This window comes from Micromonospora inositola, from assembly GCF_900090285.1.
Classification (GTDB): domain Bacteria; phylum Actinomycetota; class Actinomycetes; order Mycobacteriales; family Micromonosporaceae; genus Micromonospora; species Micromonospora inositola.
The window spans coordinates 4,489,240-4,544,821 of the sequence record NZ_LT607754.1 but is presented as its reverse complement, the minus strand read 5'-3'; the positions used below and the strand labels follow the sequence as shown (position 1 = coordinate 4,544,821).

Annotated in this window: 54 protein-coding genes, 1 pseudogene and 1 riboswitch (2 of these 56 running past the window's edge); of the genes and pseudogenes, 22 read left to right on the top strand and 33 right to left on the bottom strand. The window is 73.2% G+C overall.

The features are described from left to right. The 5 genes from GA0070613_RS21670 to GA0070613_RS21650 all read right to left on the bottom strand — a co-directional run. A protein-coding gene (locus GA0070613_RS21670; protein ID WP_089013967.1) for an asparagine synthetase B family protein crosses the window boundary here: on the bottom strand, positions 1-404 show its 5' portion. Its footprint begins 1,210 nt before the window's first position; the window shows 404 of its 1,614 coding nt (coding positions 1-404); it begins with the start codon at positions 402-404; its stop codon lies beyond the left edge, outside the window. 5 nt (positions 405-409) lie between these two features. Then, positions 410-1,378, bottom strand: a complete 969-nt coding sequence (locus tag GA0070613_RS21665) for a hypothetical protein (protein ID WP_089013966.1) — start codon at positions 1,376-1,378, stop codon at positions 410-412. Positions 1,379-1,489: 111 nt separating this feature from the next. Then, positions 1,490-2,296: an isocitrate lyase/PEP mutase family protein gene (locus GA0070613_RS21660; RefSeq protein ID WP_089013965.1), complete on the bottom strand. Its 807-nt coding sequence runs from the start codon at positions 2,294-2,296 to the stop codon at positions 1,490-1,492. Then, on the bottom strand, positions 2,293-3,303 hold the full coding sequence (locus GA0070613_RS21655; protein WP_231929355.1) for a cytochrome P450: 1,011 nt from the start codon (positions 3,301-3,303) through the stop codon (positions 2,293-2,295). Before GA0070613_RS21655 ends, GA0070613_RS21660 begins: the two co-directional genes overlap by 4 nt. A gap of 112 nt (positions 3,304-3,415) precedes the next feature. Beyond that, positions 3,416-4,162: an ArsR/SmtB family transcription factor gene (locus tag GA0070613_RS21650; RefSeq protein WP_089013964.1), complete on the bottom strand. Its 747-nt coding sequence runs from the start codon at positions 4,160-4,162 to the stop codon at positions 3,416-3,418. A gap of 131 nt (positions 4,163-4,293) precedes the next feature. Between GA0070613_RS21650 and GA0070613_RS21645 the strand changes: the two genes are divergently transcribed. Continuing rightward, a complete protein-coding gene (locus GA0070613_RS21645) occupies positions 4,294-6,513 on the top strand; it encodes a family 43 glycosylhydrolase (RefSeq protein ID WP_089013963.1) in 2,220 nt (739 codons plus the stop codon). Between the two features lie 45 nt (positions 6,514-6,558). On the opposite strand, the gene GA0070613_RS21640 is transcribed toward GA0070613_RS21645, so the two are convergent. Next, the gene (locus GA0070613_RS21640) at positions 6,559-7,092 is read right to left on the bottom strand and encodes a 2'-5' RNA ligase family protein (RefSeq protein ID WP_089013962.1); all 534 of its coding nucleotides are present in this window, start codon (positions 7,090-7,092) and stop codon (positions 6,559-6,561) included. Positions 7,093-7,285: 193 nt separating this feature from the next. Here GA0070613_RS21640 and GA0070613_RS21635 point away from each other — a divergent pair, with 193 nt between their 5' ends. Next, entirely contained in the window at positions 7,286-9,085 is a 1,800-nt protein-coding gene (locus tag GA0070613_RS21635; RefSeq protein ID WP_089013961.1) for a DEAD/DEAH box helicase, read from the top strand. 69 nt (positions 9,086-9,154) lie between these two features. On the opposite strand, the gene lon is transcribed toward GA0070613_RS21635, so the two are convergent. Then, positions 9,155-11,491 (bottom strand): endopeptidase La, encoded by a 2,337-nt coding sequence (gene lon / locus GA0070613_RS21630; RefSeq protein WP_089013960.1) that lies wholly within the window; start codon positions 11,489-11,491, stop codon positions 9,155-9,157. 253 nt (positions 11,492-11,744) lie between these two features. On the opposite strand from lon, the gene GA0070613_RS21625 reads away from it, so the two are divergent. Next, positions 11,745-12,092 (top strand): histone-like nucleoid-structuring protein Lsr2, encoded by a 348-nt coding sequence (locus GA0070613_RS21625; protein ID WP_089016109.1) that lies wholly within the window; start codon positions 11,745-11,747, stop codon positions 12,090-12,092. Positions 12,093-12,209: 117 nt separating this feature from the next. On the opposite strand, the gene GA0070613_RS21620 is transcribed toward GA0070613_RS21625, so the two are convergent. Then, positions 12,210-12,467: a hypothetical protein gene (locus GA0070613_RS21620; RefSeq protein ID WP_172875867.1), complete on the bottom strand. Its 258-nt coding sequence runs from the start codon at positions 12,465-12,467 to the stop codon at positions 12,210-12,212. Between the two features lie 132 nt (positions 12,468-12,599). Between GA0070613_RS21620 and GA0070613_RS21615 the strand changes: the two genes are divergently transcribed. Beyond that, on the top strand, positions 12,600-13,856 hold the full coding sequence (locus GA0070613_RS21615; protein ID WP_157746428.1) for an MDR family MFS transporter: 1,257 nt from the start codon (positions 12,600-12,602) through the stop codon (positions 13,854-13,856). 62 nt (positions 13,857-13,918) lie between these two features. Here the strand turns inward: GA0070613_RS21615 and GA0070613_RS21610 are convergent, their stop codons facing one another. Then, complete coding sequence (locus GA0070613_RS21610; protein ID WP_172875866.1) at positions 13,919-15,205, bottom strand: hypothetical protein; 1,287 nt, start codon at positions 15,203-15,205, stop codon at positions 13,919-13,921. Between the two features lie 319 nt (positions 15,206-15,524). Further along, entirely contained in the window at positions 15,525-16,454 is a 930-nt protein-coding gene (locus tag GA0070613_RS21605; RefSeq protein WP_231929354.1) for a PDDEXK family nuclease, read from the bottom strand. Between the two features lie 67 nt (positions 16,455-16,521). Between GA0070613_RS21605 and GA0070613_RS21600 the strand changes: the two genes are divergently transcribed. The 6 genes from GA0070613_RS21600 (at position 16,522) to GA0070613_RS21575 (ending at position 19,768) form a co-directional block, all read left to right on the top strand. Continuing rightward, complete coding sequence (locus GA0070613_RS21600; RefSeq protein WP_089013958.1) at positions 16,522-17,157, top strand: GNAT family N-acetyltransferase; 636 nt, start codon at positions 16,522-16,524, stop codon at positions 17,155-17,157. Between the two features lie 143 nt (positions 17,158-17,300). Then, positions 17,301-17,489 (top strand): hypothetical protein, encoded by a 189-nt coding sequence (locus tag GA0070613_RS21595; protein WP_089013957.1) that lies wholly within the window; start codon positions 17,301-17,303, stop codon positions 17,487-17,489. An 11-nt stretch (positions 17,490-17,500) separates the two neighbouring features. Next, a complete protein-coding gene (locus GA0070613_RS21590) occupies positions 17,501-17,860 on the top strand; it encodes an Asp23/Gls24 family envelope stress response protein (RefSeq protein WP_089013956.1) in 360 nt (119 codons plus the stop codon). Position 17,861: 1 nt separating this feature from the next. Next, the gene (locus GA0070613_RS21585) at positions 17,862-18,380 is read left to right on the top strand and encodes a hypothetical protein (RefSeq protein ID WP_089013955.1); all 519 of its coding nucleotides are present in this window, start codon (positions 17,862-17,864) and stop codon (positions 18,378-18,380) included. Continuing rightward, a complete protein-coding gene (locus GA0070613_RS21580) occupies positions 18,377-18,925 on the top strand; it encodes a hypothetical protein (RefSeq protein ID WP_089013954.1) in 549 nt (182 codons plus the stop codon). Before GA0070613_RS21585 ends, GA0070613_RS21580 begins: the two co-directional genes overlap by 4 nt. Positions 18,926-19,051: 126 nt before the next feature. After that, positions 19,052-19,768, top strand: coding sequence for a helical backbone metal receptor (locus GA0070613_RS21575; protein WP_089013953.1), 717 nt, complete (start codon positions 19,052-19,054; stop codon positions 19,766-19,768). Positions 19,769-19,802: 34 nt separating this feature from the next. On the opposite strand, the gene GA0070613_RS21570 is transcribed toward GA0070613_RS21575, so the two are convergent. Beyond that, the gene (locus GA0070613_RS21570; protein ID WP_089016106.1) at positions 19,803-20,501 is read right to left on the bottom strand and encodes a CBS domain-containing protein; all 699 of its coding nucleotides are present in this window, start codon (positions 20,499-20,501) and stop codon (positions 19,803-19,805) included. A gap of 218 nt (positions 20,502-20,719) precedes the next feature. Between GA0070613_RS21570 and GA0070613_RS21565 the strand changes: the two genes are divergently transcribed. Next, positions 20,720-21,295 (top strand): hypothetical protein, encoded by a 576-nt coding sequence (locus tag GA0070613_RS21565; RefSeq protein WP_172875865.1) that lies wholly within the window; start codon positions 20,720-20,722, stop codon positions 21,293-21,295. 173 nt (positions 21,296-21,468) lie between these two features. Next, the gene (locus tag GA0070613_RS21560) at positions 21,469-21,837 is read left to right on the top strand and encodes an FKBP-type peptidyl-prolyl cis-trans isomerase (protein WP_089013951.1); all 369 of its coding nucleotides are present in this window, start codon (positions 21,469-21,471) and stop codon (positions 21,835-21,837) included. Between the two features lie 106 nt (positions 21,838-21,943). On the opposite strand, the gene GA0070613_RS21555 is transcribed toward GA0070613_RS21560, so the two are convergent. Next, positions 21,944-22,309, bottom strand: a complete 366-nt coding sequence (locus tag GA0070613_RS21555; protein WP_089013950.1) for an STAS domain-containing protein — start codon at positions 22,307-22,309, stop codon at positions 21,944-21,946. 262 nt (positions 22,310-22,571) lie between these two features. On the opposite strand from GA0070613_RS21555, the gene GA0070613_RS21550 reads away from it, so the two are divergent. After that, on the top strand, positions 22,572-23,591 hold the full coding sequence (locus GA0070613_RS21550; RefSeq protein ID WP_089013949.1) for an SMP-30/gluconolactonase/LRE family protein: 1,020 nt from the start codon (positions 22,572-22,574) through the stop codon (positions 23,589-23,591). Between the two features lie 71 nt (positions 23,592-23,662). Here GA0070613_RS21550 and GA0070613_RS21545 read toward each other — a convergent pair whose 3' ends face one another. From GA0070613_RS21545 to pdhA, 5 genes are all read right to left on the bottom strand, one after another. Then, positions 23,663-24,934 (bottom strand): L,D-transpeptidase, encoded by a 1,272-nt coding sequence (locus GA0070613_RS21545; protein ID WP_089013948.1) that lies wholly within the window; start codon positions 24,932-24,934, stop codon positions 23,663-23,665. A 199-nt stretch (positions 24,935-25,133) separates the two neighbouring features. Beyond that, complete coding sequence (locus tag GA0070613_RS21540; protein ID WP_089013947.1) at positions 25,134-26,813, bottom strand: right-handed parallel beta-helix repeat-containing protein; 1,680 nt, start codon at positions 26,811-26,813, stop codon at positions 25,134-25,136. 238 nt (positions 26,814-27,051) lie between these two features. Next, positions 27,052-28,518: a dihydrolipoamide acetyltransferase family protein gene (locus GA0070613_RS21535; protein WP_089013946.1), complete on the bottom strand. Its 1,467-nt coding sequence runs from the start codon at positions 28,516-28,518 to the stop codon at positions 27,052-27,054. Beyond that, the gene (locus GA0070613_RS21530) at positions 28,515-29,531 is read right to left on the bottom strand and encodes an alpha-ketoacid dehydrogenase subunit beta (RefSeq protein ID WP_089013945.1); all 1,017 of its coding nucleotides are present in this window, start codon (positions 29,529-29,531) and stop codon (positions 28,515-28,517) included. Before GA0070613_RS21530 ends, GA0070613_RS21535 begins: the two co-directional genes overlap by 4 nt. Continuing rightward, positions 29,531-30,736, bottom strand: a complete 1,206-nt coding sequence (gene pdhA, locus GA0070613_RS21525) for a pyruvate dehydrogenase (acetyl-transferring) E1 component subunit alpha (protein WP_172876015.1) — start codon at positions 30,734-30,736, stop codon at positions 29,531-29,533. Before pdhA ends, GA0070613_RS21530 begins: the two co-directional genes overlap by 1 nt. 72 nt (positions 30,737-30,808) lie before the next feature. Between pdhA and GA0070613_RS21520 the strand changes: the two genes are divergently transcribed. Beyond that, positions 30,809-31,315, top strand: coding sequence for an Lrp/AsnC family transcriptional regulator (locus GA0070613_RS21520; protein WP_089013943.1), 507 nt, complete (start codon positions 30,809-30,811; stop codon positions 31,313-31,315). A 1-nt stretch (position 31,316) separates the two neighbouring features. Here GA0070613_RS21520 and GA0070613_RS21515 read toward each other — a convergent pair whose 3' ends face one another. The 3 genes from GA0070613_RS21515 to GA0070613_RS21505 all read right to left on the bottom strand — a co-directional run bounded on the left by GA0070613_RS21515 (position 31,317) and on the right by GA0070613_RS21505 (position 33,066). After that, complete coding sequence (locus GA0070613_RS21515; protein ID WP_089013942.1) at positions 31,317-32,291, bottom strand: DNA polymerase domain-containing protein; 975 nt, start codon at positions 32,289-32,291, stop codon at positions 31,317-31,319. A 42-nt stretch (positions 32,292-32,333) separates the two neighbouring features. Continuing rightward, a complete protein-coding gene (locus tag GA0070613_RS21510; protein WP_089013941.1) occupies positions 32,334-32,660 on the bottom strand; it encodes a hypothetical protein in 327 nt (108 codons plus the stop codon). Positions 32,661-32,835: 175 nt separating this feature from the next. Beyond that, entirely contained in the window at positions 32,836-33,066 is a 231-nt protein-coding gene (locus tag GA0070613_RS21505) for a hypothetical protein (protein ID WP_089016105.1), read from the bottom strand. A gap of 144 nt (positions 33,067-33,210) precedes the next feature. Between GA0070613_RS21505 and GA0070613_RS21500 the strand changes: the two genes are divergently transcribed. The 4 genes from GA0070613_RS21500 (at position 33,211) to GA0070613_RS21485 (ending at position 37,056) form a co-directional block, all read left to right on the top strand. Next, on the top strand, positions 33,211-33,942 hold the full coding sequence (locus GA0070613_RS21500) for a histidine phosphatase family protein (RefSeq protein ID WP_089013940.1): 732 nt from the start codon (positions 33,211-33,213) through the stop codon (positions 33,940-33,942). Continuing rightward, positions 33,926-34,795, top strand: coding sequence for an NAD(P)H-hydrate dehydratase (locus tag GA0070613_RS21495; protein ID WP_089013939.1), 870 nt, complete (start codon positions 33,926-33,928; stop codon positions 34,793-34,795). The genes GA0070613_RS21500 and GA0070613_RS21495 overlap by 17 nt, the downstream gene beginning before the upstream one ends. 147 nt (positions 34,796-34,942) lie before the next feature. Then, complete coding sequence (locus GA0070613_RS21490; RefSeq protein ID WP_089013938.1) at positions 34,943-36,439, top strand: S8 family peptidase; 1,497 nt, start codon at positions 34,943-34,945, stop codon at positions 36,437-36,439. 116 nt (positions 36,440-36,555) lie between these two features. Then, on the top strand, positions 36,556-37,056 hold the full coding sequence (locus tag GA0070613_RS21485; protein ID WP_089013937.1) for a hemerythrin domain-containing protein: 501 nt from the start codon (positions 36,556-36,558) through the stop codon (positions 37,054-37,056). A 132-nt stretch (positions 37,057-37,188) separates the two neighbouring features. Here the strand turns inward: GA0070613_RS21485 and GA0070613_RS33615 are convergent. Then, positions 37,189-37,311: pseudogene (locus GA0070613_RS33615) on the bottom strand (metallophosphoesterase); the annotation flags it as partial. Between the two features lie 48 nt (positions 37,312-37,359). Then, a riboswitch (ZMP/ZTP riboswitch) is annotated at positions 37,360-37,449 on the top strand. 18 nt (positions 37,450-37,467) lie between these two features. On the opposite strand from GA0070613_RS33615, the gene GA0070613_RS21480 reads away from it, so the two are divergent. Then, complete coding sequence (locus tag GA0070613_RS21480) at positions 37,468-38,886, top strand: glycine hydroxymethyltransferase (protein WP_089013936.1); 1,419 nt, start codon at positions 37,468-37,470, stop codon at positions 38,884-38,886. Positions 38,887-38,984: 98 nt separating this feature from the next. Here the strand turns inward: GA0070613_RS21480 and GA0070613_RS21475 are convergent, their stop codons facing one another. From GA0070613_RS21475 to GA0070613_RS21445, 7 genes are all read right to left on the bottom strand, one after another. Continuing rightward, positions 38,985-40,019: a 2-hydroxyacid dehydrogenase gene (locus tag GA0070613_RS21475; protein ID WP_089013935.1), complete on the bottom strand. Its 1,035-nt coding sequence runs from the start codon at positions 40,017-40,019 to the stop codon at positions 38,985-38,987. Between the two features lie 45 nt (positions 40,020-40,064). Then, the gene (locus GA0070613_RS21470; protein WP_089013934.1) at positions 40,065-40,685 is read right to left on the bottom strand and encodes a histidine phosphatase family protein; all 621 of its coding nucleotides are present in this window, start codon (positions 40,683-40,685) and stop codon (positions 40,065-40,067) included. Further along, positions 40,682-42,166: an FGGY-family carbohydrate kinase gene (locus GA0070613_RS21465; RefSeq protein WP_089013933.1), complete on the bottom strand. Its 1,485-nt coding sequence runs from the start codon at positions 42,164-42,166 to the stop codon at positions 40,682-40,684. Before GA0070613_RS21465 ends, GA0070613_RS21470 begins: the two co-directional genes overlap by 4 nt. Continuing rightward, a complete protein-coding gene (locus tag GA0070613_RS21460; RefSeq protein WP_089013932.1) occupies positions 42,163-43,659 on the bottom strand; it encodes an FGGY-family carbohydrate kinase in 1,497 nt (498 codons plus the stop codon). Before GA0070613_RS21460 ends, GA0070613_RS21465 begins: the two co-directional genes overlap by 4 nt. A 26-nt stretch (positions 43,660-43,685) precedes the next feature. Beyond that, positions 43,686-44,945: a sugar ABC transporter permease gene (locus GA0070613_RS21455; RefSeq protein WP_089013931.1), complete on the bottom strand. Its 1,260-nt coding sequence runs from the start codon at positions 44,943-44,945 to the stop codon at positions 43,686-43,688. Beyond that, a complete protein-coding gene (locus GA0070613_RS21450; RefSeq protein ID WP_089013930.1) occupies positions 44,942-45,775 on the bottom strand; it encodes an ATP-binding cassette domain-containing protein in 834 nt (277 codons plus the stop codon). Before GA0070613_RS21450 ends, GA0070613_RS21455 begins: the two co-directional genes overlap by 4 nt. Positions 45,776-45,875: 100 nt before the next feature. Then, positions 45,876-46,958 (bottom strand): ABC transporter substrate-binding protein, encoded by a 1,083-nt coding sequence (locus GA0070613_RS21445; protein ID WP_089013929.1) that lies wholly within the window; start codon positions 46,956-46,958, stop codon positions 45,876-45,878. Positions 46,959-47,380: 422 nt separating this feature from the next. On the opposite strand from GA0070613_RS21445, the gene GA0070613_RS21440 reads away from it, so the two are divergent. Next, positions 47,381-48,202, top strand: coding sequence for a DeoR/GlpR family DNA-binding transcription regulator (locus GA0070613_RS21440; RefSeq protein WP_197698944.1), 822 nt, complete (start codon positions 47,381-47,383; stop codon positions 48,200-48,202). Between the two features lie 114 nt (positions 48,203-48,316). Here the strand turns inward: GA0070613_RS21440 and GA0070613_RS21435 are convergent, their stop codons facing one another. From GA0070613_RS21435 to GA0070613_RS21415, 5 genes are all read right to left on the bottom strand, one after another. Then, positions 48,317-48,568 carry a hypothetical protein gene (locus GA0070613_RS21435; RefSeq protein ID WP_089013927.1) on the bottom strand — a complete coding sequence of 84 codons (252 nt, stop codon included), beginning with the start codon at positions 48,566-48,568 and terminating at the stop codon, positions 48,317-48,319. A 51-nt stretch (positions 48,569-48,619) separates the two neighbouring features. Then, on the bottom strand, positions 48,620-49,561 hold the full coding sequence (locus GA0070613_RS21430) for a carbohydrate kinase family protein (RefSeq protein ID WP_089013926.1): 942 nt from the start codon (positions 49,559-49,561) through the stop codon (positions 48,620-48,622). A gap of 48 nt (positions 49,562-49,609) precedes the next feature. Further along, complete coding sequence (locus tag GA0070613_RS21425; protein WP_172875864.1) at positions 49,610-50,452, bottom strand: ATP-binding cassette domain-containing protein; 843 nt, start codon at positions 50,450-50,452, stop codon at positions 49,610-49,612. Continuing rightward, positions 50,449-51,477 (bottom strand): ABC transporter permease, encoded by a 1,029-nt coding sequence (locus tag GA0070613_RS21420; protein ID WP_089013925.1) that lies wholly within the window; start codon positions 51,475-51,477, stop codon positions 50,449-50,451. The genes GA0070613_RS21425 and GA0070613_RS21420 overlap by 4 nt, the downstream gene beginning before the upstream one ends. Positions 51,478-51,575: 98 nt before the next feature. Next, entirely contained in the window at positions 51,576-52,661 is a 1,086-nt protein-coding gene (locus GA0070613_RS21415) for a substrate-binding domain-containing protein (RefSeq protein WP_089013924.1), read from the bottom strand. A 236-nt stretch (positions 52,662-52,897) separates the two neighbouring features. Between GA0070613_RS21415 and GA0070613_RS21410 the strand changes: the two genes are divergently transcribed. Next, complete coding sequence (locus tag GA0070613_RS21410; protein ID WP_197698943.1) at positions 52,898-55,453, top strand: GH32 C-terminal domain-containing protein; 2,556 nt, start codon at positions 52,898-52,900, stop codon at positions 55,451-55,453. Positions 55,454-55,542: 89 nt separating this feature from the next. Then, positions 55,543-55,582, top strand: partial view of a LacI family DNA-binding transcriptional regulator gene (locus GA0070613_RS21405; RefSeq protein WP_089013922.1) — the 5' portion only. It continues 1,016 nt past the right edge of the window; the window shows 40 of its 1,056 coding nt (coding positions 1-40); its start codon is at positions 55,543-55,545; its stop codon lies beyond the right edge, outside the window.

Sequence of the window (55,582 nt, the reverse complement as noted above, 5' to 3'; positions counted from 1 at the left end):
TCGCGGGCCAGGTAGGCCCGGCCGGTGGCCCGCTCCACGACGGCGAAGGCGAACTCCCCGCGCAGCCGGCGCACCGCGTCCTCGCCCCAGCGCAGGAAGGCGGCGAGCACCACCTCGGTGTCGCTCTCGCCCCGGAAGGCGTACCCGAGCCGCGTCAGCTCCCCGCGCAGCTCACGGTGGTTGAAGACCTCGCCGTTGTAGCAGAGCAGGTACCGCTCGTCGGGCGAGACCCAGGGCTGCACCGCCCCGTCCCGGTCGACGATCCGCAGCCGGCGCACGCCGGCCAGCAGGCCGTTCTCCTGCCGCGTCTCGGTGACCTCGCCGCGCGGGGCGAGGACGGCGAGCATCCGCCGGAAGGTGACCGGGTCGGCGTCCGGACCGATGCTGAGCGCGATGCCGCACATCCTCCTCAGACCGCCATCTCTGCCTCGTACGCTCGCCGCAGCCGGCGGCGGGCGGTGGGCGCGAGGCAGAGGTGCCAGGCCTGGCCCTCGTCGACCACGTTGATCTCGCCGGCGTCCTGCCGGGCCAGCAGCAGGCCGGCCAGGGTGTCCCGGACGCCGAAGCGCCGGAACCAGGCCAGCTCCACGTCGGCGGCGTAGCCGAGGCAGTGGCCGCTGGGCACCATGGCGGCGTACCCGAGGCGGCGTAGCCGGTACTGGTGCTCGGCGCTGCGGGCCAGGCTGGTCACCCAGAGCGGCGGAGTGGCGGGCGGGGTGGCCAGGGCGAACTCCCGGGCGACGTCGTTGAGCAGAGCCACGACCTCACGGCGGGCCCGGCGGAACATCAGGCCCGCGGTGCGCGGGGTGGCGTCCGGGAGGAGCTGGCGGCGTACCGCGCGCAGACTCCGGCCGAGGACGCTGGCGGGCTGCTCCTGGTACCGGAAGCCGAGCAGGCCACGGCGGCGCAGCCACTCGAGATCGACCAGGTCGACGCTGCCGTTGACCTGCGCGTCGGTCGCGAAGGTGGGCGCGTCCCGCCACCACATCACGTCGATCCGGGAGAGCAGGTAGATCCGGACCAGCGCGGTCAGGTCGGCGGCGGAGCTGCGCGCGTTCGGCTGGTAGCGGGCCATCTCCAGCAGCAGCGTCTCCCGGGCGCCGACGAACCCCTGCGGGGTGGCGTCGAGCACCGCGGCGATCGCCGGCTCGCGCAGCCGCTGGTCCAGCAGCACCTGTCGGGCGGCGGTCGACGGGGCGTCGGCCAGGGCGCCCACCTCGACGAGCAGCTCCGCCACCGCGGCCCGGTACGCGGCCAGGTCCGGCTCGCCGGGTGTGGACCGGCGGGCCGGGGGCGACGTGGGCAGGCGGCGGACGGGGGCGGCGGACGCGACGGCGGTCCCGGGCTGCTGGCCGGGGCTTCGGCTGGGCACTCGCATGGTCGGGTCCTCTCTCCGGGCAGGACACGGTGTGGATGAACCTGAAACACACCGTAAGCACCAGAATCCGTGGATCCCCGAACAATCCTCCTATCTCCCCCGAACGACGCCCTATCCGGTGTGGTCCGCCCCGAACCGCCCGGACAGCTCCTGCACCCATCCGTACGTCGGTACGGCGCGCGGGTCGCCGTCCCGCCCGGCGCGGACGGCGTCGGCGAGGTCGAGCGCCGCGCCGAGGGCCGCGCGGAACAGCAGCGACCCGGTGCTCACCCGGGCCACCCCGAGCCGACCCAGCTCCGCCAGGCTCGGGCCGCCGGGCCGGTGGAGCACGTTCAGCGGCACGCCGACCTCGGCGGCGAGCAGCGCGACGATGTCGTCCGGGGCCCCGGGAACGAAGACCCCGTGGGCGCCCGCGTCCCGGTACGTCCGGGCCCGGTGCAGGGCCTGCTCCAGCGGCTCGGGCACCCCCAGCCACCAGGCGTCGGTGCGGGCGTTGAGGAAGAGCCCGGGCACCGCTGACCGCACCGCGGCTAGCTTGGCCGCCACCAGCTCGGGCGGGGCCAGGGTGCCGTCGGGGCGGCCGTCCTCGAGGTTGATGCCGACCACGCCGAGCCCGGCCAGTTCGGCGACGTACCCGGCCACCGATGCCGGGTCGTCGCTGAAGCCGCCCTCGACGTCGACGGTGAGCAGCACCGGCAGCCCGCGCAGCCGCCGGGCGAGGTCGAGGTTCTCGTCCTGGGTCGCCGCCGCCGCGTCGGGTTTCCCGCCGGCTGCGGCGACCCCGAGGCTGGTGGTGCCGATCGCGGGGTGGCCCCGGGCGGCGAGCGCGGCGGCGGAGGCCGCGTCCCAGGCGTTGGGGAGCAGCAGCGGACGGCCCGGCCGGTGCAGGGCGTGGAAGGCGGCGTGCCGGTCGTTCATCGGGGGCTCACCTCGAGTCTGGTGGGAACGCGCAGCGTCGGATGCGGATCGTGGCGGATCTCGGTGTCGGTGCGGTGGCAGCGGCGGCGCAGCACGTCGACCACTCCGGTGGCCAGGGCCAGGGCGTGCCGCTCCCCCGGGCACCCCCGCGGACCGGCGCCGAAGGTCAGCGCGCGGCCGGGCCGGCCCGGGGCGAACCGGTCCGGCTCGGCGAAGACGTCCGGATCGCGGTTGGCCGCGTCGAATCGGAGCACCAGCGCGGCGCCGGCGGCGATCTCCCGCCCGCCGAGCCGCAGCGCGGCGGCGGCGACCCGGCGGGTGGCGCGGACGGGCGGGTCGAACCGGAGCACCTCGGCGAGCAGGTCGCCGGTCGGCACCGACTCCGGCGCCGGGAGGACGTGCCGGGCGGCGGCACCGATCAGGCCGGCGGTGGCATCGCAGGCCTGCACCAGCAGCCCGAGCCGGTTCGCGGTGACCTCCGGTGCGGCGGGCGGCGACAGCGCCAGCAGGATCCCGACCGCCCGGTCGGCGCGCGCCACCGCCGCCGGGGTCGCGCCCGGATGGTAGGCGGCGGCCGCCGCGACCACCGCCGGCACGGCCGCCGCCGGGTCGGCCAGGCCGAGCCGATCGGCCAGCACCACCAGCGGTACGCGGCGCGCCAGCCGCGCCATCACGTCGAGCCGCCCGCCGGCCCGGTCGATCTCGTCCCCGGTCAGCCGGGCGGCCGCGGTCCGGAGCTCGTCCGGGTCGAGCTCGGCCAGGGCGGCCACGCCGACCGCGCGCCGGACCGGGTGGCGCTGCGGGTCGCTGAACCGGCTCACCGTGCCACGCAGCCAGGCCAGGGTGCCCGGTGGCCCGTCGGGGGCGGTCGGCACCACGCAGTCGGGGTGGGTCAGCACGTCGGTCACGTCGGCGTGCCGGGTGACGGACCAGCCGCCGTCGGCGTCGGGGACGGGCGGTCCGCAGGCGGGCGTGTCGGGCGCGGCGGCGATCATCGACCAGCTCATGACCCGACGCTAGGCCCGGAACACTTCGGCCCCCGCCGAACCGTGGAGCGGGACGGGGCGCGGGGCGGCGCGACCGATGGGGCGGAGCGCGGGGCGGATCGGGTCGGGCCGGTCAGGCGCGGCCGGCGCCGGTGTCGCGGGGCGGGGCGGGGGCGAGGTCGGCGGGGTCGAGGTGGAGGGCGGCGGCGAGGGCGGGTACGCCGGCCGGGGTGAGGCGGATCGCGCGGCCGGTGCCGCGTACGGTCCAGCCGAGGTCGAGGAAGCGGTGGCAGAGCGCCGCCCCGAGCGCGCCAGCCAGGTGGGGGCGGCGCTCGGTCCAGTCCAGACAGTCGCGGACCAGGGGCCGCCGGGCGGTCCGCAGCGGCTCGACCGGCACCCCGAGGCCGGTCAGCCAGTCCAGGCCGGCGGGGGTGAGGGCGAGGCCGCCCGACCGGTCCAGCACGTTGCGGGCGAGCATTGCGTCGTACAGCCGCACGCCGAGCCGCCCGGCCAGGTGGTCGTAGCAGGTACGGGCGTACGCCAGGGCGGCGCCGGCCTGCGCGGCGCGCAACGTCCGGGGTGGGGTCGGCGGGGCGGGGGCGTGGCCGGCCAGGTCCTCGATGAGCTGGGCCACCGACGGGCCGGCCAGGCGGACGTACCGGTGTCGGCCCTGCCGCTCCTCGACCAGCAGTCCGCCGCGGACCAGCCGGGTGAGGTGGTCGCTGGCGGTGGACGCGGCCACCCCTGCGGCGCGGGCCAGCTCGCCCGCCGTCCAGGCCCGTCCGTCGAGCAGGGCCAGGCAGAAGCTGGCCCGGGTGCGGTCGGCGAGCAGCGCGGCGAGGCCGGCGACCGAAGTGCCGTCGATGCTGGTGGTGGTCATGGCCCCATGCTGGCACGGGGACGGTTCGGTGAAGGCCGAAGGGTATCGGCGCTCTTTACATCGTTGTATCCAACGTTGTAGAAACGGGGCACCGCAGTGACCTATGTCGACACCGACCCGAGGCAGGTCTGATGGGACACCTCCACCGTGGCGGCGTGCTCGCCGCCGTACTCGGACTGGTGCTGGCGACGACGGCGTCCGCGCCGGCCGTGGCCGGTTCCGGGCCCGACCGCTACCCCAACCCGGTCTCCGCCGGATTCGCCGACACCTTCGCCGACCCGGTCGTCGTCCGCGGCGACGACGGCCTCTGGTACGCCTACGGCACCTCCGACCCGCTTCGGGAGGGCGAGAAGCAGGCCCACCGGGTACCCACCGCCCGCTCGGCCGACCTGGTCGACTGGACGTACGTCGGCGATGCCCTCGCCGCGGACCAGCGCCCGTCCTGGGCCGCCCCCGGCGCGGCGTTCTGGGCGCCCGACGTGCGCCGGGTCGGCGACCACTGGGTCATGTACGTGACGGTCACCGACACCGGCGTCTCCGCCGACACCTTCGACACCGCCATCGGGGCCGCCACCGCGCCCACCCCGACCGGCCCGTGGACCTTCGCGGACGAGCCGGTGGTCGCCCCGCGCCCCGGCGGGGGCGGTGGCTACCTGTGGACCATCGACCCGAGCCAGTTCACCGACGTCGACGGCCGCCACTACCTCTACTTCGGCAGCTACTACGGCGGCATCTCGGTCACCGAGCTCAGCGCCGACGGGCTGCGCGCGGTCGGCGCCCCGACGCTGGTCGCCGTCGACAACAAGTTCGAGGGCAGCTACGTGCTGCGCCACGAGGGCTGGTACTACCTCTTCGCCTCCACCGCGAACTGCTGCGCCGGCCCGGCCACCGGTTACTCCGTCCAGGTCGGACGGGCCCGCGGCCCGCGCGGGCCGTTCGTCGACCGGGACGGGCTGCGGCTGGACGCCTCCCGGGCCGGCGGCACCCCGGTGCTCACCCAGAACGGCAACCGCTGGATCGGCACCGGCCACAACGGCTTCCTCACCGACCTGTCCGGGCAGGACTGGATCGTGTACCACGCGATCGACCGCGCCGACCCGTACCTGGACGAGCCGTTCGGGATCAACGAGCGGCCGATGCTGCTGGACCGGCTCGACTGGATCGACGGCTGGCCCACCGTGAACGCCGGCGCCGGGCCGTCGGAGGGGCCGCGGCCCGCGCCGGTCACGACCGCCCGGCTCGACGAACGCTTCGACTCCCCGGCGCTCACCCGCTGGCGGGCCGACGACGACAGCTGGCAGGTGGCCGACGGGCGACTCACCAGGACCGGCGCGCTGACGAGTCGTACCGCTTTCGACGGGGACGTGCGCGCGGAGGCGGACCTGCGGCTGACCGGGGCGGACGCCGCCGGGTTGCGGCTCGGCCGGGTGGACGTCCGGATCGACGGCGACCGGCTGGTGGCCCGGGAGGCCGGCGGGGCGACCGCGAGCGTTCCGCTGCCCGCCGGGTTCGACCCCGCCGACCGGCACAACCTGGCCGTCGAGGTCCGCGGCCGGCAGCTCGTCGCCGAGCTGAGCCCAGCCCGCCTCGGTGACCAGCTCGCCGTGGTCACGCTGCGGCTGACCCACCCGGTCGCGGGACCGCTCACCCTGCTCGCCGAGGGCGGGACCGCCGAGTTCGACAACGTGAGCGCCGCCCGGCTGTACCGGCCGGCGCGACAGGCGGTGGCGCCACCGACCGCCGGTCCACTGCTGCCCGCCTGGTCCGACGAGTTCGACGACGGGTTCGACCCGGCCTGGCGGTGGGTCCGGCAGGATCCGGCCGCGACGGTACGCGACGGCGCGCTTCGCTGGCCGGTGGAGTCGGCCGACCTGGTCGGCACCGGGAACACCGCCGGCGTGCTGCTGCACGACGCGCCGAGCGGGGACTACGTGGCGGAGACGAAGGTGACCCTCGACCTCGGCGAGGAGACCGTCCGCAACTACCAGCAGGCCGGGATGGTCGCGTACGTGGACGACGATCGGTTCGCCCGGCTGTCCCAGGTGGCGATCTGGAACACCCGGCAGGTCGAGTACGGCTACGAGCTGCCCTTCGCGGGTCAGCCGGTGTACGGCGGCAACATCGTCGGCACCCCGGCCACCACCACCTGGCTGCGGCTGGCCCACCACGTCGACGCGGCCACCGGGGAGCACGAGTTCCGGGCCGGCTCCAGCCGGGACGGCGTGCACTGGACCTGGGGTGGGGTGTGGACCTTCCCGGCCGACACCACGCCCCGGATCGGCCTGGTCGCGCACGGCGGCGCAGAGCCCCCGGTGACCGCCGAGTTCGACTACCTGCGGTTCCACCGCTGAGCCGGGGGCCGTCCGCCAGCGGGCGGACGGCCCCCGCCCGCTGGTTCAGCCCGGGTACAGGCCGTCGGTGGCGGTCAGCTCACTGACCGTCCGGGTGTCGCCGTCGTAGCTGCGCGCCGCCGCGAACTCCCCGCTCGGCCGGTCGGCGCCGGCCACCGCCCCGGCCAACCGCCGGTCGGCGTAGCGGAACCGCAGCGCGAGGCTCAGGTGCGGGATCCACCGCCCCGGCAGGTGCCACGGGTTCTGCCCAGGGGCGCCGGCCAGCACGTCCCAGACCGCGGCGTGCAGGGCGACCAGCTCCGGTAGGGGCCGGACCAACCAGACCAGCGGCGCGCTGCCGTCGAGCACCTCGACCCGGCCGAGGCGGGCCGGCAGGGGCAGCACGGCGGCGCAGAGGTCGGCGAGACGTTCCTCCGCCCCGGGCGGGAATTCGTCGACCGAGGCGAGGGTCAGATGCGGCCGGTTGCTGGGGTGGGTGTTGCGGCCCAGGCTGGGCAGCCCGGCCACGGCGAGCCGGTCCCAGGCCGCCCGCACCGCCTCCTCCAGCGGCGGCGAGCACACCAGTTCGACCGTACGCACCCGGTCAGGCTAGCCGCCGCCGGTGTGCGGGGACGTCCCCCGGACTGCCGGCGGGATACGCCGAGTGGTGCGTCGTCCTGGACGCCGTCGTCGGGCTCACCATGGTGCTGGCCATCGTCGGGTGAACGTGTCGCGGGTGACGGTTGTGCCGGTCGACGCGACGGGCCGGCGGGGGTGATGAAAGGCTTGTCGCATGAGTTCCGCACCAACACCGACCGACCCCACCCCCGCCGCCGACACCGACGAGGCGACCGCCTTCGCGGATCTCGGGCTGCGCGCCGAACTGCTGGGCGCGCTCTCCGCGCTCGGCTACGAGGAGCCGACCCCGATCCAGCGGGAGGCGATCCCGCCGCTGCTGGCCGGCCGGGACCTGCTGGGGCAGGCGGCGACCGGTACGGGCAAGACCGCCGCGTTCGCCCTCCCGCTGCTGCAGCGGATGCCGGACGACCGGACCGGCGGTGACCCGGTGTCGCTGGTGCTGGTGCCCACCCGGGAGCTGGCGGTGCAGGTCTCCGAGGCGTTCCACCGCTACGGCAAGGACCTCGGCACCCGGGTCCTGCCGATCTACGGCGGCCAGCCGATCGGCCGGCAACTGCGTGCCCTGGACCTGGGCGTGGACGTGGTGGTGGCCACCCCGGGCCGGGCGCTGGACCACATCGCCCGGGGCACGCTGCGGCTGGGTTCGCTGGCCACCGTGGTGCTGGACGAGGCGGACGAGATGCTCGACATGGGCTTCGCCGAGGACATCGAGGCGATCCTGGAGCACGCCCCGGCGCAGCGGCAGACGGTGCTCTTCTCGGCGACCATGCCGTCCCGGATCGACGGGCTGGCCCGCAAGCACCTGACCGACCCGCAGCGCATCCAGATCGAGCGCGAGCGGGCGGTGGCCGGCGAGGCGCCCCGGGTGCGGCAGAGCGCGTACATCGTCTCCCGGGCACACAAGCCGGCGGCGCTGGGCCGGGTGCTGGACGTGGAGTCCCCCACCGCGGCGATCGTCTTCTGCCGCAGCCGCGAGGAGGTGGACCGGCTCACCGAGACGATGAACGGCCGGGGCTACCGGGCGGAGGCGCTACACGGCGGGATGAGCCAGGAGCAGCGGGACCGGGTGATGGGCCGGCTCCGCTCGGGCACCGCCGACCTGCTGGTGGCCACCGACGTGGCGGCCCGCGGCCTGGACGTCGAGCAGCTCACCCACGTGGTCAACTACGACGTGCCGTCGGCGCCGGAGTCGTACGTGCACCGGATCGGCCGGGTCGGTCGGGCCGGCAGGGAGGGCGTGGCGATCACCCTCGCCGAGCCGCGCGAGCACCGGATGCTCAAGACCATCGAGCGGGTGACCGGTCAGCGGATCGCCATCGACAAGATCCCGACGGTGGCCGACCTGCGGACCCGGCGGCTGGAGCTGACCCAGGCCGCGCTGCGGGAGAGCCTGCTGGAGGACGACCTCGATCCGTTCCGGGTGATCGTGGAGTCGCTGTCGGACGAGTTCGACATGATGGAGGTCGCCCTCGCCGCGGTGAAGCTGGCCCACGAGGCGACCCTGCCCGGCGCCCCCGACGAGGAGGAGATCCCGCAGGTCGCGGTCCGTCCGCAGCGGGAGACCCGGCCGGGGTACGAGGGCCGCGGCGGGGAGCGGCGCGGCGGCGGCGCCCGACCGCGTACCGGCGGCACCACGCAGGTCTTCATCGGGCTGGGGCGGCGCGCCGGGGTCCGGCCGCAGGACCTGGTCGGGGCGATCACCGGGGAGACCCAGCTCAGCGGCCGGGACATCGGCTCGATCGAGATCGCCGACCGGTTCTCCCTGGTGGAGGTGCCGGTCGGGGTCGCCGACGAGGTGATCGCCGGGCTGCGCGGCAGCACCATCAAGGGCCGCAAGACGACCGTACGCCGGGATCGTGACGGCGACGGGGGCGGCGAGCGCCGCTTCGACGGGGCCGACCGGCGCGAGCGCCGCGACCGGGACTTCGGCGGCGACCGGCGCGACCGGCGCTGAGCTACGCACGCCGAGGCCCCCGGTCGGTCGACCGGAGGCCTCGGCGCGTCCCGCCGGGGCGGGTGGCGGTCAGGCCGCGCTGAGGGTCTGGCCGCCGAGCGTCTCCGCGTCGACGTCGGCCGGGCGCAGCGCCAGGGCGAGCACGTCGGCGACGTCGGCGAGGGTGTGGATGGTCAGCGCCTCGCGGACCTCGGTGGGCAGGTCGTCCAGGTCCGGCTCGTTGCGGGCCGGGATGATCACCTCGGTCAGGCCGGCCCGGTGGGCGGCGAGCAGCTTCTGCTTCACCCCGCCGATGGGCAGCACCCGGCCGGAGAGGGTCACCTCGCCGGTCATCCCGAACTCGGGGCGGACCGGCCGCCCGCTGGCCAGCGAGGCCAGGGCGGTGACCATGGTGATGCCGGCGCTGGGGCCGTCCTTGGGCACCGCGCCCGCCGGGAAGTGCACGTGGATCCGCCGTCCGGCGAGGGCGTTCGGGTCCAGCCCGAGCCGCCGCCCGTTCGACCGCAGGTACGACAGCGCGATGTGCGCGGACTCCTTCATCACGTCGCCGAGCTGACCGGTCAGGGTCAGCCCCGGCTCGCCGTCCATGCTGGTGGCTTCGATGAAGAGCACGTCGCCGCCGGCGCCGGTGACCGCGAGGCCGGTGGCCACGCCGGGCACCGCCGTCCGCTCGGCCGACTCCGGGGTGAACTTCGGCCGGCCCAGGTAGCGGGCGAGGTTGCCGGTGTCCACCCGGACCGGCGCCGGGTCGGACGCCAGCGCGACCGCGACCTTGCGCAGGATCTTCGCCAGGGCGCGTTCGAGCTGCCGGACGCCGGCCTCCCGGGTGTACTCCCCCGCGATCCGGGCCAGGGCCTCGTCGGCGACGGTGACCTCGTCGGCGGTCAGCCCGGCCCGCTCTCGCTGCCGGGGCAGCAGGTGGTCCCGGGCGATGGCCACCTTCTCGTCCTCGGTGTAGCCGTCCAGGGTGACCAGCTCCATCCGGTCCAGCAGCGGGCCGGGGATGGTCTCCACCACGTTGGCGGTGGCCAGGAAGAGCACGTCGGAGAGGTCGAGGTCGACCTCCAGGTAGTGGTCCCGGAAGGTGTGGTTCTGCGCCGGGTCGAGCACCTCGAGCAGGGCGGCGGCCGGGTCGCCGGCGTAGCCGACGGCCAGCTTGTCGACCTCGTCGAGGAGCACCACCGGGTTCATCGAGCCGGCCTCGCGCAGGGCGCGGACGATCCGGCCGGGCAGCGCGCCGACGTAGGTGCGCCGGTGGCCGCGGATCTCCGCCTCGTCGCGGACACCGCCGAGGGAGACCCGGACGAAGTTGCGGCCGAGCGCCCGGGCGACGGACTCGCCGAGGCTGGTCTTGCCGACGCCGGGCGGGCCGGCGAGGGCGAGCACCGCGCCGGAGCCGCGGCCGCCGACGACGCCGAGGTTGCGCTCGGCCCGCCGGTTGCGCACCGCCAGGTACTCCAGGATGCGGTCCTTCACGTCGGCCAGGCCGGCGTGGTCGGCGTCGAGCACGGCGCGGGCCGCGGCCAGGTCGGTGTTGTCCTCGGTACGCGTGTTCCACGGCATTTCGAGGACCGTGTCGAGCCAGGTCCGGATCCAGCCGGCCTCCGGGGAGGCGTCGCTGGCCCGCTCCAGCTTGCCGACCTCGCGCAGCGCCGCCTCGCGGACCTTCTCCGGCAGGTCGGCGGACTCCATCCGGCTGCGGTAGTCGGCCGAGCCGTCCGGCTCGTCCTCGCCGAGCTCCTTGCGGATCGCGGCGAGCTGCTGGCGGAGCAGGAACTCCCGCTGGGACTTCTCCAGCCCCTCCCGGACGTCGCTGTTGATCCGCTCGGTGACCTCCTGCTCGGCGAGGTGGTCCTTCACCCAGCCGACGAGGAGCTCCAGCCGGGCGGTGACGTCCGGCGCGTCGAGCAGTTCGGTCTTCTGCGCCAGGCTGAGCCAGGGCGCGTAGCCGGCCGCGTCGGCCAGCTCGGAGAGGTCGGTCATCCGCTCCATGGCGTCGATGACCTGCCAGGCTCCGCGCTGCTGGAGGACCGAGGTCATCAGCGCGCGGTACTCGCGGGCGAGTTCCCGGGCCCTACCGGCCGGGGCGGGTTCGTCGAGTTCGGTCGCCTCGACCCAGAGGGCGGCGCCGGGTCCGGGGACGCCGGAGCCGATCCGGGCCCGGGACAGGCCGCGGACGACGGCGGCGGGCTCCCCGTCGGGCAGCCGGCCGACCTTCTCGATGGTGGCTACCGTGCCGACGGAGCCGTACTCCCCGTCGATGCGGGGCACGGCGAGGAGCTTCTTGTCGCCGGTGGCGCGGGCCGCGTCGACCGCGGCCTGGGTGGTCGGGTCGAGGGTCACCGGGATGACCATGCCCGGCAGCAGGACGGCGTCGGTCAGTGGAAGTACCGGAAGAGTTGCCATCGAACACCTGCTATCACGTTGGCTTGAGCGTGACAGGCTCAAGTAACAAAGCGTTCCCCTTGTTCCTGGCTGTGACCCACGCCACTTCCCAGGCCGGGCCGTGGTCGCTCCCATCCGCCCCGACCGGCCGGGGCACGATTCCGCGAGCGATTAGGCGACCCGCCGAATGGCAAACGGCGGGTATTGTTGCGAATTCGCCGCGCCATACGTCAAACTCTTAGCCACACCCCGCCCGACACAGGGAGCAATGGCGATGGCAAGGAAAGTAATCACCGTTCTGACCGACGACCTGGACGGCGGAAAGGCCGATCGGACCGTCGAGTTCAGCCTGGACGGCGTGGCGTACACCATCGACGTCTCCGACGAGAACGCGGGCGTCCTGCGCAAGGCGCTGGACCCGTACATCAGCGCAGGCCGGCGAATCGGCCGCGGACCGGTCGAGGCCGGCCGCGCCACGCGCCGTCCGGGGCGCCCGGCCACCGCCGGAATGGACCGCGAGCAGAACCGCGCCATCCGGGAATGGGCCACCAAGAACGGGTACGAGATTTCCGAGCGGGGCCGCATCCCGGTCTCCGTGGTGGAGGCGTACAAGAACCGCTGAGCAGTCGGGGGTCACCTTCGGGCAGGCCGGGGTCACGCTGAGAAATCGGTGGGGCCCCGGTCCGCTTTTCAACCCGTTCACAATTTCCCGCCGCGCGTGTCCGGCCCGGCGGGACGCTCACTCCCCGGTCCTCCCGTCGAGGGGCTTGGCGGGCCACGTCGAGCTGACCGACGTGCCGGGCGTACTCCTGGCGCGGGTGGAAGAGGATCCGGCCGAGGCTGGGCGCCTTCGCCGGCGTACGGAACCGGAGAGCCCGGGGGTCTTGCGCGCCAGCGCCCGGCGGTACCAGTCGAGGTAGCCCAGCAGCTGCTCGCGCGGGTCCCTGACGTGGTTGCCCGGCCCGTCCAGCAGCGCCGGGAAGCGCTCGGTCGACATCCGTCGACGGTACGGGCCGAGGGTGAGCGGCGCCACCATGATCGACGCATGACCGCAACGCCGTCGTACCCCTAGGTTGTAATGACCGGCCCAGCCGGCAGGCATTACACGGACGACTCTCGGGGGTGGCGCATGGCGACATGGTGGCGGCAGACGGCGGGCGGACTGCCTCGCACCTTCTGGTATCTCTGGACCGCCACCCTGATCAACCGACTGGGCAGCTTCGTCGCCATCTATCTCGGCGTCTACCTGGTCTCGGTACGACACTTCGACCCGTCGTACGCCGGAATGGTGATCGGGTTGCACGGCGCCGGCAGCGCGCTCGGCACGCTGCTCGGCGGCATGATCGCGGACCGGTGGGGGCGGCGGCCGGCGATGCTGGCCGGCAACGTCAGTGCCGCGGCCATCGCCACCGCCCTCGGGCTGAGCACCCAGCCGGTCGGCATCGCGCTGCTGACCCTGCTGCTCGGGCTCTTCCTCGGCGTCGCCCGCCCCGCCTTCACCGCCACCATCATCGACGTGGTCGGCGAACGCGACCGGCTGCGGGCGATGACCCTCAACTACTGGGCGATCAACATCGGCTTCTCGGTGGCCGCGACCGTGGCCGGCCTGCTGGTCCGGGTGGACCCGCTGCTGCTCTTCCTGGTCAACGCCGCCGTGCTGCTCGGCACGGCCACGCTGATCGCGGTCAAGGTGCCCGAGTCGCGGCCGGCCCCGGTCACCGTGGGACAGTTCACACAGTTCACCCGGGCGGACCGGGGTGGGCTCGGCGTGGTGCTGCGCGACCCGGTCTTCCTGACCTTCACCGCGCTCACCGGGCTGGTCTGGCTCTGCATCGAGGCGAACGTGATGCTGCCGGTGGCGTTGCAGGCCGACGGGCTGCCGGCGGCGGCGTACGGGCCGGTCATCGCGGTCAACGGCCTGATGATCGTGGTAGGGCAGCTCTTCGTACCGCGGCTGATCGGCCGCTTCGACCGGTCCCGCACCATCGCGGTGGCGGCGGTGGTGGTCGGCACCGGCTTCGCGCTCACCGCCCTCGCCGACAGCGTCTGGTGCTACGGGCTCGCCGTCCTGGTCTGGACGCTCGGCGAGATGATGATGACGCCGGCCAACTCGGCGCTCACCGCCGACCTCTCCCCCGCCGCCCAGCGCGGCCGCTACCAGGGCGTCTACTCCCTCGGGTACGCCTTCGCCAGCTTCGGCGGCCCCACCATCGGCGGGCTGGTCACCGACCGGTTCGGCGACACCGCGCTCTGGCTGGGCCTGTTCGGCCTGGCCCTGCTGGTGGCGGTCGGCAACCTGCTCGCCGCGCCGGCCCGTACCCGACGGATCCGCGCGCTGCGGCCCCCGGCCGACGAACCGGTCCGACCGGCGCCCGCGCTGGTCTGACGGAAACGGCGGAGCCGCCTGGGGCGTACCCCGGGCGGCTCGGGCCGTCGACCGACCCGGCCTCAGTTGACCTCGATCCGCACCACGTCGAAGGCGGGGGTCTGGTTGGCGCGCTCCATCATCGGGATGCGGTGCGAACCGTCACCGGCCCAGACCGCGCACTGCGCGAGACCCGACTGGGGCAGCCCGGGGATCTGGATCTGCACGTCGTCCGGCTGGTCGCTGCCCCGACCGTCCTCGGTGGCCACGAAGAACGCCGGCACGTCCTGCGGGTTCGGGGGCTGCCGGGTGTCGTTGAGCATCCGGCACGCGGTGTGGAAGTGTCCACGGACCAGGCCCTGGTCGTTCAGCAGCGAGCTCTCCAGGTAGTAACCGCCCTGGCCGGCCGCGAGGAAGCGGTCCCGGATCAGGTTCTTGGTGGTGACCCGGAGGGCGAACGGCTCGTTCCGGTTGACCTGGTTCGGGAACTGCGTGATGAGCAGCGAGGGATTGTTCGCGGCGGCACCCACTTCACCGAAGGCGGTGCTCACGCAGCGGTTTCCGTTCTGGAAACCATCGTGCGGCTGGAGCTTGCTGTTGGTGCAGTCCTTGGCGAGGACGCCCAACCCGTTGCCGCCATTGTTGTTCTGGCCGCCACCGTTCTGGCCGCCGGTCTGACCGCCGTTCTGGCCACCCGTCTGACCACCGTTCTGGCCACCGGTCTGGCCGCCGTTGTTCCCGCCGGCGTTCTGACCGGCGTCGGCGAGGGCGCACTGGGCGAGCTGGTCGAGGCCCTGCGGCCGCTGCGCCACCCGCCCGATCGCGGTCGCGATCCGGTTCAACGTCGCCTTCCGCTTGTCGGCCAGCGGCCGCAGGATCGTGTTGTTGACGAAGTCCTGGCTGGTACGGCTTGCGTCGGCGGCGAGCCGCCGGTTGGCCTCGGCGATCTGGGCGTCCAACAGGGCGAGGTTGCGGTCCACCTCGTTGCGGGCCTGGTCAGGGACCTGCGGAAGCTTGCCCTTCACGTCCGGGCAGGCGACGGTGGGCGGGCCGGCCGCGGCGCCGCCACCGGCTTTGACCGCCTGGCACTCGGCGACGGACATCTGCCCGTCACCCCAGTGGTTGCGCACCCAGCGGCCGTTCTGCCACGTCCGGGTGGTGCTGCCCTGGCCGCTCGGCGAGGTGGCGCCGGGGCTGGGCGCGAGGCAGGACGCCGAGGCGGTGCGGGTGTATGTCCGCCGGTCCTGGGCCGACGAGATCTGGGTCACGGCGACGATTCCGCCGAAAACCGCGAGCGTGCCGACAACGGCCAGCAGTCGCTTGCTGCGCGCGTTACCGGATGGCCGGCGCGCCCGTGTGGACCTGCGCATCGAATTGCTCTCCTTCTCGATCCGGTGGCTGACTCGTGACCCCGGCGGACCGACGGAATTCGGGGTGAGGATCACTGCGACGTTCCGGTCGCACGTCGATGACCGACGATGCCCTTTCCGCACCGTCTCCCGCGCCTGCCGGCGCGGCCGGGAAGTCTGGGTCCATTCCCGCTTAGGTACGGAGCGGCGGCCGCGAAGGTTCAAGCCCCGATCGCGAAATTCAGCAACAGCGGTGCCAGCGGCGGCGCCGCGGCGGGTGGGAAGCGGCGTCAGCCCGGCGCCGCGGGCGTGTCCCGCTCGGGTACGGCGGTGCGCGCGGTCAGTCGGCGCAGAGATGCTCGAAGGCGAAGCCGCCCGCCAGCTCGTCCCGACGGGACGCGAGGAGCCGGATGTCGCGGCGGAGCTCGTCCCGGTCCACCAGCGGCGGCTCAGCCGCGTCGAGGCCGCGCAGCCGCTCCCCGACCGCCAGGGCGGACAGGTCCTCGGCGAGCCGCGCCGGGTCCACTCCGCAGAAGAACCGCTGCGGGAAGACCTGGACCCGCTCGACCAGGCACCGTCCGGGCCGCACCTCGACCCAGCTCCAGCCCTCGGCCGGGCCGGCCTTCCAGCGCGCGTGCAGCCCCCGGACGATGGGGTCGGCGAGCCGCCGGTCCACGTACGCCTCCACGACGGCGGCCCGGGTCAGCGCGCCCAGGTCGTTGACGTGTCCGCTGCGGCCGTCGGGCAGCCGGCCGATGATGTCACGGAACCCGACCGGCTCGGTCCCCGCCGGCCCGGCCGCGGTGGCGTCCGCGTAGCCGCGCGCGTCGATGACGTACTCGACGATCCCGCGGCCGTGGTCGGCGCCGCGCAACGTCGGTGACTCGATGCGCAGCACCGCCAGGCCGACCGCCGCGCAGACCGCGCTCTTCATCCGTTCGGCGCGCTGCTCCGGCGAGCCGGCCGCCGGCGGCGCGGCGAGGTCCACGGCGAACAGCGGCCGGCCGGTGTCCGCGGCGCAGACCACCTGGTCGAAGCCCTCCCGGATGGCGGTGCTCCACTGGTGTCCGGTGATGCCCGGTGGTCGCCCGTGCACCAGCTCGCTGAGCCGGCGGGACGCGTACACGACCTGACCGGCCCGGGTGAGCAGGGGCGCGCCCCCGGCCGTGATCGGACGCAGCCAGGTCGCGTCCTCGCTGCCGGTGCTCGTCATCTTCGCCAGATCCATCCGTCGGTCGGTCGACCGGCCCGAGTCTAGGACGTCGATCATGGCAGGCGCCTCGCCGGTGCGGCCTAATCCGGTTGCCCGGGCCGGCCGGCGCCGGTGGGATGAGAGCGTGTCGATCTTCCTCACCACCGCCCGGCTGACGCTGCGCGAGTTCACCGCCGCCGACGCGGCGCTGCTCACCGAGCTGGACGGCGACCCGGACGTGATGCGATACCTCACCGGGGGGCGCCCCACCCCGCCGGCGGAAATCCGCGAGCGGGTGCTGCCCCGGATGCTGGCCGCGTACCGGCGGCCGCCGGGCTGGGGCTGGTGGGCCGCGGAGCGGCGGCGCGACGGCACCTTCCTGGGCTGGTTCGAGTTCCGGCCGACCACGGATGGCGACCCCCGGGAGGTCGAGCTGGGCTACCGGCTGCGCCGGGCCGTCTGGGGGGCCGGGTACGCCACCGAGGGGGCCCGGTCCCTGGTCGACAAGGGCTTCGCCGAGCTGGGTGTGGCACGGATCGTCGCCACCACCATGGCGGTCAACCGCGGGTCGCGGCGGGTGATGGAGAAGGCCGGACTGACGTACGTGCGGACCTTCCACCAGGACTGGCCGGAGGCGATCGAGGGATCCGAGCACGGCGAGGTGGAGTACGCGCTGACCCGGCGGGAGTGGCGGGACGGGCGGGCCGTCCGCTCCCCCGTCACCGGCGGGACACCGAACCCCCGCCCGCCGGCCGGTGCGCGCGGCGGGGGCCACCTCTAGGCTGACCCTGGCTCCGGACCCGGCCCGGCTCGCGGCGGGCGCGCGCTGACGGCCCCCGAGTAATTGCATCGTTGCAGAGGACTGGCGACGGCGGGAACGGGTACGCGGCGCCCATCAGCCGGCCGGTGCGAGCGGAGGTGGGCATGACGCGGCAGCAGTTCGGATTCCTCGCCGGATTTCTCCTGGTGGCGGTCTGGGCGCTGGGCGGGCCGGGCGCCGCCGGGGCCGCCACCCTGGCCGGTCTGGTCGGTTGGCTCCTGGTCCGGGTCCTCGACGGCGACGTCACCCTGGCCGGACTCGCCGACCGGGCCACCCCGCCACGCCGGCGCTGACCGGGGCCCCGATGACCGGCACCCTGCCCCGCCGCGGATCCGCCGCGCCCACCGGCTCCGACGCCACCCCGGACCGCTGGCCGGACGAGCGGATCGCCCGGCTCGCCGAGAACGCCGCGCGACACGCCCCGGGGGTCTACGCCCCGGCGGCGACCGTTTGCGCCGACGGCCGGGCCGCCCGCGTCGACCTCGACCTCGCGGTCGACCACGGCGAGCACCTTCCGACGGTCGCCGAGGCCGTACGCCGCCGGGTGGCCGCCCAGGTCGAGGCGCACACCGGCCTGACCGTGGCCGGCGTCACCGTCACCGTGGTGGACCTGCTCCTGCCGGAGCAGGGCGGCAGCACCACGCCGCCGGGGAGCGGAGGTTGACGTGCGGACGGTCAACCGGGTCGCCACCCTGCTGCTCGCCGTCGCCCTGCTCGCCGGCGGGATACTCGTCGCGGTCGAGGCGTCGCTCGCGGCGCTCGGCCGCCCCGGCCTGCTGCTCCCCCGCGGGCACGCCGCCCTGACCGGCACCCGCTGGCAGGACGCCCCGGCCCGGACCGTGGCCGCCGCGGTCACCCTGATCGGCCTTGTCGTCCTCGCCGCCCAGCTGCGCCGATGGCAGCCGACCCGGCTGCGGCTCGACGGGGACGACGGCTGGCACCTGCACCGGCGCTCGGTCGAACGACGCCTGGCCCGCGCGGTCCGCTCGGTGCCGAGCGTACGGCGGGCCCGGGTGCGGATCCGCCGGCGCGGGGACGCCTGGCGGCCCCGGGTGACCGCCACCGGCGATCCGGCGGCCCGCTCCGACGTCGAGTTCGCCGTGCACCGGGAACTGGACCGGCTGGCCGCGCCGACGCGCGGCCGGGTCGAGGTCCGACTGGTCCCGGCCCGGCGGGCGGCATGAGCAACGCGGCGCACCGGCTGCTCTGGACGGTCGTCGCCCTGCTGCTGACCGCCCTGGGCGGTGCCGGCCTGGCGGTGAGCCTGGGCCGGCTGCCGGGCGGCGACACCCCGCTGCTCGGCGCGGGTCTGCTGCACTGGTGGCGGGCCGGCACGCCGTGGAGCGCCTTGGCGCTGGTGGTCGGCGGGGTGCTGCTGGCCCTGCTCGGTCAGCGGCTGCTCGCCCGGGAGCTGCGGGTGCCGGGCCGGCTGGCGGGCACCCTGGTGCACGGCGGCGACGGAGGTGGGCGTACCCGGGTGGACAGCGGGGTGCTCACCGGCGCGCTGGTGCGGGACCTGCTCCGGGAACCCGGGGTGCGCCGGGCGCGGGTGGTGCTCACCGGCCCGACGGGCCGGCCCGACTTCTGGGTGGAGGTGCACCTCGACCCCCGCGCCGGCACCGCCGCCGTCCGCGCGCACGTCGACGCCGCCGTCCGACGGTTCGCCGCGACCGTCGGCTGCCGGCCCGCCCACCTGGACGTGACCGCGCGGGTGGACGCCGAACCCTGACCGGCGCGGTCAGCGCCGGACGACCACCTCGGAGTGGCTTGCGGGCCCGGCCGCCCGTCCGGCGGGCGTCGATCTACCGCCGATCCGGCATGATCGGGGTCGGATCGGCGGCGGAAGGAGCGACCGGTGCGGGTGGTGTCCCTGGTGCCGTCCCTGACCGAGGCGGTGGCGCTGACCCGCCCCGAGGTGCTGGTCGGGGCGACGGACTGGTGCACCCACCCGGGCGGGCTGGACGTCGCGCGGGTGGGTGGCAGCAAGTACCCGGACCTGGCCCGGGTGCTCGCGCTCCGGCCCGACCTGGTCCTGCTCAACGAGGAGGAGAACCGGCGGGCCGACGCCGACGCCCTGCTCGCGGCCGGGGTGCCGGTACGGGTCACCTTCCCGCGTACGGTGCCCGAGGCGCTGACCGAGCTGGCCGAGCTGGCCGGCACGCTCGGCGCGACCACCGAGCCGGACTGGCTCGTGGCGGCCCGCCGGGCGTGGGCCGCCCTGCCCGAGCCCGGCGCGCTCCGCCGGGCGGTCGTACCCGTGTGGCGCCGGCCGTGGGTCGTGCTCGGCAGCGGGACGTTCGCCGGCGACGTGCTGCGCCGGCTCGGCGTGGCGAACCTGTACGCCGAGCACGCCGAGCGCTACCCCCGGCCCGACCTGGCCGAGCTGCGGGCGCGCCGGCCGGAGCTGGTGGTGCTGCCGGACGAGCCGTACCGGTTCACCGCCGACGACGGACCGGAGTCGTTCCCCGGCGTGCCCTGCGCGCTGGTCTCCGGGCGGCACCTGACCTGGTACGGCCCATCCCTCGCCGAGGCCCCCGCGCTGCTCGCCGCCCAGCTCGCCCACCCCGGCTGAACCGCGAGGCGAGTGGGGCCTGCGGTGCTGGCGCTCAGGCGATCGGGGTGGGGTGCACCGGATCCACCTCGACCAGGGTGGTGTCGTCCACGTCGTACCCGATCGCGTTCTGGACCGCGACCACGCCGCTGACCTGGGCCGCGAGCCGGCCGGCGAGATCGACGGCGGTCCGCCGGTCCAGCCGGCCGTCCAGGGTGACCGCGCCGTCGCGGACCTGGACGGTGACCAGGCCGTCCCGCACGGCGAGCACCCGGCGCAGCACCTCCTGCACCACGTCCTCGCGGATCTCCGCGTCGGTGCGCAGGTGCACCCGGAGCAGGTCGCCGCGGGTCACGATGCCGACCAGCCGACCGAGGTCGTCCAGCACCGGGAGCCGCTTGACCGCCTCGCGGTCCATCAGCCGGGCCGCCGCCGGGAGCGACGACTCCGGGAAGGTGGTCACCGCCGGCGCGGTCATCAGGTCCCCGGCCAGCAGCGCGTCCGCCTTCTCCCGGGCGGTACGCCGGCGCCGCCCCTCGAAGACCCGCCGCTCGTCCGGGTGCCCGGCCCGCTCCACCTTGTGCAGCAGGTCGGCCTCGGACACCACCCCCAGCACCCAGCGGAAGCCGTCCACCACCGGCACGGCGCTGATGCCCCGCCGGATCAGCACGTCGACGATCCGCCGGTACGGGGTCTCCTCCCCGACCGTCGCAACGTCCCTGGTCATCACGTCGCCCACCTGCCACGTTCTCATCACGACCTCCTCGGCCCGGTTCTCCACTCGCGACCGTAGGACCGGGTCGACGACCCGGGTCAGAGCCCGTGGACCGGACCGGGAGGGCCGTCCGGGCCGGGCAGACAGGGGACCAAGGTCCCGGTCAGGAGCGGCCCGGTCGGCCCTGACCGCGACGACCGGACGGAGGTGGAATGAATGTGCCACCGGGAAGCGCGGTGCGAGGCACAGGAAGGGACGTGGAAACCATGACCGCGACAGTCGAGCGGATCACCGCCAACACCATCGCTCCGGCGGCCGGGACCCCCCGTGACGTCGAGACCACCGGCCAGAAGGCCACCCGGTACGTCTTCGCCGGTCTCCGGATGGCGCTGGGCTGGACCTTCCTCTGGGCCTTCCTGGACAAGATGTTCGGCCTCGGCCACGGAACCGCCGCGAAGAACGCCTGGATCAACGGGGGCAGCCCCACCAAGGGCTTCCTCACCTTCGGGGCCGCCGGCCCGTTCAAGGGCCTGTACCACGACATCGCGGGCGCGGCCTGGGCGGACTGGCTGTTCATGATGGGCCTCGCGGCCATCGGCGTCGCCCTGCTGCTGGGCATCGGGATGCGGGTCGCCGCGGTCACCGGCGGGATCCTGCTGGTGATGATGTGGACGGCCGTGCTGCCCCCCGAGAACAACCCGTTCATGGACGACCACCTGATCTACGCGGGCCTGCTGGCCGCGCTGGCCCTGGTCGGCGCCGGCAACACCCTCGGGCTCGGCCGGGCCTGGGCGACGCTCCCCATCGTCCAGCGGCTCCCCTGGCTGAAGTGAAGTGACGGATCTGGCAGTACCCACAGGGCGGGCGTCACCGGCGGTGACGTCCGCCGTTCCGTACGCCCATGGTCCCAACCCGGTCACCCGGCGGGGACTGACGCGTATAGGCGGGCCGCTATCGGGCAGGATCGACGGGGACCGGACCCATCACCGAGGTAGGAGACCTGCGCATGGACAAGCCCGAGGTAGGCCCGATCGAGGGCGCGCCGCCCGCCGATCTCGTCATCGAGGACATCACCGTCGGCGAGGGCCCGGAGGCCCAGCCGGGTCAGCTGGCCAGCGTGCACTACGTCGGGGTGGCCCACTCGACCGGCCGCGAATTCGACGCGTCGTGGAACCGGGGTGAGTCCTTCGAGTTCCCGCTCGGCGGCGGGCAGGTCATCGCCGGCTGGGACCAGGGCGTGGTGGGCATGAAGGTCGGCGGCCGTCGTCGGCTGACCATCCCGCCGCACCTGGGCTACGGCAGCCGGGGCGCCGGCGGGGTCATCAAGCCGAACGAGACCCTGGTCTTCGTGGTCGACCTGCTCGGCGTCCGCTGAGCCGGCACTGACGCACGGCCGGGGCCGCCGGCAACATGTCGGCGGCCCCGGGGCGCTGCTGCCTGACCCGGCGCACGGCCCGGCGGAGTCGCCCCGGCCGGGGTGGTCAGGCCGGCACCAGCTCCGCCACCTCGGGCGTGCCCACGGTCGCCGACTGCCGCACCGGGAGCACCCGGTGCAGACCGGTGGCGCGCAGCACCCGGGCCACCACCGGATCCGGGTCGACCAGCACCAGCTCGCCGCCCCGCGCGCGGATCCGCAGATGGGCCGCGACCAGCGCGCGCACCGCGGTCGCGGAGAGCACCCGCACGCCGGAGAGGTCCAGCCGGAGCACCGGGCGGGCCGGGGCCGCCCACAGCGCGGCCCGGAACGACCCGACGGTCGCGATGTCGATCTCGCCGACCGCCCGGACGTCCACCACCTGGTCGCCGACGGTGATCTCCACGTGGAACCGGTCGCTGTGCTGCCCCATGCCGATGAACCTATCCGGCGGGACCGACAGTTCCGGCCCGCCGAGGCGCGGGATCCGGGTACGGCCCGGGTCCGACCCCGAGGGACGTCAGGGTCGCCGGGTCAGGTGCTCCCCAGGTTGCCGCTCTCCTCTCCCCGGGGCGCCCGCCGCGCCGGCCCGGTGACCCGGCGGAGCAGCGGCCCGGAGAACTCCCGGCACCCCTCCGCAGCCCCGACACGCCAACGGGTGCTGCCCTGGCGCATCGGCGGGTGACAATGAGCGGATGGTCGTCCCCCGCCAGCGCCCGCCCCGCCTCATCCGCCCCGTCCGCGAGCCGGCCACCGTGCCCCCGCCGCTGGAGGGACCGTGGGCCCCCACCGACCTCCGGCTCGACCACGCCGACCTGCTGCCGCTGCCGGACGGCGCGCACGGGCCGGAGGACGTGCTGATCGATTCGGACGGCCGGGTGATCAGCGGGGACGAGGGCGGCCGGCTGTGGTGGTGGCCGGCGGACGCGCCGGCGGGCACCCGACCCCGGCTGCTCGCCGAGACCGGCGGCCGACCGCTGGGCGTCGAGCTCGACCCCGTCGGCGGGGGCCTGGTGGTCTGCGACGCCTACCGGGGGCTGCTGCGGGTCACCCCGGACGGCGTGGTGCACGAGCTGACCGGCATGGCGCCGCCGGTGCACCTCGCCGACAACGCCACGGTGGCCCGCGACGGCACGATCTACTTCACCGACTCCTCCGACCGGTTCCCGCTCTCGCACTGGAAACGGGACCTGCTGGAGCACCGGCCCAACGGCCGGGTGCTGGCGTACGACCGGCGGACGGGGCGTACGGAGGTGGTGACGAGCGGGCTCTACTTCCCCAACGGGGTCGCCCTCACCCCGGACGAGTCGGCGCTGATGCTGGTGGAGACGGCCACCCACCGGCTGCTCCGGATCGACCTGCCGGACGGCCGGGCCACCGTGCTGACCGACCTGCCGGCGTACCCGGACAACGTCGCCGCGGTGGGTGACGGGACGTACTGGATCGCCCTGCCCAGCCCCCGTCTGCCGATCATGGAGCGGCTGCTGCCGCATCCCCGGGTACGACAGCTGGTGGCCCTGCTGCCGGGCGCGGTGCAGCCGCAGCCCCGCCGGTACGGCCTGGTCGCGCTGGTCGACGGCGACGGTCGGGTGCTCCGGACGCTGCACGGCCCGACCGGCGCGTACTCGATGATCACCGGGGTCCGGCAGCACGGAGACGTCCTCTGGCTGGGCAGCCTGACCGCGACGGGCGTGGCCCGGGTGAGCCTGGCCTGACGGCGGCGGCAGGCGGCCGGTCCGCCACCCCGAGGGTGACGGACCGGCCGCCGGTCGTTCCTCCCGGTCGGTCAGCCGCCGCTGGCCGAGGGAGCCGGCGCGGGCGCCGAGCCGCCGGCCACCGCGCCCGGGTGCGGCGTGCTGCTGGGGGTGGGCTTGAGCCCGGCCGGGACGGGCAGGGCGCTGCCCTTGGCGAAGTCGTCCCAGCTGACGTTCCAGGCGGTCCAGCCGTTGCCCTGGTCCAACTTCACCTCGGTGCCCTTGATCGTCACCAGGTCGCCGACCTGCGTGATCCCCATCAGCCAGTGCGCTGCCGTGGCAGAGACGTTGGTGCAGCCGTGCGAGACGTTGATGCTGCCCTGCTCCCCCTCCGACCACGGGGCGGAGTGGATGAACTCGCCGCCCCAGGTGAGGCGCTGCGCGTCGTCAACGTCGACCACGTAGCCGCCGTTCGGGTCGCCCCGGGTGTCGAAGGTGGTCCGATCGAACTTCTCCATGATCACCATCTTGCCGCTGGAGGTCGGGGTGCTCGACTTGCCCATGCTCACCGGGATCTTGCGGAGCAGCTTGCCGTCCTGGTAGACCGACATCTGCTTGGTGGCGTTGTCGATGTCGAGCGAGACCTGCCGGCCGATCTTCGAGGTCGCGCTGCGATCGGCGTCGCCGATGGCGTTCTTGCCGATCGGCAGCCCCTGCAGCGCGCTCCGCACGCTGATCTTCGTGCCGGGCTTCCAGAAATCAGGTGCCCGGTATTCGACCTGCTTGCCGTCCGCCACCCACGACCAGGTGCCCGGCTGCGGCGGATCGGTCTTCACGAACAATCGCCGTTGCACGTCCGCCCGGGCCTCTTTGGGAATTGGCGGATCGAACGCGACGGTTAACGGCAGAGCCGTCCCGTACGTCTGATTACCGGTGAAATAGAGCTCGGTGGTGATGGCCGGCTTGGTCGATTTCGCCATCGTGGTGAACGTCGTCTTCTGCGTGGTGGTACGTCCGGAACCGCCGGCCGCGGTCACCTCCGCGGTGTACGTCCGCGAATTCCTCAACGGCTTGGTGGGCACCCAGCTGGACCCGTCCTCCCGCGGTTCGGCCGGCACCTGCACACCCTTGTCGTCCGTGAGCCGCACCGCGGTGATCTTCCCGTTCGCGACCTTCGCGCCCACCTCGGCGCTGATCGGCACGTCCTTGGTCCGGTCCGCCGGTGTCACGGTCACCGAAGGGCCGGCCTTCTTCCCGTGCCCCGGCTTCGCCGCCTCCCGCTGACCGGCGGTGCAGCCACCGATCACCAACGGCGTGACTGCGATGGTTACTGCGAACAGTCTCAATCGCCGCCTCACGTGCATATTCCCCACCCCATTTCCAGTCCCCGTTGGCCCCATTCTGTACGGCGCTACTCGGGCCGGGTCGCACTTTTGGGGGAAATGGTGGGCGAAGCGGCGGCCATTTGATGCCGGGTGTGCCCGGGAGGCGACGGACGGGCCACGACGTCCGGGATCGGCAATCCTGGGCGGGCGGCGCACCGGAAGTACCGGACCGGGCCGGTCAGTCCCAGTCCTCGTCGCCGTGGTTGCGGTCCCACCGCCCGCCGAGCGGCGGGGTGTCCAGGCGGGTGGCGGCCGCGCCGTTACCGGCGAAGTCGTTGTCCTCCACCCGGCAGTCCACCCAACTGCCCCGGTCCGTGATCCACAGCCCGTGGGTCTGCGTCCGCACATCGTGGTTGTCCCAGACCCGGTTCCCCCGGATGGTCGCCGAGTCGCACGGCGCGTTGATGGCGATGCCGGCCCGGGCCTCCGGCGCGGCCGGCAGCTCGTACGGGGTGCCGGGCAGCGGGGTGTCGCCGCTCCACGCGGTGCAGGCGTCGGGGCGTACCGGGGCGAGGGAGAGTTCGGTGCCGGTGTTCGCGGCCACCACCGCGATGCGCCTGCCGACCCGGAGCACCTTGCCCCGGTGGCCGTCGTGCGGCCAGTCCGCCGACCGGTCGACCAGCTTCGTGTCGCCGTAGCGGACGGTCTCACCGCCGCCCGTGTACGCCCCGGCGCACTGTCGGCCGTTGTTGCGGATGCGGTTGTTGAGCAGCACGGTGTCGGTCATGGGGCGGTCGACCCGGATCGCGTCCAGGCCGTTGCCCCAGAACTCGTTGCTCTCGATCACCACGTCCAACGCCGGGTCCTGGTAGCCGCGGCCGAGGTTGTGCTCGTGATAGCCGTGCCGCCCGTTGCCGGTGATCCGGTTGCCCCGCACGGTGTAGGGGCCGGGCGTGTTGCCCATGCTGACGCCGTCGGCCAGGTTGCCGTCGATCACGCAGTCGGTCAGCAGCCCGCCCCGGCCGGCCACCCCGGCGGTGCCGTTGGCCGAGACGTCGTAGCCGGCCTCCAGGTTGCCGGTGATCGTGCAGGCCGTGACGATCAGGCCGTCGGCCCCCCAGTCGGAGATGCCGAACCGGTTGCCCTGGCTGTGGCAGCCGATGATCCGGTAGCCGCGCGGCGGTGGCCAGTAGTCCTTCTGCAGTTCCAGGAAGATGCCGTTGGTGCCGTTGCCGAGGGCGGTGCAGTTGGCAATGGTGAGCCGCTCGACCGTCCCCCAGCCGCCGATGCCGACGCCGATGCCGGCGCCCCCCATCTCCTCCCCGTTGTCCAGCCGGCCGCAGCCGACCACCACCACCCCGTCGACGGTGCTGTCCTGGAGGAAGTCGCAGCCCAGCCCGGTGGCGGCGGTGTGGTGGATGTACAGGTTGCGGAACACCCCCCGGACCACGTACTGCAGGCCCAGCCCCTTGGCCAGGTAGTTGTACTCGGCCATCGCCACCCCCGAACCGTCGATCTCGAAGTCGGCGAAGGTGCAGTCGGCGATGTTCCGGTCCCGGTTCGCGCCGTGCTGCACGGTGGTCCAGAAGGCCAGCGGCGTCGGGTCGGCCCGGTTGCCCTCGTTGCTCAGCAGGAACCGCGTCGCCGCCGGGCCGGCGCCGATCAGCGACACCCCGCTGCGCCAGACGGTCCCGGCGTCGCGGACGGAGTAGATCCCCGGCGGGCAGTAGATCACCCGCGCCCGCCCGTCGGCGGCGTAGCCGTCGCCGAGCCGGTCCACCAGCGCGGCCAGCGCCGGCTGGTCGTTGGTCACCCCGTCGCCGGTCAGGCCGTACTCGCGGGCGTCGCACCAGAGCGGCGCGCCGGCGACGGCCGGGCGGCGGTTCCGCAGGGTGGGCTGCAGTTCCTGGTACGGCACGGCTGCTCCTCTCGATCCCGGGCGACGACGGCCTCGGATTCCCGGCCTCCCGAGCGGCTAACACTGCGGGACGGGCACGGGGAGCAGATGCGGCAGACCGGACGACGGTGGATTCCACCGCCTTTCCCGGGCGGGCCGGCCAGTGTCGGCGACACCGGCATCCCGGTCGGGACCAGACCCGACGGCAGCCCGTACGGGTCGGAGCCGGCCGCCCGGACGGGCGACCGGCTCCGCGCCGTCAGACGTTCGCGACCAGCAGCGCGGGCTGCTCGACGCAGTCCGCGACGTGCCGCAGGAAGCCGCCGGCCACCCCGCCGTCGCAGACCCGGTGGTCGAAGGTGAGGCTGAGCTGCGTGACCTTGCGGACCGCGAGCTGCCCGTCGACCACCCAGGGCTTGTCCACGATCCGGCCGACGCCGAGCAGCGCCGCCTCCGGGTGGTTGATGATCGGCGTGGAACCGTCCACCCCGAACACCCCGTAGTTGTTGAGGGTGAAGGTGCCGCCGGTGAGCCGCGCCGGGGGCAGCGTGCCGGCGCGGGCGGCGGCGGTGGTGGCGGCCAGCTCGGCGGCCAGCTCCCGGGTGGTCAGCCGCTGGGCGTCGCGCAGCACCGGGACCAGCAGGCCCCGGTCGGTCTGCGCGGCGATGCCCAGGTGCACCCCGGCGGACTGGACGATCCGCTGGCCCTCGGTGTCGACGTGGGCGTTGAGCTGCGGGTACTTCCGCAGCCCGCTGAGGCAGATCCGGGCCAGCAGGGCCAGGATGCTGACCGGGGCGTCCGGGGTGGCCGCGTTGATGGCGGCGCGGGTGGCCAGCAACGCGGTGGCGTCCACGTCGACCCAGATGGTCACCTCGGGGATCTCCCGCCGGCTGCGGGAGAGCTTGTCGGCGATGGCCTTGCGGATGCCGGTCAGCGGGATGACGACGTCCTGCTCGCCGGCCGGGGGGAGCCCGACGTGCGCGGCCGGGGCCGGCTGGTCCGGGACGGAGGCCGGCCGGGTGGCCGGGGCGGCCACCGCGGCCTCCACGTCGGCCCGGCGGATCACGCCGCCCGGTCCGGTGCCATGCACCGTCGCCAGGTCCACGCCGCGCTCCCGGGCCAGCCGCCGGACGATCGGCGAGATGACCAGGGCGGCCCCCGGGGACGCGCCGGCGGAGGAACCACTGGACGCGGTCAGGTCGGCCGCACCGTCCGCCTTCGGCGAGGCGGCCGGGCCGGTCGAGGCTGCCGGGCCGGTCGGAGTTGCCGGGCCGGTCGAACCCGCCGCGTTGGTCGCCCCGGCGGGGGCTGGCGCCGCGGCCGTCGGCTCGGGGGCCAGCGCCAGCCGGGGCCGGCGGCGGCGCCGGCCGGAGCCGCCGTGGCCGGTGCCGTACCCGATCAGCACGTTGCCGGAGCCGGCGCGCTCCTCCTCGCGGTAGGTGGCGTGCCCGGCGGGCTCGTCGCCGGCGCCGTCCAGCGGCGCGATGGTGATGAGCGGCTGGCCGACGGGGCGTACCTCACCCGCCGCGCCGTGCAGCGCGACGACCCGACCGGCGTACGGGCAGGGCACATCCACGACCGCCTTGGCGGTCTCCACCTCGACCACGCTCTGGTCCACCGTCACCACGTCGCCGACGGCGACCCGCCACTCGACGATCTCCGCCTCGCTCAGCCCCTCGCCCAGATCGGGCAGGAGGAAGACCTGCGTCCGCTCGACGACGCTCATGCGGCGCTTCCCTGCGACAGCCAGCGCGGGTCGGGCTGGTCGTCCCACTGGAGCCGGGCCACCGTGTCGAGCACCCGGTCCACCGAGGGCAGGTGGGTGTGCTCCAGCATCGGCGCCGGGTACGGGATGTCCAGACCGGACACCCGCAGCACCGGGGCGTGCAGGGCGTGGAAGCAGCGCTCCTGCACCCGGGCGGCGATCTCCGCGCCGACCCCGGCGAAGCCCTGCGCCTCCTGGATCACCACGCAGCGGCCGGTCTTGCGGACCGAGGCGGTGACCGTGGCGTCGTCGAACGGCACGATGGTCCGGACGTCGACGACCTCCAGGTCCCAGCCCTCCTCGCGGGCGGCCTCGGCGGCCTCCAGTGCGACCGGCACCGCCGGCCCGTACGCGACCAGGGTGGCGTCGGTGCCGGGCCGGCGCACGACGGCCGTGCCGAACGGCGCGGTGCGCGCCGGCAGTTCCGCCTCGGCGCTGGAGAAGTAGAGCTTCTTCGGCTCCATGAAGACGACCGGGTCCGGGTCGTCGATCGCCTCGCGCAGCAGCGAGTACGCGTCCTCGACGGTCGCCGGGGTGACCACCTTCAGGCCGGGGGTGTGCGCGTAGTACGCCTCGGAGGAGTCGCAGTGGTGCTCCACGCCGCCGATGCCGCCGGCGTACGGCACCCGGATCACGATCGGCACGCTGAGCGCCCCGCGGGTCCGGTTGCGCAGCTTCGCCACGTGCGAGGCGATCTGCTCGAACGCCGGGTACGCGAACGCGTCGAACTGCATCTCGACCACCGGCCGCAGCCCGGACATGGCCAGGCCGACGGCGAAGCCGACGATGCCGGCCTCGGCGAGCGGCGTGTCGAAGCAGCGCTTGTCACCGAACCGGGCCTGGAGCCCGTCGGTGATCCGGAAGACGCCGCCGAGCTGCCCGACGTCCTCGCCGAAGACGACCACCCGGTCGTCGTCGAGCATCGCGTCGGCGAGCGCGGCGTTGAGCGCCTTCGCCATGGTCATGGTGGCCATCAGGCGTCCCCCTCCTCGTCGCGGGCGGCGGCCAGCTCGGCGCGGACCTGCTCGCGCTGCTCGACCAGCTGCGGGGTCGGCTCGGCGTAGACGTGCTCGAAGAGGCTGAGCGGGTCGACCGTCGGCTGGGCGTTCATCCGCTCGCGCAGCTCCGCGGCGTACGCCTCGGCCTCCTCGGCGATCGCCGCGAAGGCGGTGTCGTCGAGCGCGCCGCGGGCCCGCAGGTAGGTCTCCAGCCGGGCCACCGGGTCCCGGTCGCGCCACGCCTCCACCTCGTCGGGGTCCCGGTAGCGGCTGGCGTCGTCGGCGTTGGTGTGCGCCTCCATCCGGTAGGTGTGCGCCTCCACCAGGAACGGGCCCTTGCCGGACCGGGCGTGCTCCACCGCGCGGGTGAGCACCGCCAGGACGGCCACCGGGTCGTTGCCGTCGACCTGCTCGCTGGGCACGCCGTAGCCGACCCCCTTGTAGGCCAGGCTCGGCGCGGCGGTCTGCCGGGACAGCGGGACGCTGATGGCGTACTTGTTGTTCTGCACGAAGTAGACGACCGGGGCCTTGAACACGGCGGCGAAGTTGACCCCCTCGTGGAAGTCGCCCTCGCTGGTGGCGCCGTCGCCGATGAAGGCCAGCGCGACGGTGTCCCGGCCCTGGTAGGACTCGCCGTAGGCGAGCCCGGCGGCGTGCACGCACTGGGTCGCCAGCGGGGTGCACTGCGGCGCGGTGTGCACCTGCGTCGGGTCGTACCCGCAGTGCCAGTCGCCGCGCAGCAGGGTGAGCACCTCGACCGGGTCGATGCCCCGGGCGGTCAGCGCCATCGACTCGCGGTAGGTGGGGAACACCCAGTCGGTGTCGCGGACGGCGAGCACCCCGCCGACCTGGCAGGCCTCCTGGCCCCGGGAGGACGGGTAGACGGCGAGCCGGCCCTGCTTGGTCAGCGCGGTGGCCTGGACGTCGAAGCGGCGGCCGACGACCATCCGGCGGTACATCTCGCGCAGCGCCTCGACGGGCGGCTCAGGGTAGTCGTCGCGGGCCGGCATCGGGGTGCCGTCCGGGTTCAGCAGTCGAACCGGCTCGGTCGTCGGCAGCAGGCCGGCCGTCGGGTCGGGGGCGGCCGGGGTGGCCGGCCGGCGGGTGCGCGGGGATGCCCTGCGGACCGCCTGGGGTGTGGTCGTCACGGCGGGGACCTCCTGGACGTGTGGTGGCCCTATGCTCCTGCTGTTGGATGATTGACTCAAGATCCCCGGCGAACGTGGGACGAATGGCGAACCGAGGAGCGATTCATGAGCCAGGAGACCACCCCGACACCGGGCGAGGCGGGCGGAACGGGACGTTCGGTCGGGCCGCTCGACGAGGTGGACCGGCGGATCCTGGACGAGCTGGTCCGGGACGGCCGCCTCTCCATCCGTACGCTGGCCGAACGAGTGCACGTCTCGCGGACCAACGCGTACGCCCGGGTGGAGCGGTTGCTGCGGGACGGGGTGGTCACCGGGTTCCGGGCCCAGGTCGCGCCGGAGCCGGCCGGGCTCGGCACGTCGGCGTACATCGCGCTGACCATCGAACAGAACACCTGGCGCGAGGTCTCCGCCGAGCTGGCCCAGGTCCGCTACGTCGAACACGTCGCGCTGCTCAGCGGCGAGCACGACGTCCTCGCGCTGGTCCGGGCGCCGGACAACGCCACCCTGCGGGACGTGGTGCTGGAACGGGTGCAGAGCATCGCCGGGGTGCTGTCGACGCGGACCTGGCTGGTCTTCGAGGAGTTCAGCGGCGCGCAGAGTCCCTGGCAGTGACTCAGCGCTCCGGCGGGGCCGCCAGCCCCTCCCGGTCGGCCAGCTCCAGCAGCGGCTCCAGGGAGAAGCGCCGCCCGTCCAGGCCCGCGTGGGGGTCACCCCGCTCGGCGAACCGGCCCGGCATGCTGACCACGTCGAAGTCCTCCGGGCGCGCGTCGTCCAGCTCCGACCAGTCCAGCGGCGCGGAGACCAGCGCCGCCGGCGTGGGCCGGATCGAGTACGCCGAGGTCACGGTGTGGTCCCGGGCCATCTGGTTGTAGTCCACGAAGACCGGCCGGTCCCGCTGCTCCCGCCACCAGGTGGTGGTGACCAGGTCGGGCAGCCGGCGCTGCATCTCGCGGCCCAGCGCCAGCACCGCCCGCCGGCACTCGCCGAAGCTCCAGCGCGGTTCGATCGACAGGTAGACGTGCAGGCCACGCCCGCCGGTGGTCTTCGGGTAGCCGACCAGCCCCAGCTCGTCGAGGAACGCCCGCACCTCCTGCGCGACCGGGACCACCTGCGCGAAGTCGACGCCCGGCATCGGGTCGAGGTCGATCCGGAGCTGGTCGGGGTGGTCCACGTCGGCCGCCGAGACCGGCCACGGGTGGAAGCGCAGGGTGCCGAGGTTCGCCGCCCAGATCACCACGGCCAGCTCGCTCGGGGCCACCTCGTCGGCGGTCCGCCCGCTGGGGAAGGTGAGGTGCGCGGTGCGCACCCAGTCAGGCGCGCCCGCCGGCAGCCGCTTCTGGTAGAAGGCGTCGCCCCGGTTGGTCTGCCGGGTGGCGATCTTCGCCCCCTCGAACACGCCCCGCGGCCAGCGCTCCAGCATGGTCGGACGGTCCCGCAGCGCGCGCAGGATGCCGTCGCCGACCGCGAGGAAGTAACTGACCACGTCCAGCTTGGTCAGTCCGCGCTCCGGGAAGTACGGCTTGTCGGGGCTGGAGACGCGAACCAGCCGCTCCCCCACCCGGATCTCCTCGGCCGCCGTGGTCGCCACGCCTCACACCGTACGACGCCGGTCCACCCGCCGCGGGACTTGTCAGGCGACCAGCAGGATGCCGACGGCGATCAGCGGCACCGCGACGAACAGGAAGATGCCGACCCCCGTGAGCACCCGTCCGCCACCGGCCCCCTCCCGTTCGGGTGCGAGCCCGAACACGGAACGCGCGGGCATCGTCTCGATCCGGCTCAGCGTCAGGTCACCGGTCATCCCGAGCAGCGCGCCGACGACCAGGAAACCCACCCCGAGCCGGTGGGTGAACTCGCCCCCGCTCACCGCCACCCAGACGCCGACGCCAGCGGCGATCAGCACCACCGCGATGGCGAAGAGCACGAGCGCTTCCCGCAGACCCTTGAGGACCGTCAACGGTGGCTCCGTCCCGTCGTGTCGGAGGGGACATCATCCTCCATCGACGGGTCGGCCGCTGCCCCGCGGGGCAGCGGTCAGTCGGGCCAGTGGCTGTCCGGGAGGGTCGTCGGTGTCGCGGCTGCCGGGACCGGGCGCGACGAGGTTGTCCGTCCGGTCCCGGCGGCGCCGGTGCTCAGCGCCCTTCCTGCTGCATGCGCGCCATGAGCATCTGCTTGCCCTGATCACCCGCCTTGCGGTTGTTCTCCTGGATTTTGCGGAACCAGCTGGCGAGTTCCGTGTCGCCCCGCTGGTCCGCGTCCGCGATGTACGTGTCCATCCGGTAGATGTTCTCCAGCGACATCTGCAGCATGTGGATCAGGTCGTAGTTCTTGTCCCTCACCGGGCTCATCTGTTCCTTGGTCATGGTCGCCACGGCATGCCTCCCCATGTCTCGACTTCCGGTGGAACCAGCGCTTACCCGGCTTCGACTCGTTCACGCCCCGCTGGATCGGGGGCCGGCCGCCGACCGCACGGTTACCCGGCACGGGCCCCGGGTACCGGAGGGCGCATGGCGGAACTGGCGGCGCTCTGGATCGTGCGGCACGGCGAGAGCACGGCGAACGTCGCGGCGACCGAGGCGGAGACGTCCGGGGCCGAGCTGATCGACCTGACCCACCGGGACGCGGACGTGCCGCTGTCGACGACCGGGGAGGAGCAGGCCCGGGCCACCGGCCGCTGGCTGGCCGGGCTGCCCGAGGCGCGCCGTCCCGACGTGGCGGTGGTGTCGCCGTACCTGCGGGCGGTGCGGACGGCCGAGCTTGCCCTCGCCGACACCGGGATCCCGGTCAGCCGGGACGAGCGGCTGCGCGACCGGGAGCTGGGCATCCTCGACGGGCTGACAGGGCGCGGCGTGCGCCAGCGGTTCCCGGCGGAGGCGGACCGCCGGGCCCGGCTCGGCAAGTTCTACTACCGGCCGCCCGGCGGCGAGTCGTGGACGGACGTGGCGCTGCGACTGCGGACCCTCCTCGGCGACCTGCGCCGCGACCACGAGGACCGGCGGGTGCTGCTCTTCGGCCACGACGCGCTGGTCTTCCTGCTGCGCTATCTGGTGGAGGGGCTGACGGAGGCGGAGCTGATGTCGCTCACCCGGGAGCACGTCATCGCCAACTGTTCGGTGACCGGCTGGTCGGCGGACGCCGACGGCCGGTTGTCCCCGGACGTGTTCAACGACGTCGCCCACCTGCACCAGCAGGGCGCGCGGCCGACCAGGGAGGACGAGGTCCATGCCGAACCGGTCTGACACCCCGGTCATCACCCCCGCGCTGCTGCGGGACTGGGCGCTGCCGGTGCCGACCGGCGGCAAGGAGCACCGCGGCACGGTGCTCGTGGTCGGCGGCTCCCGGTTCACCCCGGGCGCGGTGCTGCTGGCCGGGGTGGCCGCGTTGCGCGCCGGCGCCGGCGTGCTCCAGCTGGCCGCCGCCGAGTCCACCGCCACGGCGCTGAGCATCCAGGTGCCGGAGGCGCTGGTGGTGGGGTTGCCGGAGACCCGCGACGGCGCGGTCGAGGGCGGACCGGGCGACCTCCTGGCCGACCTGGTGGCCGACGCCGACGTGGTGGCCGTCGGCCCCGGGCTCAAGGACATCGACGCCACCCGGGGACTGCTGGACCTGGTGCTCGGGGCGGCCGGACCGGAGACGCCACTGGTGCTCGACGCGTACGCCCTCGGCGCGCTCAGCCACGCCCCCGACCTGCTGGTCGGTTCGGGCCGGCCGGTGGTGCTCACCCCGAACCTCACCGAGGCCCGGCACCTGCTCGACCGGGACCTCGGCGACGATCTGGACGCCGAGGCGGCCGAGCTGGCCCGCCGCTACGACGCGGTGGTCTCCCTGTACGGACACATCGCCACCCCGGACGGGCGGGGCTGGCGGGAGGAGAGCGGCGACGCCGGACTGGGCACGTCGGGCAGCGGCGACGTCCGTGCGGGTCTGCTCGCCGGCCTGCTCTCCCGCGGCGCCGAGCCGGCACAGGCCGCCTGCTGGGCCGCGTTCGCGCACGCCGTCAGCGGCCAGCGGCTGGTCCCCCGCTACGGGCGGATCGGCTTCCTCGCTCGGGAGCTACTGGACGAGATCCCCCACACGTTGGCCACCGTCTGACGGTTGTTGTTCGTCCGTTCGGGTGTGTGTAACAACACATCGACTTCCTACGCTGAACCCTCGGAAGCGGGCAGCCTGCCCGTTTCCCGCCGGTCCGCTCCCCGCCAGGGAGTGCGACCCGGCCGGAACGGCCCCCTGGGAGTCTGTGTGAAGAACCTCCGTCGCAAGACACTGGCCGCCGCGTCCGCCGTGACGCTCGGCGTCGGTCTCGCCGTCACCGGCGGGCTGGCACCGGCGGCGGCCGCGGGAACGGACACCACGTTCCTGGTCCTCGCCCCGCAGGGCGCCCACACCGCGAAGGCCGCCGCCCGGGTGGCGGCCGCCAAGGGCACCGTGGTGGCCAACTACGACCAGATCGGCGTGCTCGTCGTCCGGTCGACCAACCCGAACTTCGCCACCCAGGTGGCGGGCGCGGGAGTCGACTCGGTCGCGTCCACCGCCGGCCTGGGCACCGCCCTCGACGAGGGCGAGACCGTCGAGGTCTCCGCGGCCGACGTCGCCAACGCCACCGGCGACCCGACCAAGGAGCCCATGTACGGGCAGCAGTGGGACATGAACATGATCCACGTCCCGCAGGCCCACGCGGTCAACGCCGGCAGCTCGAACGTCGTCGTCGGCGTGCTGGACAGCGGCATCTCCAGCACCCACCCGGACCTGGCGACGCAGATCGCCAAGGACAAGTCCACGTCCTGCCTCGGCGGTGTCACCGACACCACCGAAGCGGCGTGGAACCCGACCACCAGCGACCACGGCACCCACGTGGCCGGCACCATCGCCGCCGCCGTCAACGGCGTCGGCGTGACCGGCATCGCGCCGGGCGTCAAGGTCGCGGCCGTCAAGGTGGTCAACGACGCCGGCTTCATCTACCCGGAGGCTGCGGTCTGCGGGTTCATGTGGGCCGCCACCCACGGCATGCAGCTGACCAACAACAGCTACTTCATCGACCCGTGGGAGTTCAACTGCCGCAACGACGCACGCCAGCGTCCGGTGTGGCAGGCGGTGCAGCGGGCCATCCGCTACTCGCAGAGCGAGGGCGTGCTGAACATCGCGTCCGCCGGCAACTCCAACTACGACCTGGCGCACAAGTTCGTGGACCCGAACAGTCCGAACAACCTTCCGGATGACCAGGATCCGGAGGTGCGGACCATCACCGGCGCCTGCGTCGACCTGCCCGCCGAGGCGCCGGGCGTGGTGACCGTCTCGGCGGTCGGCCCGACTGGGGCGAAGAGCTACTACTCCTCGTACGGCCAGGGCGTCATCGATGTCACCGCACCCGGTGGTGACAGGTGGTTCCGCACCCGCGGCGCCAGCCCGACCAACACCGACCAGATCCTGTCGACCACCTTCAACACCGTGACGAAGACCAACGGTTGGGGTTACAAGCAGGGCACCTCGATGTCCGGCCCGCACGCCGCCGGCGTCGCGGCGCTGGCGCTGTCGGCGCACCCGGACATGACCCCGGGCCAACTGGCGGCGTTCCTGGAGCGTACGTCGGTGGCGCAGTCCTGCCCGGACGGCGTCTACAACCCGGCGCCGCTGCACCCGACGGCGGGCCCGACGGCCTACAACGCGACCTGCTCCGGCGGGGAGCGCAACTCGTTCTACGGCGCCGGCATGGTCGACGCCTACAACGTGGTGCGGTAGCAGCACGGCGCGACCAGTGGTGGGGCCCGGCGGAACGTCGCCGGGCCCCACCCGTTTCCGCAGCTCATGTCGGGGGTAGGGGATCATCCGTCAGCCCAACCCCCTAGGAGGTACCGGTGTCCACCGACGCCATCGTGCTGCTCAAAGAGGACCACAAGGAAATGCGCCGGCTCTTCCGGGAGTTCCAGAAGGCCGAGGACGGCCCGGCCAGCCGCCGGCAGGAGCTGGTGAACCAGATCCTGGAAGCCCTGACGGTGCACACCTACCTGGAGAACGAGGTGATGTACCCCGAGGTCCGCAAGCTCCTGCCGGACCTCGAGGACGACATCCTCGAGTCGTACGAGGAGCACCACGTGGCGGACCTCCTCTGCGCGGAGCTGGCCGCCATGGACGCCTCCGACGAGCGCTTCGTCGCCAAGACCACCGTGCTGATCGAGAACGTCGAGCACCACGTCGAGGAGGAGGAGCAGGAGTGGTTCCCCAAGGTGCGGGAGGCGCTCGGCCGCAACCAGCTCCAGGAGATCGGCCAGCGGATGATCGACGTGCGGGTGAACGCCCCGCGTACCCCGGACGACCCGAAGGCCCGCAAGAGCCAGCTCGACGCCGCCACCGCCTGACCCCCGCGACTCCCCCCGGGGCCCGGCCGCCGGCCGGGCCCCGGCGTGTGTCACCAGGCGGTCGGGGTGCCCTCCGGCGCGGGCAGGACCCGACGCGGGATGCCCGCCGGCACCTCCGCTGCCGCCACTCGCGCGGGTAGCCGTCGTCGCCACCCGGTCCGCGGACCAGGCCGCCCGGCTCGGGTACGGGTCGGGATGCGGCAGGAACTCGTCGGTGCAGACCACCCCGGTCCGGTACGCCTCGGCCAGCACGGCGGAGGTCCACCCGGCCACGCCACCCCCGGGGGTGGACCCGGTAGGATCGGCGCGGGCCGTTACTGGCGCGTGGGGATGGAGAACCATCGGGGAGCGGTCCCGTCACGAGGACGCACGCCGAGCGCCTGGGCCTTCCGCACGTCACCAGGAGGTCGCATGTCGCTGAACGCCGAATCCACCGCCTTCCGCAGCGCGCTCGAGGTGATCCGGGCCGTCGAGCCGCGGGTGGCCGACGCCATCGGGGCGGAGCTGGCCGACCAGCGCGAGTCCCTCAAGCTCATCGCGAGCGAGAACTACGCCTCTCCGGCCACCCTGCTGGCCATGGGCAACTGGTTCAGCGACAAGTACGCCGAGGGCACCATCGGCCGCCGCTTCTACGCCGGCTGCCAGAACGTCGACACCGTCGAGGCGCTCGCCGCCGAGCACGCCAAGGAGCTGTTCGGCGCCGCCCACGCGTACGTGCAGCCGCACTCCGGCATCGACGCCAACCTGGTCGCGTTCTGGGCGATCCTGGCCGACCGCGTCGAGTCCCCCGCCCTCAAAAAGGCCCAGGTACGCCAGGTCAACGACCTCACCGAGGCGGACTGGTTCGCGCTGCGCCGCGAGCTGGGCAACCAGCGGATGCTGGGCATGTCGCTGGATGCCGGCGGTCACCTCACCCACGGCTTCCGGCCGAACATCTCCGGCAAGATGTTCGACCAGCGCAGCTACGGCACCGACCCGGCCACCGGCCTGATCGACTACGACAAGGTCGCCGAGGCGGCCCGCGAGTTCAAGCCGCTGATCCTGGTGGCCGGCTACTCGGCGTACCCGCGGAAGGTCAATTTCCGGATCATGCGGGAGATCGCCGACTCCGTGGGCGCCACCTTCATGGTCGACATGGCGCACTTCGCCGGTCTGGTCGCGGGCAAGGTCTTCACCGGCGACTTCGACCCGGTGCCGCACGCGCACATCGTCACCACCACCACCCACAAGTCGCTGCGCGGCCCGCGCGGTGGCATGGTGCTGTGCGGGCCGGAGCTGGCCGACCAGGTCGACCGGGGCTGCCCGATGGTGCTCGGCGGCCCGCTGCCGCACGTGATGGCCGCCAAGGCGGTCGCCCTGGCCGAGGCCCGCCGCCCCGACTTCGCCGACTACGCCCAGCGGATCGTCGACAACGCCCAGGCGCTCGCCGACGGGCTGCTGCGCCGCGGCGCGAAGCTGGTCACCGGTGGCACCGAGAACCACCTGGTGCTCATCGACGTCACCGGCTACGGCCTCACCGGCCGGCAGGCCGAGCAGGCGCTGCTCGACTCGGGCATCGTCACCAACCGCAACGCGGTCCCGCAGGACCCGAACGGCGCCTGGTACACCTCGGGCATCCGGATCGGCACCCCGGCGCTGACCACCCGGGGCCTCGGCACGGCGGAGATGGACCAGACCGCCGAGCTGATCCACACCGTGCTCAACCAGACCACGTCCGGCGAGTCCAAGGCGAAGTACGTCCTCGACCCGGCCCTCGCCGACACGGTCAGCAAGCAGGCCAGCGACCTGCTCGCCGGCTTTCCCCTCTACCCCGCCGTCGACCTCGGCTGACCGCCCCTGAAAGCGTCGATCATGGAGGTTGTGGTGCCCGGTACGGGCCGATTTCCGGCCTCCGTCCCCCACCACCACTCCATGATCGACCGAGCCGGTCAGACCAGCACCCGCGGGTTGGCGCAGAACCGGAGCCGCTCCCCGCGCAGGTACCGGCCCACCTCTCCGGCGACGATACCGGCGGCGTTCGCGGCGGTCTCCTTGCTGGCCCCGGCCAGGTGCGGGGTCATCACAATGTTCGGCGTGCTGAGCAGCCGGGAATCGGCCGGGATCGGTTCCTGCGGGAACACGTCGAAGGCCGCGCCGAACAGGTGCCCGGTGTCGAGGGCGTCGCACACGGCGTCGTAGTCGAGCAACGCGCCCCGGGCGCAATTGACGATGACCGAACCGGCCGGCATCGCCGCCAGTTGCGCGGCACCGATCATCCCCGCGGTCTCGGGCGTGACGCGGGCATGAAGAGACACGATGCGCGACCTCGACAGCAGGTCGTCAAGAGAGGTCAACTCGGCGATCCCGTTGAGTTGGTCTTCGGTGACGTACGGATCGTGCACCAGAACCCGCGCGCCGAACGCGTGGAGCATGCGGGCCACCCGGCGGCCGATGGCGCCGAACCCGACCAGTCCCACGGTGCTGCCGCCCAGCTCCGGTCCGACGCTCTCGTACCGGTAGTAGTCGCCACGCCAGACGCCGTTGACAAGGTCCTGGTGCGTGGGTGCGATCCGGCGGATGGCAGCGAGGATCATGGCGACGGTGTGCTCCGCCGTGGCGGCGGCGTTGCGGCCTGGCGCGGAGCAGACGGCGACACCCCGCTCCGTCGCCGCCTCGAGGTTCACGTTGACCGGCCCGCCGCGGCTGACGCAGACCAGCTCGAGGCCCGGTGCGGCCTCGAGCACCTTGCGGGTGATCGGCGCCATCTGCGTGACGCAGACGCGGACGCCTCGCAGCGCCTCGATCAACTCGTCCTCGGTGCCGGACGCTTCATGGACCTCTGCCACCGGCCCGAACGGCTCAACCGGCCAGGGAAGCGTCAGCTCGCTGATGTCGAGACCGTCGGGGACCTCGGCGCGCACGGCGTCGACGAGCAGACGGTTGAGAACGAAGTGGTCGCCGGCGGCGAGCAGGCGGACGCTCATCACAGAACTCCAGGGTTGTCGCGGGGGTGGCGGCCGGACGTGTACTCACGCCACGGGCCGCGCTCCGATCGGGGCGTTGAACTCGATGAGGGAGAACCGACCACCGTCCAACCGGATCTCCGTCAGGGCGCAGTTGCGGACGAACGGGAACAGCCGGCGGTAGTCCCGCAGCGGTACCGCGAGCAGCTGACACAGCGCCAGCCGGATCGCGGTCGTGTGCGCGACCACCAGCACCCGGCCGTCCGGATGCTGGGCCGCGATGTCGTGGAGGCATTCGGTGAACCGCTGCGCCGCGTGGGCGGGATCCTCCCCGCCCGGCAGGTGGTCGGCGACGGGATCGGCGTGGAAGGCGTCCAACGCCTCAGGGAACTGCTCACGCATCTCCCCCCGGGTCAGCCCTTCCGCGTCACCGAAGTCGAGCTCCCGGAGGCGTTCATCGACCCGCAGCGGCGTGCCGGCAGCCTCGGCGCAGGGCCGGGCGGTGAGCTGGGCCCGGCTCAGGGTCGAGGTCCACACGCCGGACAGTCCTGCCGTTCCGGCCCAGCCGGCCAGCTGCGCGGCCTGGTCGTGCCCCCGAGCCGTGAGCGAGATGTCGCTGACACCGGCGTACCGGTTCTCCGCGTGCCAGACGGTTTCCCCGTGGCGGACGAGGACGAGGGTGGTCATTGGGCTGTCCTTTCCCGTGCGTGTGCGGCCGCAGCCGACGGCAGCCAGCCCCGATGCTCGAGCATCTCGACCAGCCGCAGGTATCCCGGCGTGAACCGGCTGTGCGAACCCGCTCGCGGCTCGACGACCGCCCGCACCCGCACCATGGCCGCCGCGACCTCGACCGGGTCACGGTCGGCGGCCGCCGCGAGGATCGCCATGCCGAGCGCGGGCTCGGCGTTCTCCGGCAGCACCACCGGCCGACCGAGGATGTCGGCGCGCAACTGGTTCCAGTACCCGCTGCGGGTGGCGCCGCCGGTCAGCACCAGGTCGCCGTCGAGCGGGGCGCCGAGCAGGTGGAGGTAGTCGAAGCAGAGGCGCTCCACATACGCGACACCCTGCAGCACGGCCGCGAACCGGTCGGCTTCCCCGGCCGGCTCGCCGACGAGGAACCCGCGTGCCCGGGGGGCGACGAACGGAAAGCGTTCCCCGGTGGAGACCAGCGGGTAGCAGACGGCGTTCGCCGGCTCGTGGGACGCCGCCGCGCGATTGAGGGCATCGAGGTCGCCGCCCGGGAAGTCGCGCGAGACGGCTCCCGCCCCGGTGCTGGACGCGCCGCCGGGCAGCCAGGTGTCGTTCGGGCCGCGGTGCGAGTACACCACCCCGGCCGGGTCGTGGACGGGCTCCCGGGCGACGCCCTTGAGCACCAGCGTGGTGCCGAGCACGGAGTTCCAGCTGCCGACCCGCAGCGCGCCGGACCCGAGCTGCGCCGCGCACCCGTCCGTCATGCCGGCGAACACCGGGGTGCCGACGGGGATGCCGGTCTGCTCGCCGGCGGCAGCGCAGACCGCGCCGAGGCGGGTGCCGGGCCGGACCAGCGGCGGCAGCAGCTCACCGGGCACGCCGAGCGCGTCGAGGACGGCGACCGGCCACTCGCCGTTGACGAGGTGGGCACCGGTCTTGAGGGCGTTGCTCAGGTCGGTCGGCACCTCGTGCCCGACAAGTCGACGGTTGATCACATCGCTCTGGTGCGCCAGCCGGTGCGCCCCTGTCGCGCCGGGGTGGTGCCGCAGCAACCAGAGCAGCTTCGGCAGGGCCCAGGCGGGCTGCATCCGCTGGTATCCGAGAGCCGCCCAGGTCGCCGCGCCGACATCGTTGACCTGCTCGACCTCGGGGGCCGCGCGGGTGTCGTCGTACATGACGCCCGGGGTCACCGGCTCGCCGGTCTCGTCGACCAGGAGCACCGTTCCGGAGGTGGCGTCGACGGCGACCCCCTGGACGCTGGCCGGCGCCACGTCGGCCAGCGCCGCACGCGCCGCGACGGACACGGCGGCCCACCACTGTCGCGGATCCTGCTCGTGCCGGTTGCCGTCGCGGCGGCTGGTCAGCGGCGCGCTACCCATGCCGACCACGACACCCTGGCCGGTGACGGCGAGGGCCCGCACGCTCTGCGTGCCGAGATCGAGCCCGATCCAGACGCCGTCGTCCTCCGGGAGCGTCACCGGTCCCCCTCCCCGCGCAGGGCCGCCAGTTTCGGCCACGCCGTCGCCGACTGCTGGCGCAGGCGGACGAACTCCCCGAACAGCACGGCGTAGCGCCGCGTCCGGTCCGGGTCCGGCTCGAACGAGTCCGGTACACGCACGTGCGCGGCGACCGCATCCTCCACCGTGCTCACGGCCCCGGTGGCCAGCCTCCCGACGACGTACGCGCCACGGGCGCCGACCTCGGTGTCCACGGAACGCCGCACGGGCACCCCGACCACGTCGGCGATCAACTGGGCCCAGGCGTCGTTCACCGCGCCGCCGCCGCAGATCCGCAGCTCCGTCGGCGTGACCCGCGAGGCCGCCAGGCAGTCACGGATGACGAGGGTGAGCCCTTCGATCACCGCGCGGGCGATGTGCTCCCGGCCGTGTTCGACGGAGAGCCCGAACAGCACACCTCTCGCCCGCGTGTCGACGAACGGCACCCGCTCGCCGGCCGGTGACAGGTAGGGCAGGAACACCAGACCGGCGGCGCCGGCCGGCGCGTGGCCCGCCAGTTCGATCAGTTGTCCGGGGTGGTCCAGGCCGAGCATCCCGCACGCCCAGGTCAGCACCTCGGTGCCGGCCAGCGCGGGCATCGCCCGCAGGTGCCGGCCGGGTACGCCGAGCGCGACGGTCACCCCGAGCGGCTCGCTCCCGAGCGACACGTCGTCGGTCACCACCTCCGTGCAGAGCGTGGTGCCGAGGATGCTGCACGCCTGGCCGGGGCGGACCGCACCGGCACCGATCGCCGTCGAGGCGATGTCGTAGGGGGCGACCACGACCGGCGTACCCGCCGGCACGCCGACCTCGGCGGCGGCGTCCGCCCCCAGTGGGGCGACCCGCCGCGCGCCCCCGGCCACCGGTGGCAGCAGCCGCTCCGCCCACGCCAGGTCGAACAGATCGAGCAGCCGACGGTCGTACCGGCCGGTCCGCAGCTCCACGAACGGCGCCGACGCGTCCGACTCCTCCATCACGACCGCGCCAGTGAGCTGGGCGAAGAGCCAACCACCGCAGGTCAGGACGGCTGCCGAGCGCTCCAGCCGGTCCGGGTCGTGGGTACGCAGCCAGCTGAGGATCGCGTTGGGCAGCCCGGCGAACGTCACGGAGCCGTTGCGACGGAACGCCTCGGCGAGCACGCCGGCGTCGGACCAGCCCCGCACGACCGCCGCGGCCCGACCGTCGTTCCAGAGCACGGCGGGACCCGTCGGTGCGCCGGCCTGGTCGACCAGCCAGCAGCCGTCTCCCTGTGCAGTGACCGCCAGGAACTCGATCTCACCGCGCAGCTGTGTGCCGACGGCCCGGACCGCGCGGAACACCGCGTCCCGGACCTGGAGCATGTCCTGCTCGACCCAGCCGGACCTCGGCCGCCGCACCGGGGCCGGTTCACGGACGACGACGGTCTCCAGGCCCTTCTCGTCGTAACCGACGGCCTTGATCATCGTCGTACCGGCGTCGATGGAGATGGCTGCCACGATCTTCCCTCCCTGCCGACCTGTGCTTAGCCCCGGCCGTGCGACGCCCGGGACCGGCGCGCCACCGAGTCCAGCGCCACGGCGAGCAGCAGGACGGCGCCGGTGACCATGAACCGGAACGACGAGTCCAGGTTCAGCAGGGTCAGCCCGCTGGAGATGGACTGGATCACCACGATCCCGAGCAGCGCGGCGAAGGCGCTGCCCCGGCCGCCGAAGAGGCTGGTGCCACCGATGACGGCGGCCGCGATGGCGTTCAGGTTGACGTCGCCACCGCCGCTGCTCTGGTTGGCCGCCGCGAGCCGGGCGGCGGCCAGGACGCCACCGACGGCGGCGAGGGTGGTGCAGACCATGAAGACGGAGGTGTAGACGGCCCTGACGTTGATCCCCGCGCGCCGGGCGGCCTCGACGTTGCCGCCGATCGCGTACACGGCCTTGCCGTACTTCGTCCGGCGGAGCACGTAGTGCATGGCCAGGACGAGAGCGAGGAACAGCACGAACATCCAGCCGACGCCACGGGTCTGCTGCAGGTAGGAGACGATCACGCCGAGCCCGACGGCGAGCACGATGCTGCGGACGGCGAGGTACTGCACCGACGCGGCGGACAGCTGCGCCCGTCGCCGGGTGCGGGCGTGCAGGTAGCCGCTCACGAACCAGCCCACGGCGCCCACGCCGACGAGGGTGTACGACAGCCACGCCGGCAGGAAGGCCAGCTGCGCGAAGGTCACCAGACCCGAGTCGAAGGGCAGGTTGATGGAGCCCTTGGCGCCGAGCACCCACAGCTGCAGCCCGAGGAAGCCGAGCAGGCCGGCCAGGGTGATGACGAAGCTCGGGACGCCGAACCGGTTGAACAGCTGGCCGTAGACCCACCCCAGTGCGGCTCCCAGGACGACGGCTGCGGCGACCGCGGCCCAGGCAGGCAGGCCCCGGTCGACGAAGAGCACGGCCATGACCGCGGCGGACAGACCGCTGACCGAGCCGACCGACAGGTCGATCTCACCGACCAGGAGCATGAACACGACGCCGAGCGCGATCACGCCGACCGGTACGCACTCCAGGGTGAGGTTCACCAGGTTGGCGCTGGACAGGAAGATCGGGTTGAGTGACTGCAACACCGTCCAGATGATGACGAGCCCGGCTACGACGGGAAGCACGCCGAGGTCGCCGCTTCGTACCCGGTCGATGAAGGAGGCTACGGCCCCACGAAGGCCCGCCTGGTGACGCAGCCGCTCATCGTGCAGGTCGGTCGGGCCGGACTGGACCGGCGGGGCGTTGTGGACGTCGGTCACGGCTGGGTCCTCCCTTCGGTGGTCGTTGTCGGCTGGGCGCGCCGCGCGCTACGTTGAGCGACGACGTTGTCGGTGGCGCCGGTGATCGCGGCGATGATGTCCTGTGGTGAGACCTCGTCCACCGCGAAGACCCCGTTGTTGCGGCCCAGCCGCAGCACGGCCACGGTGTCGGCGACGGCCTTCACGTCCGCCATGTTGTGGCTGATCATGATCACGCCGTGGCCGCGTTCGCGGAGGCGCTCGATGAGGTTGAGCACCTCGGCTGTCTGTGCCACACCGAGAGCGGCGGTGGGTTCATCCAGGATCACGATCTTGGGATCGCCCAGGAGCGACCGGGCGATAGCGACGGTCTGGCGCTGGCCGCCGGAGAGCGAGGCGACGGGGATCCGGACGGTCGGGATCTTGGCGGACAGTTGCCGCAGCAGTTCCCACGAGCGGACCTCCATGGCCACGTCGTCGAGGCGCAGCCCGCGCAGCTCGTGTCCGAGGAAAAGGTTCTCGATCACGTTGAGGTTCTCGCACAGCGCGAGATCCTGGAAGACCGTGGCGATGCCGAGCTGGTGGGCGGCGGCCGGGTTCGGGATGGAGACCTCGTTGCCCTCGAAGCTGATGGTCCCGGAGTCCGGAGCGTGGACACCGGAAAGGATCTTCACGAGGGTCGACTTGCCGGCACCGTTGTCACCGACGATCGCCACCACCTGGCCGGCGGCCACGTCGAGGTCGATGTCGGTCAGGGCGGCGACGGCGCCGAACGTCTTGGTGATGCCGCGGAGCGACAGGACGGTGTCGGCCCCGGTTTCCGGAAGTTGGCTGGTCGGCGTTGACGACATGGCGGTCCTTCGGGGACTGGTGGGACGGTGGCTCCGCGGGGCGGGGCGGTAGTGCGGGATCCAGCCCCTCGTCACCGTGGCGACGAGGGGCTGGGACCGGCTACTTGATGCCGAGCTTGTCGCAGGCGGCCTTGTACTCCGCGGTGCAGACGTCGGCTGCCTTCAGCGCGCCGTCCGGACCGAACATCACCTCGGCGACGTTCTTCTGCGTTACGACCGTCGGGGTGAAGAGCTTCGACGGGGTGTCGAAGAGGGTGGTCTCGCCCGCCGGCGGCGTGCCCTGGACGAACTTGTACGCGATGTCCGCGGCCGCCTCCGCCACAATCTTGATCGGCTTCGAGATCGTGTTGTACTGGTCACCGGCGATGATGCGCTGGATCGCCGCCAGCTCCGCGTCGTTGCCGGTCACCGGCGGGACCTTCGCGCCAGCGGCCTTGAACGCCGCGATCGCGCCGCCTCCGGTGCCGTCGTTGGCGGCCACCACGCCGGCGACCTGGCCCGGGAACTGCGTGATCTGTCCGCTCACCCACTCCTGTGCCTTGCTCGGCTGCCAGCCCGGGGTGTCGTACTCGGCCAGCAGCTTGAATCCGCTCGGGTCGACTGCGGAGTGGATGCCCTTCTTGATCAGGCCCGCAGCGGCGTCGGTGGGCGAGCCGTTGACCTCCAGGATGCCGCCCTGCGCGTTGGTCTCCTTGAGGTGGTCCACCAGGGACTGCGCGATGAGAGACCCGATCTTCTCGTTGTCGAAGGAGACGTAGTAGTCGGCCTTCGCGCCCGGGATGGGCCGGTCGTAGGCGATGACAGGAACCTTCTGCGCCTGCGCCGACTTGACGATCGTGGCGGCGGCGGCCGAGTCGACGGGGTCGAGAACGATCGCCTTGACGCCCTGGGCGAGGACGGAGTTGGCCTGCTGCTGCTGCTTCGACGCGTCAGCTCCGGCGTTCTGATAGAGCACCTCGCACTTGGGGCAGAGCTCCTTGATCTTCGCCTTGAACAGCGGAGCGTCGTACTGCTCGTAGCGAGTCGAGGCGATGTCCGGCATCAGGAACGCGATCTTCGCGTTCTCCGCGCCCTTGCCGGAACCGCCACCGGTGTCGTCGGTGGAGGCACAGGCGGCGAGGGACGGGGCGGCGAGCAGCGTCGCGGCAACGGCGACGAGTGCCCGCAGGGGGATTCTCTTCATGACGCACTCCTCAGGTGTTCCGGCCGCACCCCGGTCGTTCGGGGGTGGTGGGTGCGTGCCAGCGTCGGCTGCCATCCCGAACGGTCCGACAAGACCGTCGGGCAGTCCGTGACGACGAGGGTCGCTCGTGTTACGAACCAAACACCAGCGACCTCCAAGATGTCAAGCATCTGAAATAAATCACAACGTGCCTGTGATATTCGGCGACCAAACCCGGGCGCAGTGCGGCGGATCCGGGCGCACGCATGCACCCCAGCCGGCGTGTTATCTTCTCAGCAACATCACACGGTGATGTTACGCAGAGCGTCGCCCGAAGCGCCGGAGGCGGACGCGGTGGGTTGCGGCATGCGCCCACCGGAGCCGACCCGATCCCGGCACCGCCCGGACAGGACTGCCCGGCACCCACGACAGGAGGCAGCCCGGTGGCCCACGATGTCGCCAGCGTCAACCCCTTGCCTGAGGCGGCCCCGCCGCCGAGCCCACGCGAGCGGCGCGAGCAGATCCGTCGGCGGGTCATCGACGAGGGCTTCGTCAAGATCGAAGACCTCGCCGAGGCGCAGGGCGTGAGCCTGATGACCATCCACCGCGATCTCGACGTGCTGCAGAGCGAGGGCTGGCTACGCAAGGTACGCGGCGGCGCCACCGCACAACCCTCGGCCGTCCACCACGGCGACGTACGCCACCGGGTGCAGGCGATGGCCGCCGAGAAGCGGGACCTCGCCCTCGCGGCGCTCGAACTCGTCACCCCGGGCGCCGCCATCATGATCGATGAGAGCACCACCGGGCTGGCGGTCGCGGAGCTGCTGCCGAGCCGCGGCCCGCTGACCGTCATCAGCAACTTCCTGGCCGTGCTGAAGCTGCTCGCCGGTGAGCCGGGGGTTGACCTCATCGGTCTCGGCGGCGCCTACTACCCGGCGTACGACGCGTTCCTCGGCATGCAGACCACCGAGGCCATCCGGTCACTGCGGGCCGACGTCCTGTTCATGTCCACGACCGCGGTCACCGACGGACACTGCTACCACCAGTCACAGGAGACGGTGGCCGTCAAGCGGGCGCTCATGGAGGCCGCCAACCGTCGGGTCCTCCTCATCGACCACAGCAAGTTCACCAAGAACGGGCTGCACCAACTCGCGCCGCTGACCGCGTTCGACCTGGTCATCGTCGATGCCGGCGCGGACGAATCCCAGCTCGCCCCACTCCGGGCGCAGGGCGTCCCCCTCAAGATCGCTACTCGAACCGCCTGAGGCGGACGGCCCGGTGGGTGGTTATCGGCTGACCTACCGCCGCAGGGCAGGACGTCAGCCGGCAGCAACGCCGGGTGGACGGCGGACGGCCGGCGTCAGGCACCCGTCCGGGCCTCAGGCGAGCGGGCGCTTGAGGTGGTAGCGGTGCACCTCGGTGCTGCCCTGCACGTTGTTCACGTCCTCGGCGGCGGAGACCAGCTCCCAGCCCTCCCGGCCGGCGCGGTTGAGGTGCGCGATCGCGGTGTCGGCGTACGCGGTGATGTCGGTGCGTGACCCGTCGGGGGCGTACCAGACGAACGAGACATGGAAGTTGCGGCCCTGCCCCTGATAGCGACGGACCAGCAACGCGTACTCCCAGGCAACCATCCGTCCATTGTGACGGACCGCGGCACGGCGCCGGAACCGTGACCCTGCCGATCAGGTCGCCCGCCGGGCATCAGCCAGATCGGCGGCCAGCTCGGCCCGGGTCGGCGGTTCGGCCCCGCGCCGGGTGCAGGTCAGGGCGGCGACGTGGGCCGCCTCGGCCAGCACGGCGGCGAGCACGTCGCGGCCGACGGCCCCGAGCGCGGCCCGCCGCGCGGCGCCGAGCAGGTCCCGCCGCGCCAGCCCGGCCAGCAGCCCGGCCGTGAACGCGTCACCCGCGCCGACGGTGTCCGCCACCCGCACCGGTCGGGCGTCCACCCGCACCGCGCCGGACCGGGCCACCGCCCAGGCCCCGCCGTCGCCGCGGGTGACCACCACGACGGAGGCGCCCGGCGCCAGCCACTCCCGCCCCAGCTCCTCGTACCCGCGGCCCGGATAGAGCCAGGCCAGGTCCTCCAGGCTGACCTTGACGACGTCACTGACCGCCACCAGCTCCTCGACCCGGCACCGGGCCTTGGTCCGGTCGCCCATCAGGGCGGGCCGGCAGTTCGGGTCGTAGCTGATCATCGTGGTCGCCCGCCGGCCCCGGACCAGCGCCAGCACGTCGTCGGCGCCCGGTTCGAGGACCGTGGCGAGCGAGCCGGTGTGCAGGCAGCGGCTCCCTGACCCGACACCCGCGCGGTCCGGAAAGGACCGCCAGGCGATGTCGAAGTCGTACCGGGCCTGCCCGTCCGCGCCCACCCGGGTCCGGGCCACGCTCGTGCTCGGCAGGTCCGGCACCGACGCCGGATCGAGCCGTACGCCGCTGCCGGCCAGGTGGGCGCGGAGCAGCCGCCCGTGCGCGTCGGCACCGAGCTGGGTGAGCAGGGTGGTGGGCTGACCGAGGCGGGCGAGCGCCACGGCCACGTTCGCCGGGCTGCCCCCTGGATGGGCGACCGCCTCGCCCGACGGATCCTCGATCAGATCCACCAGACTCTCGCCGACAACCGTGATCACAATCTTCCTCTCCCGGGCCTGGACCGCCCGGTCACGTCCGCGGCGGCGTCAGCCCGCCGTCCGGCCCGGGGTCTCCTCGAGGGTGGTCGCGCCGGTCATGATGGCCACCGCCTCCGGCATCGTGTGCGACGCCGGCGTCACCACGCCCGCACAGCGGCCCAGCCGCTGGATGTGGATGCGGTCGGCGACCTCGAACACGTGCGGCATGTTGTGGCTGATGAGAATGACCGGCAGTCCCCGCGACCGGACCTCCTCGATCATCCGGAGCACCTGGTTGGACTCCTTGACGCCGAGCGCCGCGGTGGGCTCGTCGAGCACGATCACCTTGCTGCCGAAGGCCGCGGCCCGGGCCACCGACACGGCCTGGCGCTGTCCGCCGGAGAGCGTCTCGACCGCCTGCGCGACGTTCTGCAGCGTGCCGATGCCGAGGTCGGCGAGGGCCTGTGCGGCATCCCGGCGCATGCCCTTCTGGTCGAGCATCCGGAACACCGAGCCGAGGACGCCGCGGCGGCGCTTCTCCCGGCCCAGGAAGAGATTGCTCGCGATGTCCAACGCCGGTGCCACGGCCAACGTCTGGTAGACGGTCTCGATACCGGCGTCCCGGGCGTCCTGCGGCCGCTTGAACTGCGCCGGCCGGCCCTCCAGGAACAGTTCCCCGGCATCCGGCGCCAGCGCACCGGTCAGGCACTTGATCAGCGTGGACTTTCCCGCGCCGTTGTCCCCGATGACGGCGAGCACCTCGCCCGGGTACAGGTCGAGATCCACCCCGTCGAGCCCGACTACCCTGCCGAACGTCTTGACCAGGCCGCGGGCCGACAGCACCGGCGAACGCTGCCCGCTGTCCGCGGCGCCGGACCGGCCGGCGGGGGTGTGCGTGGTGGTGGCGGTCATGACCTCACCTTCCTGATCCACTGGTCCACGGCCACGGCGAGGATCACCAGCAGGCCGACGGCGAGTACGCGGTACTGGTCGTCGACCCCGGCGAGGGAGAGGCCGCTGCGGAAGAAGCCGACGATCAGCGCGCCGAGCAGGGTGCCGAGCACCGCGCCGCGGCCGCCGAAGAGGCTGGTGCCACCGATGACGACGGCGGTGATGCTCTCCAGGTTGGCGTCGGTGATGGCGTTCGGGCTGGCCGCGCCGGCCCGGCCGATCAGGATCCAGGCGGTGATGCCGTAGATGGCGCCGGCGGCGACGTACACGCTCAGCAGGACCCGGTCGACCCGGATGCCGGCGAGCCGGGCGGCCTCCTTGTCGTCACCGACCGCGTAGACGTGTCGTCCCCAGGCGGTCTTGGCCAGGGCGAAGCCCACCGCGAGGTAGAGCAGGACGACGGCGACCACGCCCACGGTGATCCGGAACCGGCCCACCGGGAAGGACTCGCCGGTCCAGCTGAGCACCGCGGGCAGGTCGGTGGCCTGGACGCTCTGGCCCTCGGAGTAGAGAAGCCCGATGGCGGTGAAGACGCTGAGCGTGCCGAGCGTGACGATGAAGGGCGGCAGTTTCAGCCGGGTCACCAGCGCGCCGTTGAGCGCACCCGCCGCGGCGCCGACCGCGACGGCCAGCGCGATGGCGAGGCCACCGGACAGCCCCTGGCCCTCGGCCAGCTTCGCCGCGAGCATCATGGCCAGGATGGCGATGGCGCCGACGGACAGGTCGATGCCGGCGGTCAGGATGATCAGTGTCTGCCCGACGGCGAGCGCGCCGATGACGGCCACCTGCTGCAGGACGAGCGACAGCGAGTTCGGCGAGGCGAAGCGCGGGTTGAGGGTGGAGAAGATGACGAACGAGATGACCAGCACGAGGAACGGGCTGATCGCGGGGTGCCCGTGCAGCAGGTGCTGAACGCGTTGCAGTGGCGAGTGCCGGCGCAGCGCGAACTGCTGCGCGGCGGTGGTCGGTGGTGTGGTGGTGGTCATCGCGGGCTCCCTGCCGAGGTCGGCGGTGGCGGACGAACTGCCCGGTCGAGGGCCCGGGGCGGAGGATGCCTCGGGCCCTCGGCCGTGGCGGCGGTGGCTCAGCCCCAGCAGCGCTGGGCGCCGTCGGCGCTGGTGATGCTGTCGACCCCGGTGGCGGCCTTGTCGGTGACCAGGGTGACACCGGTGTCGAAGAAGTCGAGGCCCTCGGAGACCTTGGGCTTCTCCCCGTCGTTCGCGATCTTCTTGATCGCCTGCACGCCGAGCTCGGCCATCTTCAGCGGGTACTGCTGAGAGGTGGCGCCGATGACGCCGTCCTTGACCTGCCGTACGCCGTCGCACCCCCCGTCGACGGAGACGACCAGGACGCCCTGGGTCTTGCCCGCCGCCTGCAGCGCCTTGTGCGCGCCGACCGCGGCCGGCTCGTTGATGGTGTAGACGACGTTGATGTCGGGGTTCTTGGTCAGGCAGTTCTCCATGGCCGTCCGGCCGCCGTCCTCGGCGCCGTTGGTCGGTTCGTTGCAGGCGATCGTGTAGCTGCCGCCGGAGTAGCTGCCGGTCTTCGCCTCGTCGCCGTTCTTCTTCTTGTCGGCGGTGTCGATGCCCATGCCGGTCAGGAAGCCCTGGTCACGGTCGTAGTCGACGGAGACCACCTTGTCGTTGAACAGGTCCAACATGGCGATGGTCGCCGGCTTGCCGGCGAGCTGGGTCGCCGTCCACTTGCCGATCAGCTCACCGGCCTTGAAGTTGTCGGTGGCGAAGGTGATGTCCACGGTGTTCGCCGGGTCGGGCGGGGTGTCCAGCGCGATGACGTAGAGCCCGGCGTCCCTGGCCTTCTTGATCGCGGGGTTCACGCCGGGGCCGTTCGGGGTGATCAGGATGCCCTCGTCGCCGCGGGCGATCGCGTCCTCGATGGCCTGCACCTGGCCGGCCTCGTCGCCGTCCTCCTTGCCGGCGGCGACGGTCAGCTTCACGCCCTCCGCCTCGGCGGCCTTCTTCGCGCCCTGCTGCATGGTCACGAAGAACGGGTTCGTGGAGTTCTTGGTGATCAGCGAGACGGCGATGCTCTTGTCACCGTCGCCGGAGCCGTCGCCCGAGCTGTCGCCGCACCCGCTGACGACCATGCCGGTCGCCGCCGCGGCGGCCACCAGCAGGGCCGCGCGGCGGCGGCCGATGCGCTGGATCATGTGTTCTCCCTCAAAGACTCCCCCGGCCGGGCCGAGGTCGGTCTGACAACGATGTCAACGCAGTTTCGGGTCGGCACAGGAGGGATGTCAATGGGTTGGCGGGTGGTTTTCTCTAACCAGAACGTAATCCATAGGTAACTCTTGACATCGATGTCAGCCGCGCGCAGGATTCGCCCACCGGCAGACGCCCGGACCCGGACCGGGCGACGCAAGTCCCCCATGGACGGAGGATGTGGATGAGGATCCGCCGATGTCTGGCCGCCTGCGCGGCCGCGACTCTCGTGGCGACCACGCCCGGCGCCGGCGCGCACGGAGCGCCGACCACGACCAGGGACGAGGCCTACCGACCACAGATCCACTTCAGCCCGGAGCGGAACTGGCTGAACGATCCGAACGGGCTGGTGTGGTACCAGGGCGAGTGGCATCTGTTCTTCCAGTACAACCCCGAAGGCGCGCAGTGGGGCAACATGTCGTGGGGACACGCGGTCAGCCGCGACCTGCTGCACTGGGAGGAGCTGCCGCTCGCCATCCCCTACTCGGCCGACGAGCACATCTTCTCCGGGTCGATCGTCGTCGACGAGCGGAACACCTCCGGCTTCGGCCGCCCGGGCGCGCCGGCCATGGTCGCCGTCTACACCAGCTCGTACCCGGCCACCGGCATCCAGGCGCAGTCGCTGGCGTACAGCACCGACCGGGGGCGCACCTGGACGAAGTACGCCGGGAACCCGGTGCTCGACCTCGGCTCCCGGGAGTTCCGTGACCCGAAGGTCTTCTGGGACACCAGGTCCGGTCAGTGGACCATGGCGACCGTGCTGGCCACCGAGCACAAGGTGAGCTTCTACGGCTCCCCCGACCTGCGGAACTGGACCCACCTGAGCGACTTCGGGCCGGCCAACGCCGTCGGCGGCGTCTGGGAGGTGCCGGACCTGTTCGAACTGCCGGTCGACGGCGACCCGCGGCACACCCGGTGGGTCCTGGTGGTCAACCTGAACCCGGGCGCGGTGGCCGGCGGATCGGGCGCGCAGTACTTCATCGGCGACTGGGACGGCGCCCGCTTCACCGCCGACAACGTCGTCGCCGGCGACCCTGAGCCGCCGACCGGAACGCTCTTCGCCCACTTCGAGGACGACTACGCCGGCTGGACGGTCGAGAACGACCCGACGCAGGGACCCGGGCCCTTCGGCACCCGCCCGTACCCAGGGACGGTGCCCGGACAGCAGCAGGTGAGCGGCTTCCGCGGCCGGTCCCTGGTCAACAGCTTCCTCGGCTTCGACGCGCCCAAGGGGCGGATGGTCTCCCCCGACTTCACCCTCGACCAGGACTACCTGAACCTCCTCGTCGGCGGGGGCGCCCATCCGCACCTGCCCGGCACGACAACCGAGTTCGTGCCGGGCGGGGCCGAGCCGGTGATCGACTTCGAGCTGCCCGACGGGCAGACGTACGAGCAGGCGGGGTGGACGGCGACCGGCGGGCTTCGCGACCGCGCGCCGGTGGTCGGTCCCGCCCGGTCGGAGCGCGGCCACGTCGGCGACAAGCTGCTCACCACCTTCTTCGAGGCCGACTCGACGACCGGCACCCTGACCTCACCCGGCTTCACGATCAACCGGAACCACCTGAGCCTGCTCGTCGGCGCCGGCGGCCACCTCGACGACGGCACCGGCCGTACGGTGGTCGAGCTGCTGGTGGACGGCCGGGTGGTACGCACCGCCACCGGCAACTTCTCCGGCTTCATGAACTGGCGCAGTTGGGACGTGACCGAGTTCCGGGGTCGCACCGCCCAACTGCGGATCGTCGACGAGAACACCGGCGGGTGGGGGCACCTGCTGGTGGACCACCTCGTGGCCACCGACGAACCGGTGCTGCCCCGGTCCGTGGAAACCGCGGTCAACCTCGTCGTGGACGGCCAGGTCGTCCGGACCGCCACCGGGAAGGACAGCGAACGCCTGGACTGGGTGGGCTGGGACGTGCGTGAGTTCGCCGGGCGGCGGGCCCACCTGGAGATCAACGACTTCAACTCCGGCGGCTGGGGGCACATCCTCGTCGACCACGTCATGTTCGCCGACCGGCCGGCAACCAGCGAACTGGAACGCTACGACTGGCTCGACCACGGCAAGGACTACTACGCCGCCGTCTCCTACAACAACGCCCCCGACGGCAAGCGCGTGGTGGTCGGCTGGATGAACAACTGGCAGTACGCCGGCAGCATCCCGACCGCACCGTGGCGCGGCGCGATGGCCCTGCCCCGGGAGTTCGCGCTGAAGACGATCGACGGCGAGGTGCGCCTGGTCCAGCGGCCGACCGGCCAGCTCACCTCCCTGCGGGGCGGCGACGAGGCGTTCACGCTGCGCGACGCCACCGTACGGGCCGGGGTGCTCGACCTGCCCCCGGCGGCGGACGGCACGGTGCTGGAGATCCAGGCGGAGTTCGAACTCCGCGACGCCGACCGCTTCGGCCTCCAGGTCCGCGGCGGCGGCGACGAACGGACGCTGATCGGGTACGACGCCGGGGCGCGCCGCCTCTTCGTCGACCGGACGCACTCCGGCCAGGTCGAGGTCGGCCCGCTCTTCCCCGGCGTGCACTCCGGCCCGCTGTCGGTGGACGGGAACCGGGTGCGGATGACGGTGTACGTGGACCGGTCCTCCGTCGAGGTGTTCGGCGGGGCGGGACAGACCACCATCACGGATCAGATCTTCCCCGCGCCCACCAGCGACCGGACGCGCCTCTTCGCCGAGGGGGGTGACGTGGTGGTGCGGTCGCTCACCATCCGGCCGCTGCGGTCGGTGTGGCGATAACCTGACCGTCGATCACCATCGGTCGGGGGTCACCGCGTACGCCGTGGCCCCCGACCGCCACCGCAGCACCCCGCCCGGTAGGAGCGCCCATGCACGCTGCCGCCCCCGCTACCTCGGTCGGCGCCAAGG

Excerpts from the sequence above, each read along its gene's own strand:
- GA0070613_RS21665 (WP_089013966.1), bottom strand. The coding sequence starts at position 1,378 with ATGCGAGTGCCCAGCCGAAGCCCCGGCCAGCAGCCCGGGACCGCCGTC.
- GA0070613_RS21660 (WP_089013965.1), bottom strand. The coding sequence starts at position 2,296 with ATGAACGACCGGCACGCCGCCTTCCACGCCCTGCACCGGCCGGGCCGT.
- GA0070613_RS21655 (WP_231929355.1), bottom strand. The coding sequence starts at position 3,303 with ATGAGCTGGTCGATGATCGCCGCCGCGCCCGACACGCCCGCCTGCGGA.
- GA0070613_RS21650 (WP_089013964.1), bottom strand. The coding sequence starts at position 4,162 with ATGACCACCACCAGCATCGACGGCACTTCGGTCGCCGGCCTCGCCGCG.
- GA0070613_RS21645 (WP_089013963.1), top strand. The coding sequence starts at position 4,294 with ATGGGACACCTCCACCGTGGCGGCGTGCTCGCCGCCGTACTCGGACTG.
- GA0070613_RS21635 (WP_089013961.1), top strand. The coding sequence starts at position 7,286 with ATGAGTTCCGCACCAACACCGACCGACCCCACCCCCGCCGCCGACACC.
- lon (WP_089013960.1), bottom strand. The coding sequence starts at position 11,491 with ATGGCAACTCTTCCGGTACTTCCACTGACCGACGCCGTCCTGCTGCCG.
- GA0070613_RS21625 (WP_089016109.1), top strand. The coding sequence starts at position 11,745 with ATGGCAAGGAAAGTAATCACCGTTCTGACCGACGACCTGGACGGCGGA.
- GA0070613_RS21620 (WP_172875867.1), bottom strand. The coding sequence starts at position 12,467 with ATGTCGACCGAGCGCTTCCCGGCGCTGCTGGACGGGCCGGGCAACCAC.
- GA0070613_RS21615 (WP_157746428.1), top strand. The coding sequence starts at position 12,600 with ATGGCGACATGGTGGCGGCAGACGGCGGGCGGACTGCCTCGCACCTTC.
- GA0070613_RS21610 (WP_172875866.1), bottom strand. The coding sequence starts at position 15,205 with ATGCGCAGGTCCACACGGGCGCGCCGGCCATCCGGTAACGCGCGCAGC.
- GA0070613_RS21605 (WP_231929354.1), bottom strand. The coding sequence starts at position 16,454 with ATGATCGACGTCCTAGACTCGGGCCGGTCGACCGACCGACGGATGGAT.
- GA0070613_RS21595 (WP_089013957.1), top strand. The coding sequence starts at position 17,301 with ATGACGCGGCAGCAGTTCGGATTCCTCGCCGGATTTCTCCTGGTGGCG.
- GA0070613_RS21590 (WP_089013956.1), top strand. The coding sequence starts at position 17,501 with ATGACCGGCACCCTGCCCCGCCGCGGATCCGCCGCGCCCACCGGCTCC.
- GA0070613_RS21580 (WP_089013954.1), top strand. The coding sequence starts at position 18,377 with ATGAGCAACGCGGCGCACCGGCTGCTCTGGACGGTCGTCGCCCTGCTG.
- GA0070613_RS21570 (WP_089016106.1), bottom strand. The coding sequence starts at position 20,501 with ATGAGAACGTGGCAGGTGGGCGACGTGATGACCAGGGACGTTGCGACG.
- GA0070613_RS21560 (WP_089013951.1), top strand. The coding sequence starts at position 21,469 with ATGGACAAGCCCGAGGTAGGCCCGATCGAGGGCGCGCCGCCCGCCGAT.
- GA0070613_RS21555 (WP_089013950.1), bottom strand. The coding sequence starts at position 22,309 with ATGGGGCAGCACAGCGACCGGTTCCACGTGGAGATCACCGTCGGCGAC.
- GA0070613_RS21550 (WP_089013949.1), top strand. The coding sequence starts at position 22,572 with ATGGTCGTCCCCCGCCAGCGCCCGCCCCGCCTCATCCGCCCCGTCCGC.
- GA0070613_RS21545 (WP_089013948.1), bottom strand. The coding sequence starts at position 24,934 with ATGCACGTGAGGCGGCGATTGAGACTGTTCGCAGTAACCATCGCAGTC.
- GA0070613_RS21535 (WP_089013946.1), bottom strand. The coding sequence starts at position 28,518 with ATGAGCGTCGTCGAGCGGACGCAGGTCTTCCTCCTGCCCGATCTGGGC.
- GA0070613_RS21530 (WP_089013945.1), bottom strand. The coding sequence starts at position 29,531 with ATGGCCACCATGACCATGGCGAAGGCGCTCAACGCCGCGCTCGCCGAC.
- GA0070613_RS21520 (WP_089013943.1), top strand. The coding sequence starts at position 30,809 with ATGAGCCAGGAGACCACCCCGACACCGGGCGAGGCGGGCGGAACGGGA.
- GA0070613_RS21505 (WP_089016105.1), bottom strand. The coding sequence starts at position 33,066 with ATGACCAAGGAACAGATGAGCCCGGTGAGGGACAAGAACTACGACCTG.
- GA0070613_RS21500 (WP_089013940.1), top strand. The coding sequence starts at position 33,211 with ATGGCGGAACTGGCGGCGCTCTGGATCGTGCGGCACGGCGAGAGCACG.
- GA0070613_RS21495 (WP_089013939.1), top strand. The coding sequence starts at position 33,926 with ATGCCGAACCGGTCTGACACCCCGGTCATCACCCCCGCGCTGCTGCGG.
- GA0070613_RS21480 (WP_089013936.1), top strand. The coding sequence starts at position 37,468 with ATGTCGCTGAACGCCGAATCCACCGCCTTCCGCAGCGCGCTCGAGGTG.
- GA0070613_RS21475 (WP_089013935.1), bottom strand. The coding sequence starts at position 40,019 with ATGAGCGTCCGCCTGCTCGCCGCCGGCGACCACTTCGTTCTCAACCGT.
- GA0070613_RS21470 (WP_089013934.1), bottom strand. The coding sequence starts at position 40,685 with ATGACCACCCTCGTCCTCGTCCGCCACGGGGAAACCGTCTGGCACGCG.
- GA0070613_RS21450 (WP_089013930.1), bottom strand. The coding sequence starts at position 45,775 with ATGTCGTCAACGCCGACCAGCCAACTTCCGGAAACCGGGGCCGACACC.
- GA0070613_RS21445 (WP_089013929.1), bottom strand. The coding sequence starts at position 46,958 with ATGAAGAGAATCCCCCTGCGGGCACTCGTCGCCGTTGCCGCGACGCTG.
- GA0070613_RS21435 (WP_089013927.1), bottom strand. The coding sequence starts at position 48,568 with ATGGTTGCCTGGGAGTACGCGTTGCTGGTCCGTCGCTATCAGGGGCAG.
- GA0070613_RS21425 (WP_172875864.1), bottom strand. The coding sequence starts at position 50,452 with ATGACCGCCACCACCACGCACACCCCCGCCGGCCGGTCCGGCGCCGCG.
- GA0070613_RS21420 (WP_089013925.1), bottom strand. The coding sequence starts at position 51,477 with ATGACCACCACCACACCACCGACCACCGCCGCGCAGCAGTTCGCGCTG.
- GA0070613_RS21415 (WP_089013924.1), bottom strand. The coding sequence starts at position 52,661 with ATGATCCAGCGCATCGGCCGCCGCCGCGCGGCCCTGCTGGTGGCCGCC.
- GA0070613_RS21410 (WP_197698943.1), top strand. The coding sequence starts at position 52,898 with ATGAGGATCCGCCGATGTCTGGCCGCCTGCGCGGCCGCGACTCTCGTG.